We start from the raw sequence: 42,327 nt of genomic DNA on the forward strand, positions 1-42,327 counted from the left end.
TATTGGAATTGCAAAAACCGCAATGTCTTTATAATAATCTTTGTAATGTTTCGGAACAGGAAGTTTTGAAGCGACTTTTTTTCCTCCTAAAATTTCAGTTGTTGACCAAACCACTCTTTGCATCGACATTTCTGGTTTAATCCACGGACCGCCTGCAACGGCAAATCCGTCTGCTCCGTGAAAAGCCAATTTCAAACCTAAACGATCGGCCTCTTTAAAAGCCCAATGAATCATGTCCCAAAATTCAGGCGTCAGCTGTAAAACCGGCGGATCTATCAATGGCGGATTTGCCGGACCTTTGATAGTCATTAAATAGGCACCTGCAATTCCGTTTTGTTTCATCGCTTCTAAATCGGCTGTGATTCCTGCTTTAGAATACGCCGATTTCATCCAATACCAATACACCCAAGTTTTGGAGGATTCTAGTGTTGGCTGAAAAGTTTCTTTTTTATGGACTTCCTGCGCAGAGACGATGCTTGCGAGAAGGAGGATAAAAAAGAGGTGTTTTTTTTGAAACATTTTTTGGTTGTTTTGTCATTGCGAGGAACGAAGCAATCACACTTAGTTGCTCTCGTTATGAGATGCGTCGTTCCTCGCAATGACCTCATTAATACTTAAACTTCTTCAAACTACTTTCCAACTGATTCTTTGAACCGCTGAAAGGCGTTAAATAAAAACTATATTGATAATTTCCAGACTTAATCTGATATTGCTCAATTGGCTGTGCTACAATCGTCCAGCTGTCGTTACCTCCCACTCCCATTTGGATTAAATCGATGTTTAGCGTCAAAAATCCCGGATCTTTTAAATCATACGTATGACTTGATGCGCTTAGGTTTTCTTGTGTGTAAGGCCAAGCGCTCATGCTTAGAACTTTAGTGTCGTTAACTACCATAAAACCTTGATTTTTCTGAGGCGTTGTTACTGCCATCCATCTTACATCACATCTGTTTCCGTTTTCTTGTGGTTTTGGGTAATGTTCGATAAAGTCATTAATCGGAAGTGAATATTTACCAACAAACGAGCCAAAACTTCTGTCACTGTAATTTTCCAATTCTCCTTTTCCGTACCAGGAAATCTGATCGAATTTTCTTTGAACTCCCATCTGCATTCCGATTTTTGGAATGTTTGGCAGTTTGTGTGAAGCTTTCAAACTGTAATCTACTTTTATCACTCCGTCTGGGCTGATATTGTAGACAACATTTACGCTTGCGCTGTCTTTTATAATCTCGTAATCGCTTATCACTTTAATTTCAGAACCCGATTTGTCGATTTTTACATTTACCAATTTTGGTTTTGCTTTGTACCATTGTTTCAACAACTTTTGCGATTTCCATCCGCGTTTGTCGTTGTCTGTAAGCGGTCTTACGAAGTTAGGCAACAATGGTGCAAAAACTTGCTCTTCTCCGTTGAAAACATACGAACTCAATGCTCCGTTTGTTTTTCCAATTGTAATATCAAAAGTCTTTCCTTTGATTTTAAATTCTGAATCAGATTCTGAAACATTCAAAGATTCTTTTTTAGTATTTAAAACCAAAGCTTCTTTCTTTTTCAGCTGAAACTGATCTTCGGCAACAACATATCCTTTTGAAGCCCAAAGTTCATCTGCTGAAAGCTGGAATTCGATATTCAAAATGTACTCTGCATCTGCTTTCATTTTTGGAAGATAAGAGCCAATGTCTAAAGTTGTCGATTGTCCTGCTTCTACTTTTAATGGTTTTAAAATTTGAGATTTGATTACGTTTCCGTTTTCTAAAACTTTTAAAACCGGAATATAGCTTTCTAAAGATTTTACAGCACTGCGATTTTTTATTTCTAAAATATTTCCATTTAAAGTTGAAATCGCTGGCTGATAGACCCATTTATTCTCAAAAATCGAGCCTTTTGGTTTTCCGTTAGAATCTACAATTCCTTTTGTGTTGAAGTTTCCATCATGGTATTTTTCGCCAAAATCTCCGCCGTGAGCAAAATAATTCTGTCCAGATCTGGAATCATATTTCACGATTCCCTGATCTTTGAATTCCCAAATACAACCTCCGATAACTCTTGGAAGCGAACGGAATTCATCCCATAATTCTTTTAAATTTCCAACTGAATTCCCCATCGCATGAGAATATTCTACGAAAATAATAGGACGTGTATCTTTCTTTTGATCTACTAAAAATTTCGGTGTGAAAACACCCGGATAAAAACGGCTCACCATATCGACATATGAATCATCTTGCGGATTTTCGAATCGGTAAGCATGATCGATAGTTTTTGGATATCTCGGATCAAGCGGATCGATGTAACCGTCCAATTTTGCATTTCCTTGCGCTGGTTCATAATGTACGGGACGCGTAATATCGAAATCGTGAACCCAACCCGACATTGCTGCGTGATTTGGTCCTTTTCCTCCCTCGTTACCCAAACTCCACATTACAACCGATGGATGGTTTTTATCTCTTTCGACCATTCGGGTCATACGCTCTAAATAAGCGTTGGTCCATTTTGGATCGTTGCTTAATTTACCGCCAATTCCGTGTGTTTCCTGATTGGCTTCGTCCATAACCATAATCCCGTATTGATCGCATAATTCGTAAAAATAAGGGTCGTTTGGATAATGGCTTGTACGAATAAAATTGAAATTGAACTTTTTAATTGTCGTAATATCCTGCTTGATATCTTCTCTTGTAACAGCTTTTCCTCTTGTTGGATGATGATCGTGACGGTTTACACCATAAACGTAAGTTTCTTTTCCGTTGATGAGCATTTTTCCGTTTTCTTTCGAGAATTCTATTGAACGAAAACCAACTTTACAGCTTTTTGCTTCTGTAACATTTCCGTTTTTGTCTTTTATCGAAATGACCATCGTATATAAATTCGGCTCTTCTGAACTCCATTTCTTCGGATTTTTGATGTTTTCTTGGAAGAATCCGAAACGAACATTATCCAGACGAGGGTAACTTTCGTTGATTAAATCGATCACAGGTCTTTGAAGGGGTTCTTTGAACATTGCCGTATTATTGGCATCGTACAACTGAACATTCATCGTATAATCTTTAATTCTTTCTCCTGTCAGGTTTTCAACTTTTGGTCTTAATTTGAAAATCGCGTCTTTGTATTCTTTGTCTAATTTAGTTTGAACAAAGAAATCCTGAATGCGTAATTTTGGCTCAGCCATAATAAAAACTTCACGTTGGATGCCGCTCATACGCCAGTGATCCTGATCTTCTAAATAAGAACCATCCGTCCAACGAATTACACGAACCGAAACTACATTTTCTCCTGCTTTCAAATAAGGTGTAATATCAAATTCCGACGGCAGAAAACTGTCTTCTCCGTAGCCCAAAAATTCTCCGTTTAACCAAACTTCAAAACCAGAACTTACAGCTCCAAAATGTAACGTAATCGTCATATCTTTCCAGTTTTCAGGAACGGTAAAACTTCTTTGGTAGGAACCAACTCCGTTATAATCTTTCGGAATGTATGGCGGATTTATTGGTCGGAACGGATACACCGCACTTTTGTAAATCGGGTTATCGTAGCCTTTCATTTCCCAGTTGGAAGGCACTTCGATTTTATCCCAGCCAGAAACCGTATTTTTATAGAAATCTTTATTCGCTTCTTTTAAGTTTACCGCATATTTAAAGTTCCAATCGCCATTAAGCATTTGGATTCGGCTTTTGGTTCTGTCGCCTTTTAATGCGTCTTCAACACTTGTGTAGGAATATGCAGTTGCTCTTGATGGCTGTCTGTTAATGCTTGTAACTGTTGGATCTTCCCACGGCGCAAATTCGTATTTTTTATGAAGTTCTGGAACTCCTGCAGGTTCCCCTGTTACGGATTGGGCGTTTGTGGAAATTGTAAAAAGTAAGATGTAAAATGTGAATACTGATTTTGGTATCGAAAATCGAAACCTTGAAAAGTGATTATTTTGAATTGGTTGAAACATTATTTTATTTTTAGTTTTATTTGTCATTTCGACCGAAGGGAGAAATCACACTAGAAATTCCGTAATTATAATCGAAAATCTTTGTGGTTACGAGTGTGATTTCTCGTTCCTCGAAATGACAAACTGGATGTTTTATTTTGTGGTTATTAGACTTAACAGGTCTTAAAAACCTGTTAGGTTTCCAACTCTTAACTTCTGACTCATAACTACTCTTTCCCCTTTTTCTCCGGCGGAGCCACAAAATTCAATTTACTTTTTCCTAAATCTTTAGAAGTTGCAATTGCGATTCCTCTTTGTTCTGCTTTGTTTACGGCACAATAAAAATGATACACAACACCATCATGTTTTACCACAAACGATTTATGAGCAAACATATCATCGTAAGGTTCAGATGATTTCACTAAATCTTCTCCTTTCCAGTCGATCCAGTTTACTAAATCATTCGAAACGGCGAAACGGTTAAATGCACCTTGATTCCAACCCGTCCAAAAAGCTCCGAAATAAAACATTACCCAAGTATCATTAATACGCTGAATATAAGCATCTCCTGAGATTCCTTTATGATGATTGATTAAAGGTTTATCGCCATAACGTTTCCATTCTTTCATATCGTTTGATACTGCCATTGCAATACGCTCAGCGCCTTTTGCAGGATTTATGCTGTCACCACGGGCATTATAATACATGATAAAATTGTGTCCTGTTACTTTATCTTTATCTCGAATCACACTGTTTTTGTACATTGTACTATTATCCCACCATTTAGCGTCTTTGTCTTTTGGCGTTAAAACCGGATTTTCTAATCTCTGAAATTCGTGTGGTTTTGTCGGCGCTTCTTTGGTATAAGCCATTCCGATTGATAAAACGCCTGCTTCGTAACCTTTGCTGTCTCCGCCAAAATAACTCATCCAGTATTTGTCATCGTATTTTTCCCATTCGTAGCTTCCGCCCCAGGTTGGGTCCTGCAATGAAATATAGCCCGCTTTTTGATTGACATCCCAGTGTTTTTCGTTTTCTGAGAATGACATTACTTTTCCCAAATGTTTCCAGTCTAGTAAATTATCACTTTCTGCTAACCAGGTTTCATATCCTCTTCCATCATAAATTAAATACGTCATGTACCATTTGCCGTCTTTTCTAAACACGCTCGGACAATCCATTTTATAAGAGTTGTCGGTTGGCACCATTACCAAACCGTATTTGTAAGGCGTTTTGATTTCGTTGTAAATCTCCTGCATTACGGTTTCGTTGATTTCTCTTTTTTTGTATTTAGTGGCGCAACTTGCTATTACAAGTGTTGAAATGGTTAAGATTAGATATTTAATTTTCATTTTGGTTGTCTATGTTTTTGGCACGCGGATGACGCGGATTTACTTCGTAAAGACACGGATTACGACGGATTTTTTTCTATCGCAGATTTAGCTGATTTTTTTATCTGCTTGATCTACAAAATCTGCGGGAAACTTTAATCTATTTCTTTAACTAAAATAAAATCTGTGCAAATCAGCGTTTTACGAAGTAAATCCGCGTCATCTGCGTTCTATTTATGCTCAATTATTTTTTCAATTCTTTTAACTTCGACTCCATCACATCTTTGTTCAATTTTACCTTTACCATTCCTGTTGGATGAAATCTTCTTTTTAAATCGATTGCATTATAAACTATAGTATAAACGTCATTTCCTTCTGGAATTAGGCATAACGGAGTTCTCATGATATCCCACCATTTGTCTACTTTCGTTTCAATTGGTAAATAGTGTGCTTCTGCCCAATTAACGCCGTCTGCTGATAATGAATACGCAATCATATTTGGTAAATGATGTCCCCAGCCTTCCGGTCCTCCGTCGAAAATCGCGATGTACAAACCGTTTGGTAATTGACTTACAATTGGGTTTTCAACAAATTGCGGATGTATCGTTTTTATCGGTTCCAAACCTTTATTCAATCTTGTCCAAGGCCCTTCTAAACTTTTGGATTCTGCTAAAGCCACAAACCAGCCTTTTCCTGATTTCTTTGGATAATCTGCCCAGGATTCAAACGGGTAAGCACCGCTGTAAAATCCGAACCACTTATCTCCAACTTTATACGGAAAAAAAGAAGCCACTCCCTGACGTCCTTCCCAAGGCTGGGAATCCAATCCCGGTTCGATAATGATTCCCATATCTTTGTATGGACCGCCAATTCCGTTGATGCCTTCTACTGTCGATTCACAACGCCAAATCCTTCCAAATGAATGATTTGGCTGAATTTCTTTATGGACGGTATAGGCTAAATAATAGCCGTACCATTTGTTTGCTTTTTCGTTGAAAACCGGCATATACGACCAAATAGCACCACGACGGTCGTTCATCGGATTATCATCTTCTGTTACGGCATAAGTTCCACTTGCCTGATAAATGGTTGATTCTCTTTTCCAGTGAATCGCATCTTTACTTGTCCAATGTCCGATTTTAGTTTTTACACGATCATAATAATAATCAACGCCTTTTTCTCCTGCTCTTTCGGTTGGAAACATATGATACGTATCTCCTACTTTTACCACCCGTCCACCTTCAAAACCTCCCTGAATTCCTTCTGTTCCGGGCATTCCTTCGTCGATAACGGGTTTATTTTCTCCGCCAATGATTTCAAAAAGCGGTTTTTCATCGGAGAATCCTTCAATGATGTAAGTTGGATTCCACAATTTCCCGTCTAATAATTCGGCATTTCTGGAAACCAATTCCTGATTGTTTTTTATTACTCCCAAAATGGCAAACAATCCTTTTGCATTTGGCAGAATCGTGTGCTTTCCTTTTGCGAAAGCAATGGCATACACATTTACTGGAGCTAAACCTGTGATTGTAACTCCATTCTCCAAAATCAATTTGCCGTTTTCTAATGCATTCTGCTGAAGATATTCCTTGTTATTTGTCTCCTGAAAAACACCAATCAAAAGCTGAACCGGTTCTTTGAATTTTAACTGCAAAGGCGAATTGCTACCGTTTTTATATTTTTCCAAAGGAAGTTCTATACCGGTCAAACCTTGCAATTCCGGAGCTAAACGGACAATATTGTGTTTACTTCCTGAAAAAACGTGAGCGTATTGAGTGGTTTTGAAAGTTTTGTAATTTGATTTTACGATTTCAAATGAAGCTGGTTTCCAAGCGGTGTTTTGGGCTGTGGCTTGGATGCAGAATCCCAGCGCAAAGAAAATGGCTGTTTTTAATTTGAAATTGTATTTTGTGTTTTTTGATGACATTGGTTTTTATTTTAATGACTCTTGAATTTCCACAATCTTGTCATTTCGACGAAGGAGAAATCTCCGTAAGAAGCTCCACAAGGCATTTCCTCTCTTTGTCGAATATTGTCGCGGAGATTTCTCCTTCGTCGAAATGACAAACTAGACGGGTAAACTCGTAATGACTAAATTGCCTTATAACTTATTTTATATTCCACATTTGGTTGAACCGTTAACTGGTATTTATTCTTTGCCAATTCCGTAATCGTTCCAGAACTGGCTTTTGGTTTGTTTTGACTCTCAATAATCAATTTTCCTTCGCCTTCAGAGGCTTTTACCTTAATCTCAGATTTACTCACATACAAAGCGACTTCTCCGTTTGGGGTTGGCACTTTTCCTTCCATCCATTGCTGCCCGCCTAAATTCGGTTTGATTTCATATTCAGCATAACCCGGAGCAGTTGGTTTTACACCCAAATAATATTTTCCCAGCAAATAAATCGGGCTGGAACCCCAGGCGTGGCAAAGGCTTTTCCCATAAGGACGCCCATACATCTCTAAATGTTCCTTTCCTTTTTTGTTTGGGTTGTATTCTTCCCAAAAAGAAGTAGCGCCTTCTTTTAACATTCCGCCCCAATAGTCTTTCATTTCTTTCAGCACATAATCCTGTTCGCCCATAGCACACAAGGCTTCCAGTTCGTAAAAACGCATGTAGGGTGTTGTGATTTGAAGAACGTCTTTATTGAGTAATACCTTATTTTTTATACTTTGTTTTTGTTCTTCGTCAAAATAATTGAAGAAAATACCAAACATATTAGCGTATCTGGTTACAATATCCTGCATTTTACCGTCGATACGCTGGTGCTTCATCACGTTTTCTTTCTTATCCCAAAAGACATCGAATAATTTGGTTTTTAAATCCGAAGCTAATTTTTGATATTCTTTCTGGTCATCCTTTTGATCTGCAATTTCAGCACTGACTGCCATAGCTTCTAAACTTCTTGCCAAAAGCATTTGCTCAAAACTAACCTCACCGGTTTTTGGTAATCCGTTTGCCCAGTCAATAAAAACCCAATCGCCTTCTAGTGGTTCCAGGAATCCGTTTTTATTTCTTCTTTCTAAGCAGAATTCCATCAGCGATTTCATTCTTGGGTAAAAAGTTTTAATGAATTTGGTATCGCCTGTATGCAGATAGTAATCGTAAACGCCCACAAACCAATACAGCGAATAATCCATTATGATATTTACATGAGCCGTAACAGGATCTTTTCCGCGAAGTGCCAACAGCGTTCGTTCTACGGAAGCCGAATCAAAGAATAAATAATAATTCATCAAATAACTTTGATACGCATCGCCAGACCAGACCCAACGGTCGCGTTTAATTCCGTCTATAAAAAACTCACGTGACGTTAAATGCATGGTGTAAGCCGACACATCCCAAATTTTATTCAATTCCTGATCTGAAGATTTGAATGCACCACGATAGTCTAATGGCAGATATTCATAAAGCATCGAAATAGAATCGTATTTTACCCCTGCATCTGCCTGTACCTGAACATAACGGAAGGCTTTTGAACCATCATGTGTATAAGTTTCAGACTGTTTTCCATCAAAAGATAAATGATCTAAGGTTTCACATTTGGCAGAATCTAAGGCTTCTTCACGGGATTCTCCATAATAAAGCGATACTTTTCCTTTGCCTTTTAAACCGTGGATTTTAATATAACCAAAGGTTTCTTTACCAAAATCTACCAACTGACCTGCTCCTATTTTTTCTGTTTTTTTCGCACTCAAAGGTTTGGTTGTCAGTTTAAATCCGGAAGGTTTATTTTCTGGCGAATTAAAATTCCAGGAACCAACAGGTACCCAAGGCGTACCGGATTGCTGTCCTTTTCCATTTTCGTCAATCCAAAGTTTATCTTCGTTGGTCACCTTCCAGGATGGATCCGATTTTACATACTTACCAGCAATATAAATAGCCGGCAGTACTTCCTGATTATAAACTTTAAAGGAAATTTTATGTTTCCCTGCAGGAATTTTTATTGATTTTGGCTGTCCGTAAATCTGAACACCATCTAAAAGTAATTGAAAAGGCCCTTCAGAGTAGATTTTCACTTCGTCTGGCACCGGAATATCCACTTCTGTTTGAAAAGTCACCAAAGCATACGGACTGTAATATTGCCAAAGCGGTGGAAATACGGCTTCACGTTCTGTACGTCGTACCTGCATTTTATTGCTTAACCAAACTTCAAAATCGCCTGGATACCAAATCCATGTGGCAGGCTTATTTTCCTGGGCAAATATTAAAGCGGAGGAAAATAAAACTGTAAAAACAAATAATTTTTTAAAATTTTGAAATCGATTTCGCATAAAATGATATTTTGGGTTTAAAAATAAGTGTTTCTTTTACATTTCATAACCTGTACTATCCTGTACCGTCCTGAAATTAACAAAAAATTGCTGTTTTGAAAGAATTTTAAATACAATTTGAACAGCTGTTGGGCTACAAAAAATAAAACCCTAAAGTAAACTTAAAAATAGAGAAATATCTGAACAGTCAGATCAAGAAGTTATCTGAAATTAGAACTGCTTATTATTTTAATTTAAACACAATTATAATTTCTGATCTTCTAAAATATAATTAGCAGGTGTTGTGCCCAAGTGTTTTTTGAACATATAAATAAAAGCACTGGCAGTTTCGTAACCCAAATCGAGTGCGATTTCTTTTATGGATTGTTTCTCGCCCAGTCGTTTTATGGCTTCGAGCAATTTTAAGCGGGTACGCCAGTCGCTGAAATTCATTCCGAGTTCTTTGATGAATAGTCTGGATAAGGTTCTGCTGCTCATAAAAGAAATTTCGGCATAATGGTCAATCGTGTTTTTACTGGCGACATCGTTAAGTAAAAGTTCGACTACTTTTTGCAGTCTTTCATGATTGGTGGTAGGCAGAAAAGTAGCGCTTGGTTCAATTAAGGCGAGTTCATCCAGAAACACATGGATGATTCTTCTTTTTGCAGGTGTAATGTCCCCATTTGTTCCAAAAGAAATGATTTTGAAAAGCAGTTGTTTTAAAAATACTGAAATATCAAATGAGAAACTGGCAGTCGGCAGTCCTTCTGTAAAGGAAGGGTCAATAAAAACGCTATACAGATTGACATCTTTCTGAAACGAAACCTGATGCTCCACCCCGCCCGGAATCCAAAGTCCCTGTAACGGATTGACCACCCAAATCTGATTATCGACTACCACATTCATCACTCCGCTTGTGGCATAAATAAGCTGTGCCCGCGGGTGCGAATGCGATATACAAACAGCATCGGTTACCATTTCGGTATACCCTGTAACTGGTAACTCAGGATTTATTTGGAATCCAAAATCAACAACTTTATATGTCCGAACATCGTTATTCATTGTCCAAATATAGTAATTAAGACATTGCTATTTCTTTTCACCTTTGTAAAAAATAATAACAGCTGTTATTTTAAATCATTTTAAAATCTGAAAATAACTCATGGAAACCATTAAAGCTAATCCTGAAATAGTCAAAAAAACCACGTATTCAATCTTATTCATCATCAGTTTTTCACATCTGATCAATGATCTTTTACAGGCGGTGGTTCCGTCCATTTATCCGTTACTTAAGGCAAATTTCAATTTAAGCTTTTCTCAAATAGGAATTATAACTTTTACCTATCAGATTGTTGCTTCTATCCTGCAGCCTTTTGTGGGAATGTACACCGACAAAAAATCGAAACCTTATTCATTGATTATCGGAATGTGTTTTACCATGACCGGTTTATTCCTTGTTTCAATTGCTTCGAGTTTTACTTACCTTTTATTATCTGTGAGTTTAATCGGAATTGGGTCTTCGATTTTCCATCCCGAATCTTCCCGTGTGGCGCATCTGGCTTCGGGTGGTAAAAAAGGACTGGCGCAGTCTATCTTTCAGTTAGGCGGAAATGCCGGAAGTGCCATCGGACCTTTGTTAGCTGCTTTTATAATTATTCCGCACGGTCAAAGTTATATTGCGTGGTTTTGCCTTATTGCTTTGATCGGAATTTTTGCTTTATATAAAATTGCACTTTGGTACACAGCACATTTAGCTGAAAGAATGGCTAATAAATCGGCTCTTAAAATTGAAACGCATCATTTGTCTAAAAACAGAGTAATTGCTTCGATGGTTATTTTATTGGTTTTGATTTTCTCAAAATATTTCTACATGGCCAGTATTACGAGTTATTACACTTTCTTTTTGATTGATAAATTTCATATTTCGATTCAGCAGTCGCAGGTGTATTTATTTTTATTTTCGGGAGCAGTTGCTGCAGGAACTTTGATTGGCGGACCAATTGGCGATCGGTTTGGAAGAAAATATGTTATCTGGATTTCTATACTAGGTGTTGCACCATTTACGCTTTTATTGCCTTACGTTTCACTATTTTGGGTTGGAATTTTATCTGTAATTATTGGTCTGATACTTTCATCAGCGTTCTCCGCAATTTTGGTTTATGCTACCGAATTAATGCCCGGAAAAGTTGGTTTAGTTGCCGGTCTTTTCTTCGGATTTGCTTTCGGAATGGGTGGGTTGGGTTCTGCGGTTTTAGGAAAAATTGCTGATGCAACGAGTATCGAATATGTTTTTAAAATTTGTGCGTTTTTGCCTTTGATTGGGGTTATTACCGGATTTTTACCTAATATTGAAGGAAAGAAAAAAAGTTCTAATTAATTTTTAATCTCGCAAAGTCGCGAAGTCGCAAGGTTTTCTTTTTAAGTTTTTGAAATAAACTTTGCGCTTTTGCGACTTTGCGAGCAACATTCCAGCATTTCAATTAATAAAAAACACATAGTCATCTCTTGAAGACTATGTGTTTTTTGTTATTCCTGAAGCCTGATACTATCATTATAAGTCACGACATATTCTCTTTTGTCTAATAATTTTCCGATTCCTTTTTGAGTTAGAAAATTAGGACTAAAAGCAACTTCAGTGCCTCTGAAATTATTTTTGTTTTTTTCGTATTGTTCATGATAATAAACGTTGAAAACAAATTTAAACCAGTCATTATCGCCTGTGTCCATCAAACCCAGTTCAGTTTGCGAATCAACTTTTTGACCTGGCGTCACCCAAATTGCTTTTTCATTAAGTCCCGAATAATTAGCAAAAGTTCCATCGGCATGTTCTATCACAACTCGCTTCCTTTGTATAGTCGTCACCATTTTAGTTATTTCGTCGTAATTAGATTCCGAAAAATCTCCAATAAAAACAACAGTCCCTTTTCTCATGCTGTAAATAGTGTCCTGATTTTTTGAATACACAAGATAACTTTTCCATCTTTCAGGACTGATGTCTTTTCGGGTAATGGCATAAATTTTCACAACTTTGCCCTTCTTAAAAGGAAGCGTGTAGGTAATATTCGGATTTACAGTTGGATTTAAATATCCCTGTGTTGTAGAATAGCTGTACGAAAAATCAATTTTTTTATTTTTATTGATTGGCTTTAACGTAAAAAGCAATCCTGAATCTGCAGTTGCATTAAACTTTGTACCACTCACTTCTGTATTTTGCAACTTTCCGAAATTAAAATTCACAATATAACTGCCTGCTGCTGCTTTTGTATAAGTAAAGTCCACACTATTGTCAGCATTTTTAATCGGTACAACAATAACTTTTCCTGATTGCGAGTATATATGATTAGTAACAATTACAGAAAAAATTAGTACAATTAACACTTTATAGTTCGACATATTTTTCTTATTTAATTTTAAAAGTGAAAGTAATAAAAATTTACAAATGCCTAATCCTTAATGATTCGTTTACTAATTTTATTTGTATCAGTTGTGAAAGTCAATACATAAACTCCGGCAGGAAGATTTTCTAAATCTAAAATTTGCGTTTGCTCATTCATATTCTTGTTCAGAATTAATTTACCTGATAAATCAAATAATTCAATTACGGCTTCTTTTGCTATTTCATTTTCTAATTCAATAGTAAGGATGTTTTTTACCGGATTTGGATAGTAATTAAATGTAAAAACTGAATTGGTATCTTCTATTGTTTCTTCAGCTAAATCTGTATTTATTTTTTTAGCGGTTGTAAAATTACTTTCGGAATAACCTAAATCAGGATTACTGCCGGAATACGAAAGACCAACATTTGTCCCTTTGTCAATCAGATCGCTTCCCTGAACTAATTTGAAAGGCAAGTTAATTGGAAGATCACCATTTGACTGTCGGGCTCCGATGGCAAGTGAAGTACTGGTACTTGTAAAATCTGCAGTGCTTACAGTGACACTTAAATTCCACGAGTTGTTTTGCTGTGTAGCGTTTGAAATAGAAATTGTTCCGGATAATGAAATATTATTTTTGAAAATATGTTTCTTTCCTGATTGCACCGGATTACCAAAACCAAAGTTGATGTTGTTCCCGAATCCGGTACAATTGTATACTGTTATGCTTCCCGTATTGTTGTTCTGATCGAATCCTTTTTTTGGATGCCCTATCGCAACACATCGGGTGAGTACATTGTCTGCCGGAACAGAATTTCCTCCTACTTTAAAACCATTTCCGTTTCCGGTAAAACCTCCGTAATTCCATACATCAACTCCGTTTCTGATCGCCCAGCAGTTTTCGAAAGTTACTTTTTGGGTACTGTCAAAACAATCGTATCCGTCATCTGAATTTTCCCAGGCACGGCAGTTGATGAATTTATTTCCGGGTCCCTGAGTTTGTTTTGGTCCAAAACCGTCAGCCATGCTCCCTTTTTTTTTAGGATCATAATTTCTGTACGCATCGCAGTTTTTTACTGTGGTATTTGAACCACCTTTGTTAATTTCGAGACCGGTATTTCGATTGTTGTAAAAAGCACAATTTTCAAAAGTAGTATTAGAACCTGTTACATACGCACCCTGATAACCTGCTCTTGTAATAGCGATTCCTTTAAAACTCCAATAAGACCCTGTAATGCTAAAACCATACGAATCCTGTACCCATTCCTGATCCGGAAACGAAAAATCTATTACGGCTCTTCCGTTATTTACACACTCTACCTTGATCGGACTTGCTGAAGTTCCTGATTTTGTAAACGAAATAGTGTTTTTTGCACCGGCAGTATACGCAATAGTATAAGTTCCGGCTTGTAATAAAATAACATCTCCGGCAACGGCTTTGCCAACAGCGGTTTTAAAATTCATAGCGCTAGTGAAACTCGAACCCGAATTAGTAGCGTTTCCGGTCGGTGTTACATAATAAGTAGCTGCTGAAACTGATGCCGATACCAAAAGGGACAGCATTAAATAGTAGATTTTTTTCATAAGTTTTGTGTTAGTTTGAACAGCACAAGGTACTTATGGTTTTTTATAAAAATATTGAATTAATTCAATGGTTTTGGTAAAATTTGATTTGTTTGTTCGTACGAGCAGGGGATTTTTGCAGAATATTGAAGGAAAAAAGAAGGTTGAGTAATTTTTAATCTTGCAATACCGATAGCTATCGGGAGCTAAGACGCAAAGTTTTTATTTAAAAAGTAAGTTTTTAATTGCGTCCAGCTTTAGCTGGATGAAAAGTAATATAAAACTCAAAAGGCTTTAGCCAAATTATAGATATTTTGGCTAAAGCCTTTTCTATTCTTACTACATATTTCTCCAGTTAAAACTGGAGGCAATTCATTTATGTAAAACGGTATCGACTGTTTTGCGGTGGTGTAAAAATGAAGTTCACCCTTCTATTGAAACGCTTTATGAAATTTCTATATATTTGAAGGTTGATATTCGGGAGTTGTTGGATAATTATCTTATTCTTTTTTGTATTATTAAATTTTCCAACTTTGGAGAATCAAAATTATTAAAATCTAGATGATATCGCATATCTCTAAATTTCATATGAGGATTGCAATCTAATTCATAGATTGTAATTATTGCTTTTTCAAGTTTGAGTTCCAATTCCTTATTATTAGTTGACTCGTATAATATAACAATCGCATCAATATTACATGTTAAAAAATCCTCATCTTTACTTAAAACATCTAAATAATATTCAAAATATTTCTCTGTGACAATCGCTTTGATATTTCCATTGAGAACAAAGAAATTTATTCCTCCATAAATATTTTTTTCTTGCTCATCATTAATTTCCTCAATTGTCGGAAATTCATTCAACTCTAAAAAATCTTTAACACATTTCACATCATTAATCAAATTATTTTCAATTTTCTTCCAACGATTTTCAAATGCACTTATTTTTAAATGAGATGCAATCACTTTAGCTGTAAGAATTCGTAAATATTTTAGAGGATATAAACTAGTTGAATTTAATGGAAAAAATGGTCGAACTGGAAAAACAGCTTTATGATAATGAACTCTTCTTCCATGAGCTACGTTATTTCTTTCATCTATGATATTCTTTATCCAAAATGCAGTTGCATTATTATATAAATTAAACTCTTTTAGAAAAAATAAAATTTTTGAACTAACTGAAATATCTTTTTCTAGTAAAGCAGTAAGCAATTTAGATTTCGCTATATTTTCACTTTCCAAAGATATACTATTGAATGACAACACCTCTTTATTAAACTCATTAACAAAATTTTCTATGATTTTTTTTGATTTATTTTTTAACAAATTGGCATATACATCACCTAGTAATTCCAAAACATGAAAATATGATAATATTGCTTCATCATTAAAGAGCAAACTTTCATCAGTATCTTTTTCAAGATATAGAGCTTTTCTCCAACGATCTAATAATGAAAAAATCAAGCTTTTTTCATGTTCTTTAGACTTTTCAAGTGCTTCAATTAATTCTGTGAGTTCGATTGTCAAATTTTTTTTATTCTTACTTAATTTTTTTTCATTAGAAATTTTCAGACCACCAATCCCTTCAGGAAATAAACAAGAATCCGAAGCTATCCAAAAAACATTAAAAGGCTTTTCTAAAAGGAAAGATATAATTCCTAAGAGACTTAAGTATCTAGGACGAACAAAGATTGATGCATCTGATAACGCTTCATAATCCTTCAAATCAAACTCAATAGATAAACGAAGAAACCCAAATCCGCTTTCACTTTCACGGTTATGATTGGGAATAGTTAAACAAGTAGTAATAGCACATTTTTCAAAAATAAAGTTAACCTCGATTTCTTCTTCTAATTCAATATAATAATTCGTTATGCATTTCATTTTTAAATCTTTTTCAATCAACTAAATTAACTCATAACTTTTATAAACTACTTTTTTTATTATTGAAAAAATTATAGAAATTTCAATTCCCATTAAAAACCAAATACAAAACCAAAATCGTCAATCCCAAAAAGCCAAACAAAAGTTTCACCTTTTTACTGGTTTTAGGAATATCCCTTTCATCTGAAAAATTAACTTCCGGATTTTTATCAACTAAAGAAATTAGCACTGCTGCAATTAAAAGCACAGCAAAAATGTAAAACGAAATCAATAAAAAGTGAGGCCAAACTGGGTATTTATCGGCAGGGAAAATCCATAAATACAAAACTCCTACGAATAAACTAAAGGCTGAACCCCAGGACAAAGTAGCGTTTACGGCTTTTTTTGTGGTGCATTTCCAGAAAACACTCAATAAGAAAACAACCGATAATGATGGCGCCAAAAATCCTAAAACCGCCTGAAATATGTTGAATAAATTCTGTCCTTTGATGTTGTCAATCGCAATGGCAATCAGAATCGCGAATACACAGCCTGCCCCAATTGTCAATCTTCCTATTTTGATCTGCTCTTTGATAGAAGCAGTCGGATTCATTTTCTTTACATAAATATCATTCGTAAAAACCGTACTCAGCGCGTTCAATGACGAACCAATTGTTCCTACCAAAACGGCAATCATCACACAGATTACCAGACCGTTCATTCCGCTTGGAAACAAATTGGTCACCATGGTCATATAAGCCAAATCGGAGTTTTTACCCAATTCAGGAAACAAAACCGAACACAGGATTCCCGGTAAAATAAACAACGGCAACGCCATTACTTTCAGCCAGCCGATGAAGTTGACTCCCAATTGTCCCTGTTCTAAATTTTTGGCTCCCAAAACACTCTGCACCATCGATTGATCGGTACAGAAAAACGCAACGGCCGCCACCGGATAACCTAATAAAATAGCAGGCCACGGATAATTTGCATCGTCTGCAGGCTGTACCAGATTCCAGAAATTAGAAGGTGTTTTGGCAATCAAAGCTTCGATTCCGCCCACTTTCTGCAACCCTAAATACGATAAGGTAAGCGAAACGACAATTAATAAAATCATCTGAAAAACATTCACTTTGGCAATGGCTTTCAATCCTCCGGCATAAGTGAAAATTCCGGAGAAAATCACTAAAACCGTCACACTCTGCCACATGGGAATCCCTAAAATCTGACGCACCAGAATTCCTCCGCTGAACAATCCCAACGACAGCCAGCTTACCAAAATTTTCACCATCGCATACCAGGCCAAAATCGTCTGCGTACTGTCGCCATAGCGTTTTCCCATATATTCGGGCATAGTGCTGACTTTACTCGCAATGTATCTTGGCGCAAAAACGATGGCCAAAAGCAAAAGGAAAACAAAAGCATACCATTCGAAATTTCCGGCCACGATTCCGGTAGCGTAACCAATACTGGCAAAAGCCAATAAAGAAGAAGGTCCCACATTGGTTCCCCACATATTGAACCCGATATTGTACCAGTTCAGGGAATTTCCCGCCATGAAAAGTGTTTCGTTCTTCTTGCTCTGCTTCACGCTCACGACATAACCAATGACCAATAAAATCACCAGATAGGCAGCAACAATGATAAAATCTAATGCCGTTAACTTATCGTAGATGCTGTTCATAGTCCGTATTGGTTAAGAATAGCAGCGATTTTTACTGGCATTCCGGTTTGTAAAGACTGATCCATTGCCTGAAGTAAAGCCACAGTTCCAATTCCTTCTTCCATATTTGGATAGGCTTCAAAATCCTGTTCTATACTGTCTACAAAATATTCTAAATAATTCTGATATTCCCCGCCGTGATGGCTCTGACCTTCAAAACGGAAATAATATTTTAAAGTGCTGTCACCCCAGGTAATCACTTTTTCTTCTCCGGTTTTATCTGTAACCGCATAACGCAATTCGTGATAATCTGCCTGACTTGCTCCTTCGGTTGCTCTTAGAATGGTACTCATTCCGCTATCACGCTGTGCTGGCTGAGTTGGCGAAGTATAAACACCACTCACTCTGGCAATTCTGCCGTCTGTCGCTTTGAAGATAAAATGCATTGTATCTTCGTTTTTCAATCCAGCTGATTTTCCGTTACTGCTGATCATTCCGTAACCCATTACTTCTTCGATGTTTGGCAGGTACCAACGGATAAAATCTACCGGATGGCTCAAACCGCCGTACAGCCATTTAAAAGATTGTAGCAAAGACCATTCTTTTTTCAAAAACCATCGGTGATCAGCGTGATATTGAGCCTCAATCGTAATTAAATCTCCTATTAATCCCGCTTCATAATCGGCTCTTTGTCTTTTGGCAGGTTCGAAAAATCTTGAACTCTGTCCGATGAAAACTTTTTTTCCTGTCTTTTTGCTTAACTCCAATAGTTCTTTGGCATCCGAAAGATCATCGATAAACGGTTTGGTACACACTACGTGCTTTCCTGCCAGCAAAGCCTGCTTTACGTGTTGAGCGTGCAAATGATCTGGTGTATAGATAGCGATGATATCAATCGCATCATCGTTTAATAAATCGTCATAGTTTGTTGTATACGAATGAAAATCGAATTCTTTTGCTCTTTGTTTGCAGATTTCTTCGTTTCTGTCGCACACTTTTATAAGTTCTAATTTTGAACTTTCTAAAGCGGCCGACATCGTGCTTCGTCCTTCTCCAAGTCCTAAGATGGCTATTTTTAACATTGGTCTTATTTTAGGTTTTTGATAGTTATTTTTTTTCGCCACGAATTCACGAATTATTTTTTTAAATACTTTATCTAATGTTATTCGAATTAATTCGAATAAATAATCGCAAAGATTTTAAAAAAATAATTCGTGAATTCGTGGCTAACTTTTATTTCGTTTCTACTTTTTTAAGAAATATCCAGGTTTGGTCTGGTTTTGCTCCGTCGATTCCGGTTTGGTATTTTTTCATTAAATTGTTCCAATCGTTGACACGCGGATTGTTTTCAGTTGTTTTCGGATTCAGTTTATCCAGACTTTCTCCTTTTGGGATACTGACGATTAACATTAATTGTCTTCCGTTTTTGAAAACCTGCAATTGCTGAAAATCGGCGTTACAGAAACCTTTTGCGATTTCAGGCCATTTTTCAAATTGAGTTGTGTGGTAATCCACGTATTCTTTTTGTAGTTTTTCGTCTTCAACCAAATTCGCAGTCAGCACAATATTTTCCCATTCGGAAGCTACTTTAGCATCCTTGCATCTTTGGAAATTCTGAAAGTCATACACTGGGTTTTCATAGATTTTAATTTCTAATTTAGGAAAAGCCAGAGCCAGTTTTCGCTTTGTTCTTTCAGGCTGGTTCATTAATCCGTAAATTACCAGATGATTTTCCCATTGGTACAATTCTTCACCTACGATTCGGAAACCTTTTATGGTCGATTTGATTTTTTCGATATCCAGATCTTTTCCAATTACTTCGATGACAACAGCTTTTGGCATTTCCTGTAAACCCCAGGCTTCTTCAATCACTACTTCTTTAGAGAATAAATTGTTGTATGGTGCACGGATTCCTGCGTTTTCTTTGATTTTTGGATCTACAAAAGCGTAATTATCCTGCCAGATATTTCCTTTCGGACCATTATTGTTTTTCAGGATTTTCTGAATCGGAATCCAGTTGTTCTTAATCGTGAAGCCCTGACTTCCTTCATCGGTATACAAATACAGCCATAAAAACGGGTCGTGTGCGTAAGGACTGTTATAGACTTTATCAATGTAGTTTTCTTCAATTCGGCTGTCTGCCTGAGCTGAAAGTGTATAAATTCCGGCTACATCATGTAAATGTTTTGCGTAATGATGAATTTTATTTCGAAGGATTTTATTGTTACGCATCACGTTTTCAGTATGCGTCCAGCCCCAGCCCATTGAAATACCGCTGTAAGCTACATCCGAAATTTCGTTGTGCTCGATAGTCAGATTTTTAATGAAACCGGCAGCAATTCCCAGACATCCCCAATCTTCATTGGCTACGTTGGTAATTAAATTATCGGCAATCAATTCATCCGAACAAACTACTCTTTCATCTTTTACGGTATAAGGCAAATGCGCTTCAAAAGATTCTTCGGAGAAAACTCCCAGATTAATTCCGTTACCGCCAATGTCCTTGAATAAATTTCCTTTAACAATATTATGATTCGTTCCTTTGTGTAAATCCAAACCTGTAGAAGACAAATGTTCAAAAGTACAAGATTCAAAAAGTGTATTATTGGCATAATTTACCTCAACAGCAGCTCTTGGTCTTCCTACCCATCCCTGATTTTCTAAACTCGCCTGATTTGGTGTTCCCGGAGTTTTTAATTTGTAGGCATCCAATAAATACATTCCCGCCTGCAATGGCACGTGTCCCTGCTGTGACGGACGAAGCCAGTTGCTGTATTGAAAAGAAATTCCTTTGAAGTTAAAATGATGTACCGGACTATCTAAAGTACCTTCAATTTTTACCAAATTTTCTAAAACCGGTGCCGTAACTTTAGCCGAATTCAGTTCTTCTCCTTTTCTTGGAATGTAATAGATTTTGCCCTTTTTTCTGTCCAAAAACCATTCGCCAGGTTCGTTCAGCATTGAAATTCCATTGTTTAGATAGAAAGCCGAATTTCCATTATTTTTAGAAATCCAAGGCGCTGGCCAAGGATGCTCGCTTTGAATACGGCTTTCCGGCTGTTCGAAAGAAAGTCTTGCGCTGTCTTTTTTGATTTCGATATTTTTGATTCGGAGATTCGCGATTGCCCACCATTGCACAATGTACATTTCCATTCCCGGTTCAAACTTAACCGATTTGTCTTTGAAGGGAATCCAGCAGGTTTCGGTTGTCGCGTCCCAAGAAAGAATACGCTCCATTTTGGTTCCTGCAGTGCTTTTGGCTCTCACGGCTTTTTTGCCATTCACCCACAACTGACGATAATTTAAAATTTCACCTGCCTGCTGAGGCGCATCGGCTTCCCAGATTGTTCCAGCTTTTAAACCATTTATCGCAAGTGTTGATTTTTTCCAGTTTTTGATTTCGATTCCTCCGCTTAAAATTGGTTTTGCGTTGGCGTCCGCTTCAATAGTGGTTGGACTATCAGCTGTTCCGGAATCTTCTGGTCTTACGAATAAAGGTTCGTTCAAATAGTAAGTTCCGTTCATTACAATAATGCGGATTCCGTCTTTGATGGAGTGATCTTTTAAACGACGTAGTTCTCTGGCTTTTCTCAAAGCCATATGAACGGTTTCCAAAGGACTTTCTTTTGTTCCGGGATTAGTATCTTTTCCTTGTGGAGAAACCCAAATTTCCGCAGCATTTAATGAGAATGTACAAATTGTTATTAAAAACAGAATTAGAACTTTTGTATAGATCTTTAAACGCATTTTTTTCTTTTTTAAGGTGAATCTTCGAAAGTTTATATTTCTTAACAATATAAGACCTGCAAATAAATGTGATTTTTACACTTTTACCGAATGATGGGTACAATTTAACAGAACATAAAAATATAAGTGTCCTGCACACTCCTGTATAGATCGAAATTGGTACAGTATCCTAATAAAAATAACAACTGCAATTCAATATTAAGAATACGCTACAATATTATTAAATTAAATATATTGTTAATATTTTTTATAAATTTGTGCAATCGATTACATTATTGTATTTTCGTTTTTTTATGAAACTTATTTTGCAATTTGTAAAAAAAGTATTATCAAGATAAACATATCATATTATTTTGATATCGAAAATCTAAACTTTAACTAATTCAATAAGAATGAAAACTAATCCAACACAATTTTTCCGTATGCTATTGGCTGTTCTGACCATTAGCTGTGCAGGAAAAGCGGTAGCCCAAAAGTCAAAATCCAATGGTACTTATGACAACATTGAATTTAAAATGGCAAAAGTCAATGAACCGAAAATTCCAAAGAACATTGTAAATCTTAAAGACTTTGGCGCTGTAAACGGAGGATATGTTTTAAATACAAAAGCTTTCGAAGATGCTATCAGTGCACTTTCAAAAAAGGGCGGCGGGAAATTAATCATCCCTCCGGGAATCTGGTTAACAGGTCCAATCATTCTAAAAAGCAAAATCGAATTGCATGCACAAACCGGAGCATTGATCAAATTTTCTCCTGATAAAAGTTTATATCCAATTATCGAAACCAGTTTTGAAGGCTTAAACACCTGGCGTTGTATTTCTCCGCTTTACGGAAAAAACCTTGAAGATGTTGCCTTTACAGGAAACGGTGTATGGGATGGGTCTGGCGAAGTGTGGAGACAGGTTAAAAAAAGTAAATTAACTGAAAGCCAATGGAAGAAATTTGTGGAATCAGGCGGAGTTCTGAACGAAAGCAAAACCAGCTGGTATCCATCTGAGACCTTTATGAAAGCTTCAGTTGGAGCAGATCAGAATGTGCGTCTGGATTTAAAAACAAAAGAAGAATTTGAAGCTATCCATGATTTTCTTCGTCCTGTATTGGTTAGCATCCAAAACAGTAAAAGAGTATTGTTTGACGGACCTGTATTTCAAAATTCTCCGGCATGGAATATTCATCCATTAATGATTGAAGATTTAATTGTTAGAAACATAACGGTTCGTAATCCTTGGTTTTCACAAAATGGAGATGGTCTTGACGTAGAATCCTGTAAAAATGTTATTGTTGAAAATTCAAGTTTTGACGTGGGCGATGATGCAATCTGTATTAAATCCGGAAAGGATAAAGACGGTCGTGACAGAGGAGTTCCGTGTGAAAACATCATCATAAAAAACAATATTGTATATCATGGTCATGGCGGCGTTACGGTTGGAAGTGAAATGTCCGGAGGAGTAAAAAACATGCACGTTTCGAATTGTACTTTTATGGGTACTGATGTTGGGCTGCGTTTTAAAAGTAACCGTGGACGCGGTGGTGTTGTAGAAAATATTTTTATTTCTGACATTTTCATGACTGATATTCCGTCTCAGGCGATTTCATTCAATCTTTATTATGGAGGAAAATCCATTGCTGAAACTTTGGAAGAAGGTGGTGCAAAAATTGTCAATCAAAAAATGCCTGTAGATGAAAAAACGCCTCAGTTCAAAAACATTTCGATAAAAAACATAACGATCAAAGGGGCACAACAAGCTGTATTTTTACAAGGACTTCCTGAAATGAACCTGGAAAATATTGAAATCTCCAATCTGATTGCAAAAGCAGAAAATGGATTCACTATTGTCGATGCTAACGGAATCAAAATTCACAATGCAAAACTGGATATTGAAAAACCAAATGTAATTGATATTTACAACGGTAAAAACATGTCTTTTAAGGATATTGAATTCAATTCTACTTCACCTAAAGCCATTACTATAAATGGAGAAGATACTCAGAACGTAGAATTTGTTCCTTCAGCCAATTCAGATTTTGCCAAACAAACGGTGATTGGAGAAACTGTTGCAAAATCAGCGGTGAAACTATAGTTGATTAAACCATTCGGCTTCTGTTGTGTCTAAGCAAAAAATACTACAGAAGCCAACTTAAATATTTGCTATGAAAATCCTGCAAAAATTATCCAGAAACAAGAACTTGCTGTTTGCTATCGCAATCTCTTTTTCGTCCCTTTATTCAATCGCACAGTCCGACAAGAATAATAAAGTTGTTATAAGCACAAAACCATTTAGCGACAGTATGAATCACTGGTATGGTATTGCCGATAAAAGCAATATCGTAAATCCGATTCCGAATCAGCCAAGATATGAAGAAACCGAATATACTAAAATAGCGGATAACATCATCTATTTCCAGCGTGATAACGGAGGGTGGCCGAAAAATTACGACATGCGAGCAATTTTAACGCCTGAACAGATAAAAGATGTCGTAGGTTCAAGATCGGTTTTGCACACTACTTTTGACAACGGCACTACTTATACCCATGTCTATTATCTGGCGCAGGTTTATACGCTGACTAAAATAGAAAAATACAAAACGGCCTGTCTGAAAGGTATTGATTTTATTTTGGAAGCACAATATCCTAACGGTGGATGGCCTCAATATTATCCTCTGGAAAAAGGATACAGCCGCCACATCACTTTTAATGACGGTGCTTATATGGGAATCATGAATTTGCTTGATAAAATAGTGAGTAACAGTCCTGAATTTGATTTTATGGATCCCGCTACTAAAAGCAAAGTGAACACTGCTTACCAAAACGGAATTGACTGTATCTTAAAAACACAAATTTCTGATCATGGAAAACTTAGTGCCTGGTGTCAGCAACATGACGAGATAACTTTACTTCCGGTATGGGCCAGAAAATTTGAACCGCCAAGTATCAGTAATGCAGAAAGTGTTGATATTGTCTTGTTTTTAATGAAAATTGAAAATCCGAGTGAACAGGTTATCAGAGCCGTACAAAGTGCTGTTAAGTGGTTTGAGGATTCTAAAATATACAATACCAGAGTAGAAACTTTTGAAGCACCGGAGATGGATTCAAAATTCAAAAAAATTAAAGATGACCGACGTGTGGTAAATGATCCTACAGCACCACCAATCTGGACACGCTATTACGAATTAGGTACCGGAAGACCTTTGTTTTGTGACAGGGACAGTGTGTATTTATATTCATTGGCAGAAGTAAGCCGTGAACGCCGAACCGGTTATGCGTGGTATACCTACAATCCTGAAAAAGTGTTGAAGAAGTATCCCGAATGGCAGAAAAAATGGACTCCTGAAACTGATGTCTTAAAAAAATAAAAGCATAAAAAAAGCGTGAAATATTAAATTCACGCTTTTTTTATATTCAAATATTTATGCTTTCTAATCATTCACTTTATAGAATGATTTGGCATTTTCAAACCAAAATTTATTCTGATCTTCAACTGAGAAAGCTACCAGATAATCTTCTAAAGTTTTTACCAATTCCTTATAATCCGAAGCTACGTTACAAACCGGCCAGTCAGAACCAAACATCAATTTATCTGCAGAAAAGTTTTCAAAAACTACATCCAGATACGGTTTCAAATCGGAAGGTTTCCAATTATTCCAATCGGCTTCGGTAACCATTCCGGAGATTTTACACCATACATTTTCGAATTTTGAAATTTCTTCCATTCCTTTTTTCCATGATGCGATATCACCTGATTTTATATCCGGTTTTGCAATATGATCAATGACAAACTTTTGTTCAGGAAATGATTTTACCAAATCAATTGCAGCCGGTAACTGACGATGAAAAATCAGGATATCATAAGTGAAGTTGAATTCCTTCAAAGTCGAAATCCCTTTACGGAATGCCGCCCCAAACATGAAATCATCCGGTTCTCCCTGCACAACATGCCTGAAGCCTTTCAGTGTTGAATATTTCGAAAAGTGTCTTAATCGGTCTGAAATGTTTTCACTTCTCAAATCAACCCAGCCCACAATTCCTTTTATAAAATCATTTTTTGAAGCGAGATCCAATAAAAAATCGGTTTCTTCTTCAGACTGACTTGCCTGAACAGCCACACAGCCTGAAAATTGATTTTGGGAAAGCAACGGCCATAAATCTTCCGGTAAAAAATCCCTTTGAATCTTTTGCATAGAATCATCAATCCAGCTATCCCTAACCGGATCAAATATCCAAAAATGCTGATGGGAGTCAATTCGGTTCATACCAATTAATTTACATCACTGATTAAAGCACGGTCTAAGTGTACATAACCACCATCAACAAAAACAAATTGTCCTGTAGTATGAGAAGAACGCTCGGAAATGATAAACAAAGCTGTATCTGCAATCTCTTCTGTTTTGGTCATTCTGTTTTCAAACGGAATACTTTTATTGATTTTTTTCAAAACCGTTTCACCATCTGCCAATGTTTTGATCCAGTCTTCATAAGCCGGAGTATAACTTTCTGCAATGATAATCGCATTCGAACGGATTCCATACTGTATCAAATCTACCGCCCATTCTCTTGTCAGTCCAAGAACACCGCCTTTTGCAGCAGCGTAACCCGAAGTTCCGCCTTGTCCGGTAAGAGCTACTTTTGAACCAATATTTAAAACATTTCCTTTTGATTCTTTTAGGTATGGAAGTGCAAATTTCACCAGCAGGAAGTAACTTACTACATTCAATTTTAATGAATCCATAAATTCCTCGTAACTTGAATCTAATCCGGCACCGTCATTTACACCTACGTTGTTAATTACAGCATCAATTCTGCCATATTTTTCAACGATTTTTTTAACGGCGTTTTCCATCTCTTCAGGACTCGTTACATCAGTCTGAACAAATAATGCATCAATTCCTCTTTTTTGAAGTTCTTCTGCATAACCAAAACCTCTGCTGTTTCTGTCTACCAATGCAGGAATAGCTCCTTCATCTGCCAGCCTTTTGATCATGGTTTCTCCAATACTTCCTTCTTTTCCGGCAGAACCGGAAACTACTACAATTTTACCTTTTAATCCTAAATCCATATCATTATTATGTTAGAAGTAATTTGTAAAATGTGAAATGTAGATTACGAAATGTGATTTTTTTGAGATGTAAATGGAAAACTTATCTAGTTCTATTTTTCTCTACATTTTCTCACAGTAAAATTTATCCTATCACATCTTACATTTTACAAATAATTTTAGTTTATTTCGATCAACGCTTTGATGACATTATTTTTTGGGTCAATCCAATTTCCAAATTCATTTATCATTTCAGAAAAATCCGCTCTGTGTGTAATGTACTTCTTCGGATCAATTTTACCTTCTTTCAGACATTTCATTACATATTCAAAATCTTCGATAGTCGCATTTCTGCTGCTCATTAAAGTCGATTCTCTTTTATGGAAATCAGGATGACTGAAACTCAATTCTCCTTTTTGAAGTCCCACCAAAACAAATCTTCCGCCATGCGAAATGTAATTAAAAGCACTGTTCATGACTTTTTGGTTTCCTGTGGCATCAATCACAACGTTTGCCATATCACCATTCGTCAATTCTTTTAATCTTTCAGCCACATCTTCATTCAACGGATTGATGGTTTCATCAGCATTCAGTTCATTTTCACAAAAGCCCAATCTGTAATCGTTGATATCCATTACAATCACTTTGGCTCCGGCAATTTTAGCAAATTGAATCAGTCCAATTCCAATTGGCCCAGCACCCATTACCAAAACGGTATCGATTGCTTTTACAGCAGCTCTTCTTACTCCGTGTGCTGCAATCGCTAATGGTTCAACCAAAGCCAGTTCATCATAATCCAGACCTTGTCCGTGCAGTAAATACTGCTCCGGAATCGTAACATACTCGGCCATTCCGCCGTCAATATGCACGCCGAAGACTTTGATATTGGCACAACAATTCGTTAATCCATTTCTACAGGCAACACATGTACCACAGCTGAAATAAGGAATAAACGTTACTTTATCGCCCGGCTCGAAACCTTTTGCATTTCCTTTTATATATTCAGCAGCCAGTTCATGACCTAAAATTCTTGGGTATTCAAAATAAGGCTGTGTTCCTCCAAAAGCATGAATATCGGTTCCGCAGACACCTATTCTTCTAATCTTCAAAAGTACTTCTCCTTCTTTTGGTTCCGGCATAGGTTTTTCTTTGATTAGAAATTCCTGCGGTTTTTCGCAAACAATATATTTCATTTTATTTAGAATAAGCTTTAGCAACTTGTTTACTTGATCCCAGACCGTCCATGCCTAATTCGATAACGTCACCCGGCTTAATGTAGATTGGATCCGGCTTGATTCCTAATCCAACTCCTGGAGGTGTTCCTGTACTGATGATATCGCCAGGAAGCAAGGTCATAAACTGACTTAGGTAATGCACTAAAAATGGAATTTTGAAAACGAGATTTGAAGTATTACTATTTTGGAATTTCTTTCCGTTAACCGTTAACCACATTGGTAAATTATTCACATCAGCGATTTCATCCTGCGTAGCCAAAAATGGTCCAAGAGGTGCGAAAGTATCACAACCTTTTCCTTTTGCCCATTGTCCGCCCATTTCGATTTGGAAAGCTCTTTCACTGTAATCATTCAACAAAGCATATCCGGCAACATAATCCAAAGCTTCCGCTTCTCCCACATAACTTGCTTTTTTACCCACTACAAATGCCAATTCGATTTCCCAATCCGTTTTTTCACTGTTTTTTGGAATAATCAAATCATCATTAGGGCCACATAAAGAGGTGGTCGATTTGAAAAAGATAATTGGCTCTGTTGGAATTGGAGCTCCTGTTTCATGACAATGATCTACATAATTCAGACCGATACAGATTATTTTTGAAGGTCTCGCAACCGGAGAACCTAAACGTACATCTGCTCCTACTTCCGGTAATGCTGGATTACTTTCTAAAGCTTTTTTTAATTTTTCCAAACCATTGTCTTCGAAAAATGCTTCATTAAAATCCGAAACAATTGAAGAAACATCATATCTTTTTTCTCCAATAATAACACCCGGTTTTTCTTGTCCGGCTGCTCCAAAACGTATTAATTTCATATCTTTTAAAGTTGCTAAGTTACTAAGGTTCTGAGGCACTAAGTTTTTTTAAAAAAAAATCTTGACTACTTAGAACCTTAGTAACTTTAAATTAATTATTTATTTATTTTTTACGATGCTGAAGAGCTAAAAATACTAAGAAACCTTAGTACCTCAGAACCTTAGTTCCTTAGTATCTTTTCTAGTTATTTAACTTGATAAATCCTCCGTCAATAGGATAATCACTTCCGGTAATAAATCCTGCTTCATCGCTGCATAAGTAGAGAGCCAACGCAGCTATTTCGTCTGGTTGTCCCATACGCCCTATTGGTTGTGATTTTGATAATTTTTCGAAAATTTCAGCTTCCTTCCCCGGATAATTTTTATTGATAAATCCGTCTACAAAAGGGGTATGAACCCTTGCAGGAGAAATAGAATTGCATCGGATTCCTTCATCAATGTAATCTCTCGCTACAGATAAAGTCATAGCCATTACAGCTCCTTTAGCAGTTGAATAAGCGAAACGATCCTGAATTCCAACCCAGGATGCAATAGAAGCCATGTTTAAAATTACACCGCCTTTTGACAATTGAAATTGTGGAATTGCAGCATACAAACAATTGTAAACTCCTTTTACATTTACATCCATTACCCGTTGGAAATCGATTTCCAAAGTTGTGCCGACTTTACCCACATGAGCGATACCGGCATTATTAATCAAAATATGGATATTTCCGATTTTTTCAAATGTAGCAACAACCTCTTTTTGATCTACTACATTACACGCATATGAAAATACTTTTCCGCCCAATTGCTGAATATCCGCAACAGCATCCTGAGCACTTTCTATTGTTAAATCAATAATATGAACTTCTGCTCCCTGTTTTGCGAATAAAGTTGCGATTGCCTTTCCTATTCCGCTTCCTCCGCCGGTTATGACGGCTTTTTTATTTTGTAATGAAAACATATTGTCTAAATTTTAATTTATCTGTTCAATTCTAAAGCCGCCAGAATAAAAGGACCAGTTGCTTTAGGATCGTTATTTTTCTTTTTTTCGTTGATATAATATTCGTAAGAACCGTCACGATAAGGTTTTCCTCCTAATCCTGCTACGGCACAGACATTTGTTAATTCTATTTGCCCATTAGAATCTACTTTCATGTTTATTGTAGTTAATCCGTCAAAAGCTTTATTGGCGATTTTTTTGAATTTTTCAGGAAGATATCCTTTGTTTGCCCCTTTTGCAAAAGCATACGCAAACATAGCCGTACCTGAAGATTCCAGATAATTACCTTCTCTTCCTCCCATATCGGTAACCTGATACCACATTCCTGATTTTTTATCCTGAAATTTAACCAATGCATTCGAAATACTGTTCAGATCGGCAATTAATTCTTTTCTTTTTGGATGATCTTTAGGAAAATAATCCAATACATCAACCAAAGCCATTGCATACCAACCAATGGATCTTGACCAAAAATTAGGAGAAACACCTGTTTCTTTGTTTGCCCATGGCATTTCTTTGCTCTCATCCCAGGCATGGTATAACAATCCTGTTTTTGCATCCGTTGCCTTTTTCTGAATCAATTCAAATTCATGAGCAACATCATCCAGCTTAGCACCATTTTCAAACGTAACGGTATATTCTGCATAAAATGGTTCACCCATATACAAACCATCCAGCCAGATTTGGTTAGGATATATTTTTTTATGCCAAAAACCACCACTTGGCGTACGTGGCTGCTCTTCTAATTGTTTACGCAAAGTCTGCATGGCAATTAAATACCGTTTGTCTTTAGTCTGCTCATAAATATCAAATAAAATTCGGCCAGTAGGTATATTGTCAATATTAAAGGACTCATACTTATAAGTCTTAATATTTCCATCGGCATCGATCAATTCATCAGCATATTGTTTGGCATAAGCCATGTATTTTGCATTATTTTTTTGCTTACCCAGTTCCTGAAAAGCATAAGTAACCAAACCATGAACATAACTGATATGTGCTACAGGAGCATCATCAAGCATATAGGATTGCGGGTGACGCTGCATTAAGGTTAATGCCATTCTTTCTGACCATTTGAGCTTCGTTGGAATTGTATTTTGAGCATTTGAAATTGCCGTTATAAAAATCAGCAAGGCAATCATTTTGGAAAGAAAAGAAATTTTAAGCATACCGCTACTTTAAAAATTGTATTTATGTAAAATTGACATGAAAATAAATGTGATTTTCACATTTACAAATATAAAACATAATATGAATACCCGGCACTTATTTTAAGGATCAGTGCTTAAAAATAGATATAATTAAAAACAATATCACATTTTATGTGTAATTTGTACAAAATATAAAAAAAGGTTACACTATTTGAGAAAAAATAAATCATATAATATTAGCAATTGAATCTAATTTCTATATTTGTAAATGTGGAAATCACATTTATTAAATTTAGACTATTAAAATGAAAAAATTAAAAGGGATTACCTGGAACCACACCAGAGGATTGTTACCAATGGTTGCCACGGCTCAGCGTTTTACAGAGTTGAATCCTGATGTAGAAATAAGTTGGGAGAAAAGGAGTTTACAGGAATTTGCAGATGCTTCTATTGAAGACTTAGCCAAAAGATTTGACCTGCTTGTTATTGACCATCCATGGACAGGATTTGGTGCCGATACAAAAACCATTCTACCTTTATCAGATTATCTTTCTGCCGAATATATAAAAGACCAGGAAATCAACACCGTTGGGAAATCTTACGGAAGTTATGTATTTCACAACAAATTATGGGCTTTACCAATAGATGCTGCAACACCCGTAGCAGCAGCAAGATTAGACATTTTAGAAAAACAGGGATTAAAAGTTCCACAGACTTATGATGAATTATTGGCTTTAGCCAAGAAAGGACTGATTGCTTTTGCAGGAATTCCGGTAGATTCGTTAATGACTTTTTACTCATTTTGCTGCAGTTTAGGCGAAGATCCTTTTCAGTCTCAGGAAAAAGTAATTTCTGTAGAAACAGGAAAGAAAGCTTTGCAAATGCACCGCGAACTGGCTCAGCTAATGGATCCGGCAAATTTTAACAGAAACCCGATTCAGGTATATGAAGCCATGGTAAATACAGATGAAATTGCCTACTGTCCTTTTGCTTATGGTTATTCTAATTATTCAAGAAGTGGCTACAGCAAAAACGTATTGCATTTTTATGATTTAGTAAAATTGAATAATAAACCGATGATTAGTTCTCTGGGTGGAACCGGTTTGGCTGTTTCTTCTTTCAGCCAGCATATTCCGGAAGCGATAAAATATGCTGAATTTACAGGTTCATCACAGGTACAACAGAATATTTTTGCTGATAATGGCGGACAGCCCGGGCATTTGCAAGCCTGGAAAAATGACCGAATCAACGGAATTACCCATGATTATTTCAAAAACACACTGCCTGCTTTAGAAAGGGCTTTTTTAAGACCACGATATTCAGGACACATGTATTTTCAGGATCATGCCGGTGATGTGGTTCGTGATTATCTGATGAACGGAGGCGATGAAGAAGCTGCTTTATCTGCAATGGATGCACTTTACATCAAGTCTTTAAACTTATAACAGCATGAGACCATTAGAAGGATTAGTTGTATTGGAGTTTTGTCAGTTTTTGGCAGGACCTTCTGCTGGGTTGAAGCTAGCGGATTTAGGTGCGAGAGTCATTAAAATAGAACGCCCTGTAAAAGGAGAAGCCTGTCGCCAGTTAAGCATCAAAGACCTTTTTATTGATGACAGCAGTTTGTTGTTTCATACTATCAACAGAAACAAAGAATCATTTGCAGCCGATCTTAAAAATCCTGAAGATTTAATTTTAGTAAAAAAGCTAATCGCCAAAGCAGATATTATGACCCATAATTTCCGTCCGGGTGTGATGGAAAAAATCGGACTGGATTTTGAAACAACTTTAAATATTAATCCAAAAATAATTTACGGAACCATCACAGGTTATGGAGACAAAGGCCCTTGGGCAAACAAGCCGGGACAAGATTTACTTTTGCAGTCTCTTTCCGGATTAAGCTGGTTAAGCGGCAGAAAAAGTCAGGGACCAGTTCCTTTTGGTTTGGCTGTAGCCGATTTGATGTGTGGGAATCATTTTGTTCAGGGAATTTTAGCAGCATTATTAAAAAGAGCCAAAACCGGAAAAGGTGTCTTGGTTGAAGTCAGCTTGCTGGAATCGGTTTTGGATGTACAATTCGAAGCTATCACTTCTTACTTAAATGATGGCGGACAACAGCCACAAAGAAGCGATGTCAAAGGAAGTGCTCATGCCTTTTTAAGTGCTCCTTACGGAGTTTATCAAACTAAAGATGGCTATATTTCTCTTGCAATGGGCGATTTGCTTTTTATTGGAAGTGTTTTAGAAATCGATTTCCAAAAATACACTGATAAAAATAAATGGTTTTCGCAAAGAGATGAAATCAGGGAATTATTAGCTGAAAAACTGAATACCCAGACAGCAGATTATTGGGTTGAATTACTTCAAAAAGAAGGAATCTGGTGTGGCAAAGTACTTAATTACCAGGAATTGGACAGCCAGCCTTTTGTAGAGGAATTACAATTGAAACAAACAGTTAAAAATTCGGCCGGAGAAACAATGGTTACTACCCGAAGCCCGATTCAACTGGATGGAGAAATTTTGGTTAGTCCAAAAGCTGCTCCAAAAGTTGGGGAAGACAATTTACAAATACACGAACAATTTTTAAACTAGCAGGATGAAACCATTAGAAGATTATTTAATAATAGACTTTAGCCAGTTTCTTTCAGGTCCTTCAGCGAGTTTGCGATTGGCTGATTTAGGTGCGCGTGTTATAAAAATTGAGAAACCGGGAACAGGCGATATCTGCAGAACCTTATATACTTCTGATTTGATCATGAATGGAGAATCATCCGTTTTTCATACGATTAACAGAAACAAAGAATCGTTTGCTATCGATTTTAAAGAGCCAAACGAACTTGAAAAATTAAAAAAATTACTGGCTAAAGCCGATGTAGTCATGCACAATTTCAGACCCGGAGTAATGGAACGCGTTGGTTTGAGCTATGATGAAGTCAAAAAAATCAATCCTAATATCGTTTATGCCGAAATTTCGGGTTACGGCACAAAATCCGAATTAAAAGATTTACCGGGACAGGATTTATTATTACAGTCTCTAACAGCCTTAACCTGGCTGAGCGGGAATCAGGAAGATGGCCCGGTACCAATGGGATTATCCATTGTAGATATGCTGGCCGGAGCGCATTTGGCACAAGGAATTTTAGCTGCTTTATATAGAAAAGCAACTCACAATATTGGTGCGAAAGTTCAGGTCAGTATGCTGGAATCGGCTTTTGATTTTCAGTTTGAAACGATTACTACTTATTTTAACGATGGTGGTGAATTGCCTGTCCGCACAAAATCCAATAATGCTCACGCTTATTTGGGTGCGCCTTATGGAATTTATAAAACCAAAAACGGTTATTTAGCCTTGGCTATGGGATCGATTCCGGTTTTGGCTTCGCTTTTAAAATGTGATGCATTATTGCAATTCCCTGAAAATAAATTTGAATTGAGAGACGAAATTAAAAACATTCTGGCCACACATTTACAAACTCAGGAAACCCAATATTGGCTGGATATTTTAGAGCCTGCTGATATTTGGTGCGCTAAAGTTCTGAACTACAAACAGCTTTTTGCAGAAGAAGGTTTTCAGGTTTTGAATTTTGTACAAAGTGTTGAAATGCTGGACAGCTATAATTATAAAACAACCAGATGTCCTATTAGAATAGACGGTGAAATTTTTACATCAGGTAAAGGTTCTCCAAAATTAGGTCAGGACAATGAGCGAATTATTAAACAATTTATAGATTAATAATGGAAAAAATAAGAATCGCTGTCCGGAAATTTGACCCTTTTGAAAGTACACTGCAAAAGCTGTGGGATTTGTTCTGCCTGAAAAATAACATCAACATAGAAGCAGAAATGATTCCGTTGGAACTGCACGATCTTTATGAAGAAACCATTTTCAAAAAAGGTTTAATAAATGGAAACTGGGATATTGCCCATATCAATACCGACTGGATTTTTGATGCTGCGAATGAAAAAGCAGTTCTTGATTTGAATTCATTAATTGCTGAAAATCTGCCTCAAAATTATCCAGAAGGCTGGCATCAGTCATTATTGCATTTACAACAAATAAATAACGGAACTTACGGACTTCCTTTTCACGATGGTCCGGAATGTTTGATTTTCAGGAAAGATTTATTTGAAGATCCAATTGAAAAAGAAAATTTCAAAAAACAATTTGGATACGAATTGCATCCTCCAAAAACCTGGAAACAATTCACCGAAATTGCTGAATTTTTCAATCGCCCTGAGCAAAATTTATACGGTTCTGTTTTTGCCCATTATCCAGATGGTCACAATATGGTTTTTGATTTCTGTCTGCAATTATGGACCAGAGGCGGTTCTTTATTGAACACCCAAAATCAAATCGATATTAACCATAAGGCAGCAATTGAAGCCTTGGATTTTTACCGAACAATTGCCAACAATAAAAAAGCCATTCATCCGCAATCCAAAGATTTTGGTTCTGTTGAAGCCGGTATGGCTTTCGCCAAAGGAGAAGCAGCAATGGCAATCAACTGGTTTGGATTTGCCTCCATGTGTGAAGTAATTGAAGAATCGAAAATAAAAGGAAAAGTAGATATTACGGAATTGCCACATGACGAAAACCATAAAACAGCTTCATTAAATGTGTATTGGCTTTACACTATTGGCACGGGAAGTAAACATCAAAAACTGGCCTACGATTTTCTAAGATTTGCCACTACGCCTGAAAGCGATAAATTGCTAACTAATGAAGGCGGAATCGGATGCAGGAAATCAACTTGGAATGATATTGAAATCAATAAAACTATTCCATTTTATCACAAACTGGAAACATTACATGAAAATGCTTTAACACTTCCTCAAACTCCGGTTTGGCCAAAAGTAGCCGAACTGATTGACAAGATGGTTTTAAAAGCATTAGAAAGCAACATTCCATCCGAAAAACTATTAGAAGAAACACAGAATGCTATTCTGCAAATTATATAATTATGAATATTTCATATAAACCTTTATTACCTGAAACAAAGCAGCCGATTATCATTATTGGCGCGAGCGGTATTGTAAAAGATGCCCATCTTCCGGCATATAAAATGGCTGGCTTTTCGGTTTTCGGAATTACAAACAGAACGATAGCAAAAGCACATGCAATGGCTGAAGAATTTGGTATTCCAAATGTTTTTGAAAACGTAGCAGAGGCTGTAAAAAACGCTCCATCGAATGCGGTTTATGACATTACCGTATTACCTGATCAGTACATCGAAATATTGGAACAGCTTCCCGATGGCGCAGCAGTCCTGATTCAAAAACCGATGGGAAATGATTTGGCACAAGCCAAAGAAATCGTGGCAGTCTGTGAAAGAAAAAAATTAGTAGCAGGGATTAATTTTCAGTTGCGTTTTGCTTCTTTTGTGAGTGCAGCAAGATATATGATCAATCAGGGAATTATTGGTGATTTGTATGATATGGAAGTTAAAGTTACCGTAAATACGCCTTGGGAATTGTTCCCGCTGATTAAGGAACATCCAAGATTGGAGATTCTTTTTCATAGTGTGCATTACATTGACTGTATTCGTTCGTTTTTGGGAAATCCAAAAGGAGTTTATGCCAAAACGACCAATCACCCTTTGAAGAAATTATCTTCCTGCCGTTCTTCGATTATTTTGGATTATGGCGATTCGATGCGTGTGGTTGTCAATACGAATCACGATCATCATTTTGGACCAAAACACGAAGAAAGCTACATTAAATGGGAAGGAACAAAAGGAGCCATTAAAGCAAAAATGGGCTTATTAATGAATTACCCTGACGGAATGCCGGACGAATTTGAAATGGCTCTGGAAAAGGATGGCACTTACGAATGGGAAAAAATCAATTTGGAAGGTTCCTGGTTTCCGGAAGCTTTTATTGGCACCATGTCAAATCTGATGCGTTTTAAAGAAGGTTCTGACGATACATTATTAGCAAGCGTTCAGGATGTTCTGGATACGATGAAGGTCGTCGAAGCCTGTTACATCAGTAATGAAAAAGGAGCAATTCCACTAAACGACTTATAAAAACGAATCCCGCGTTAACGATTGAAGCGGCATCCTTTTTTGGCTTTTTCTGCCAAAAAAGATAAAGCGGAAAGCGTGTTAAAACGCCCAAAAAATTATATAAATAAAGTAATTAGTCGCTAGTCCATAGTAATTAGCTAATCACTAAGGACTAATTACTAAGGACTAAAAAACTAAAAAAACATGTATTTTAAATCCACATTTTTTGAAGATTACCAACTTAATGATAAAAGAGTTACATTAGGCAGAACAATTACAGAAACAGATTTTGTAGTTCATGCAGGACATACCGGCGATTTTTTTCCGCATCACATGGATGAAGAATGGTGCAAGACACAGCCTTTCGGTCAGCGAATTGCCCACGGAACAATGGTCTTCAGTATCGGAATCGGTTTGACTGCTTCTGAAATAAATCCGGAAGCTTTTTCAAAAGGTTATGACCGAATGCGATTTGTAAAACCGGTTCATATTGGTGACACTATTCATTCTGAAATTACGATTTCTGAAAAAGGAGAAGCTAAAAAACCCGATATGGGAACCGTGACCGAGCATGTAGAAATCATTAACCAACGAGGCGAAGTGGTTCTGGTATGTGATCACCTTTTATTAGTAAAAAAGAAATAATTCTTTTGAAGTAAAGGTTTAAAGTAACAAAGAGACAAAGGTTTCTTTACTTGAACCCAAAACCCAAAACCTTTGCAACTTTGAGCCTTTGAGCTTTAACCCTTAAAAAAAAACTAACTATGCAAGTAACTAACCAAACGGGAGACCAACATGAAGTGCCAACAGAAGGCGGAAAAGGAAATCAATATCTTTTGCCATTTATTTTAATTACCAGCTTATTTTTCCTTTGGGGAATGGCACATAATCTGGATTCTATTTTGATTCCACACCTAAAAAAAGCCTGTGAATTAAATAACAGTCAATCTACATTGATTGATACGGCTGTCTTTTTTGCTTATTTTATTATGGCAATTCCAGCTGGAATGCTTATTAAACGTTTTGGTTATAAAAACAGTATTATTATAGGTTTGTTGGTTTTCGCGGCAGGGGCTTTTTTATTTGTACCAGCAGCAAACTCAAGAGCTTATGAACTATTTTTATTTGCATTATTTGTAATTGGATGTGGCTTGACCATTTTAGAAACCAGTGCAAATCCATACGCAGCTATTTTAGGGCCTGCCGAATCATCTTCTAAAAGATTGAATTTGGCAGCCTCTTTTAATGGATTGGCAGCAATGGTAGCGCCAATTGTTGGTTCATTGTTTATACTTTCAGGAAAAAACCACACACCGGAACAAATGGCAGCAATGCCGGAAGCAACAAAAGCAGCCTACTTATTAGAAGAAGCTTCAGCGGTAAAACTGCCTTACATCATTTTAGGGAGTGTATTGCTGTTAGTTGCTATCTTGTTTTATTTTATGCATTTGCCATCAATGAAGCCAAAGCAAACAGAAGCAGAAGTTAAGCCAGGTTTCTTTTCTGTTTTAAAGTTTTCCCATTTAAGCTGGGCGGTTGCTGCCCAATTCTTTTATGTAGGTGCTCAAGTTTGTATTACCAGTTTCTTTATCCGAATCGCACAACAAGGTGCCGGATTAGATGAAAAAACAGCTGGATATTACCTTGGTATTTATGGATTTCTGTTTATGGCAGGACGTTTTATCGGAACTTTCTTTTTAAAATTTGTCAAAGATTATGTTTTGCTTTCTATCTATTGTGTCGCTAGTATTTTACTTTGTTTAGTAGCGATTTACGGATCAGGAATTTTAGTTATTTATGCTCTTGGCGGAATTGGATTCTTTATGTCAATCATGTTCCCAACTATTTTCTCTTTAGGATTGGTAGGTTTAAAATCAAATACCGAAACGGGTTCATCATGGCTGGTAATGTCAATTGTTGGCGGAGCTATTCTTCCTTATGGTATGGGAACATTAATCGATATGAAACATGATGATATTCAGGCTGGGTATATTATTCCTTTGGCCTGTTTTGTAATCATACTTTATTTTGGAGTATTTGGCCATAAAGTAAAAAACACTATTTCTTAGTTATATTTCAATTCTTTTTATAATTTTCCAAGGTGTAAACAATTTATTCCTTGGAAATTTTATTTTAAAACTTTATCATTCATAAATCTAACATGAAAAAAACTTTACTTACTTTTTATTTCTTACTTATTAGTTTCAGTGCAGCTTTACACGCTCAAAAAAACAAAACTGTTTATGATATTTTGGTAGCTGCTGATGGAAGCGGTAATTACACTAAAGTTCAGGATGCTTTTAATGCTGTACCTGATAATAATACTAAACAAACAATCATTTTTATAAAGCCAGGCACTTATAAAGAAAAACTAAAATTAACTAAAAACAAAAAAGTAAAACTTATTGGTGAATCATATAAAACTACCATTCTCACTTTTGATGATTATGCTGAAATTGCAGGAGGCACCAGCAAGTCTTTTAGTGTATTGATTGAAGCGGATGATTTTTTCGCAGAAAACATCACTTTTGAAAATACCATTAGTAGTGAGCTACCAGAGTATAAAAAAGGTGGTCAGGCTGTAGCTTTAATGTTAAATGGCGATAGAGCAATATTTCACAAATGCAAAATGAGCGGTTTTCAGGATACTTTTTATCTTAAAGCAAATAAGAGAACCTATATCAAAGATTGTATCATCGATGGAACTACAGACTTCATTTTTGGCGCAGGGATAGCCTTGTTTGAAAATTGTGTCATCCAATGCAGAAAAGATTCATACATCACTGCCGGTAATCATGAAGTGGGTAAAAGCAAATATGGTTTTGTATTCAAAGATTGTGTTATCATGAAATATCCTAAAGCAGCCATTTCAAAAGTGTCACTTGGAAGACCATGGGGTGCTGGTGCAAATACAGTTTTTATCCATTCGTATGAAGAATCAATTATAATACCTGAAGGTTGGTCAATCTGGTCTAAAGATCCGGAAAATAAAGCTTATGACAACTGGAAAACTTCTTTCTATGCAGAATATGATTGTTATGGTCCGGGATCAAATTCAGATAAACGTATTTCATGGTCGAAACAGTTAAATAAAACCGAAGCGTCTGAATACACCAAAGAAAAAATATTCGCAGCCAGCACAACAACTGCAACTAATCTTGAAGGCGATTGGAATCCGGTAATTGAAAAAGACAAATGTGATTCTGTTTTACCTTCAAAAAAAGCCAAAAATGCCGATTCAAATTTTGAAAAAGCATTTGACTAAGAACAAAACATAAAAAACCTTTAAGCACATAATGTTTAAAGGTTTTTATGTTTTTTAAACTCATACTCTTATTAATCCCATAACAAAAGCGGTTTTTAAAGCTTCGGTTGTATTGGAAACCTGCATTTTTTGAATTATATTCTGTCTGTGACGACGAACAGTATAAACCGAAATATTTAACAAGTCTGCAATTTGATCACTATTGCTTCCCTTTGCAACATGAGTCAAAATTTCTAATTCTCTTTTAGAAAGGAGGCTTTCTGAGTAAGGTTTATATTTTTCAGACGTTATAATTTCTCCTGTTTTAATATTTACAATTTTACCATCAATTCCGTTTTTAAATTCTGAAATAGTTGATGGAGCATACAGACACAATGCAACTAAAACACTTCCATTTGGTGATCTTTTAAGATACATCGTCCGATGATTAATATAATGCATGTTAGTCTCATCAGAAGAACGTAAACGACTAAAAGTACTGTAATTTCTATATTCTTCTTCAGGTAAATTTTTAAGGTATTGAAAAAAATGAAGTTCTAATGCATGCCGTTCGAGTACATCCTCCCAATTTAGCTTATCAAATATGCAGTCCTCAAAAGCAGAATCAATAAACAAATCACCTGAGAGTCCGAGCAATTTACCAAAATTACCCGCATAAATATAACTACAGTCAGCCTGAAAATCCGAAAGTACTGCTACGCATTGCTCTATAGAAACATAAGCTGCAGCCATTTTTTTATAATCTTCTACATCTAATGCTTCCTCATCCAAGAAAGTTTGTTTTAATAAAGTAGAAGTTAACTGATCTTCGATGGATATGTTTGCCATACTTATTCAAATAAAATTGGTTAATTTTACGTATTGTCCTTATTGGAAGCAGAATGTAAATTTGAAAAACGAAGTTAGACTATTTATACATTTAACAAAAACATTTATGAAATCTAAATCCATTATCTGTTGCATTCTTTTCCAAATTATTTTATTGACAAGTTGCAACAATATTTCTAAAGAAAACAAAACACAAAACACCGACACAAAAACAAAAGATTCAGCAATTGTTCGTGGAACTCCATGTGATATTAAACTAAGCCAAATTCATTTTACAAAATCAATTAATGGTGCAGATACCTTAGCAAAAGTAGATGCAAAAGAAAATATACTATTTCATGTAGGAGAAAAAAAAGATTATTTCTCGGATCCAAATAACAAACTCTCAAATAATTCAGCACCTATTCTTTTATCTAAAGTTGACAACACAAAACCATTTACGTTAACAGCAAAAATAAGCCCGGAATTTACGAAAGAAGGATTATACAATGCCGGAGTATTGTACATATATGTAAACGATAACTTTTATCAGAAATTTTGTTTTGAACAGGATGAACGAGGTAATCACAGAATCGTGACAGTTCGTACAATAGGAACTTCTGACGACAACAATCATGATGTTGTTGAAGGCAAAACGGTTTACATGAAGATTTCATCAGATACAGAAACGGTTGCAAGCTATTATTCCCTTGACAATAAAAACTGGCAGATGGTTCGTTTATACAAAAACAATTATCCTGAAGAAATATGGACAGGAATCAGTACACAATGCCCGGTAGATAAAGGAACAACAAGTTATTTTGAAGATATCAGCTTAGAACAAAAAAGCGTAAAAGATTTCCGTTTAGGAATCTAAAATATTAAAAGACTACTAGAAAAGCGGATCATTTATAGATTCGCTTTTTTTTTACAATATATCAAAATCATTAGATATATAGTTTGATTAAGCTTTTCCGTATTCATAATTATGGCGTTACCCTATGGGTCTGGCTGTCCGCTGTATCTTTTGTTCGGGGATGTTTTGGATATACAAGAATATTTAAAGACTCACAAAAGGATGCCGCTTCCATCCCTAACGCAATATGGGATAAGCGAGAAGCTTTTAGTTTTTAAGTAAATCAATCCGTTATTTCCTCCAATAAAAAAAGCGCAATTACATTATATAAGTAATTGCGCTTTTTGTACTCAGAGCGGGACTTGAACCCGCACGGACATTGCTGTCCACTGGATTTTAAGTCCAGCGTGTCTACCAATTTCACCATCCGAGCAATTTGTGGTACCTCCAGGGATCGAACCAGGGACA

The 42,327-nt window shown here is 36.3% G+C and carries 32 protein-coding genes and 1 tRNA gene (1 of these 33 cut by a window edge); 13 read left to right on the forward strand and 20 right to left on the reverse strand.

Translation table 11 applies throughout. The annotated features are described in order from the left end of the window. From K8B81_RS16090 to K8B81_RS16115, 6 genes are all read right to left on the reverse strand, one after another. A protein-coding gene (locus K8B81_RS16090; protein WP_223682583.1) for a glycosyl hydrolase crosses the window boundary here: on the reverse strand, nt 1–519 show its 5' end (the start). 2,868 nt of this gene lie to the left of the window's left edge; 519 of the gene's 3,387 nt are visible here — the first part of the coding sequence; it begins with the start codon at nt 517–519; its stop codon lies beyond the left edge, outside the window. Nucleotides 520–607: 88 nt separating this feature from the next. Then, the gene (locus tag K8B81_RS16095; protein WP_223682584.1) at nt 608–3,934 is read right to left on the reverse strand and encodes a glycoside hydrolase family 2 TIM barrel-domain containing protein; all 3,327 of its coding nucleotides are present in this window, start codon (nt 3,932–3,934) and stop codon (nt 608–610) included. A 206-nt stretch (nt 3,935–4,140) separates the two neighbouring features. Continuing rightward, nucleotides 4,141–5,265 carry a glycoside hydrolase family protein gene (locus K8B81_RS16100; RefSeq protein WP_223682585.1) on the reverse strand — a complete coding sequence of 375 codons (1,125 nt, stop codon included), beginning with the start codon at nt 5,263–5,265 and terminating at the stop codon, nt 4,141–4,143. Between the two features lie 223 nt (nt 5,266–5,488). Then, entirely contained in the window at nt 5,489–7,171 is a 1,683-nt protein-coding gene (locus tag K8B81_RS16105; RefSeq protein ID WP_223682586.1) for a glycoside hydrolase family protein, read from the reverse strand. Nucleotides 7,172–7,335: 164 nt separating this feature from the next. Beyond that, entirely contained in the window at nt 7,336–9,519 is a 2,184-nt protein-coding gene (locus K8B81_RS16110) for an alpha-L-rhamnosidase-related protein (protein WP_223682587.1), read from the reverse strand. Nucleotides 9,520–9,762: 243 nt separating this feature from the next. Continuing rightward, nucleotides 9,763–10,560: an AraC family transcriptional regulator gene (locus K8B81_RS16115; protein ID WP_223682588.1), complete on the reverse strand. Its 798-nt coding sequence runs from the start codon at nt 10,558–10,560 to the stop codon at nt 9,763–9,765. A 100-nt stretch (nt 10,561–10,660) separates the two neighbouring features. On the opposite strand from K8B81_RS16115, the gene K8B81_RS16120 reads away from it, so the two are divergent. Beyond that, nucleotides 10,661–11,875: an MFS transporter gene (locus K8B81_RS16120; RefSeq protein ID WP_223682589.1), complete on the forward strand. Its 1,215-nt coding sequence runs from the start codon at nt 10,661–10,663 to the stop codon at nt 11,873–11,875. Nucleotides 11,876–12,024: 149 nt separating this feature from the next. Here K8B81_RS16120 and K8B81_RS16125 read toward each other — a convergent pair whose 3' ends face one another. Together K8B81_RS16125 and K8B81_RS16130 are read right to left on the reverse strand one after the other, a co-directional pair. Then, complete coding sequence (locus K8B81_RS16125; RefSeq protein ID WP_223682590.1) at nt 12,025–12,891, reverse strand: M23 family metallopeptidase; 867 nt, start codon at nt 12,889–12,891, stop codon at nt 12,025–12,027. Nucleotides 12,892–12,941: 50 nt separating this feature from the next. Beyond that, nucleotides 12,942–14,456, reverse strand: a complete 1,515-nt coding sequence (locus tag K8B81_RS16130; RefSeq protein WP_223682591.1) for a T9SS type A sorting domain-containing protein — start codon at nt 14,454–14,456, stop codon at nt 12,942–12,944. A 349-nt stretch (nt 14,457–14,805) separates the two neighbouring features. On the opposite strand from K8B81_RS16130, the gene K8B81_RS16135 reads away from it, so the two are divergent. Next, nucleotides 14,806–15,000, forward strand: coding sequence for a helix-turn-helix domain-containing protein (locus K8B81_RS16135; RefSeq protein WP_223682614.1), 195 nt, complete (start codon nt 14,806–14,808; stop codon nt 14,998–15,000). Here K8B81_RS16135 and K8B81_RS16140 read toward each other — a convergent pair. From K8B81_RS16140 to K8B81_RS16155, 4 genes are all read right to left on the reverse strand, one after another. After that, on the reverse strand, nt 14,931–16,319 hold the full coding sequence (locus K8B81_RS16140; RefSeq protein ID WP_223682592.1) for a hypothetical protein: 1,389 nt from the start codon (nt 16,317–16,319) through the stop codon (nt 14,931–14,933). The two genes, K8B81_RS16135 and K8B81_RS16140, sit on opposite strands and share 70 nt — an antisense overlap. Nucleotides 16,320–16,401: 82 nt before the next feature. Then, on the reverse strand, nt 16,402–17,982 hold the full coding sequence (locus K8B81_RS16145) for a sodium:solute symporter (RefSeq protein ID WP_223682593.1): 1,581 nt from the start codon (nt 17,980–17,982) through the stop codon (nt 16,402–16,404). Next, nucleotides 17,979–19,043 carry a Gfo/Idh/MocA family protein gene (locus K8B81_RS16150; protein ID WP_223682594.1) on the reverse strand — a complete coding sequence of 355 codons (1,065 nt, stop codon included), beginning with the start codon at nt 19,041–19,043 and terminating at the stop codon, nt 17,979–17,981. Before K8B81_RS16150 ends, K8B81_RS16145 begins: the two co-directional genes overlap by 4 nt. Before the next feature lie 151 nt (nt 19,044–19,194). Further along, nucleotides 19,195–21,708: a right-handed parallel beta-helix repeat-containing protein gene (locus K8B81_RS16155; protein WP_223682595.1), complete on the reverse strand. Its 2,514-nt coding sequence runs from the start codon at nt 21,706–21,708 to the stop codon at nt 19,195–19,197. A 392-nt stretch (nt 21,709–22,100) separates the two neighbouring features. On the opposite strand from K8B81_RS16155, the gene K8B81_RS16160 reads away from it, so the two are divergent. Together K8B81_RS16160 and pelA are read left to right on the forward strand one after the other, a co-directional pair. Next, entirely contained in the window at nt 22,101–23,789 is a 1,689-nt protein-coding gene (locus K8B81_RS16160; RefSeq protein ID WP_223682596.1) for a glycoside hydrolase family 28 protein, read from the forward strand. Between the two features lie 70 nt (nt 23,790–23,859). After that, nucleotides 23,860–25,062, forward strand: a complete 1,203-nt coding sequence (pelA, locus tag K8B81_RS16165) for a pectate lyase (protein WP_223682597.1) — start codon at nt 23,860–23,862, stop codon at nt 25,060–25,062. A gap of 63 nt (nt 25,063–25,125) precedes the next feature. On the opposite strand, the gene K8B81_RS16170 is transcribed toward pelA, so the two are convergent. From K8B81_RS16170 to K8B81_RS16195, 6 genes are all read right to left on the reverse strand, one after another. Next, entirely contained in the window at nt 25,126–25,959 is an 834-nt protein-coding gene (locus K8B81_RS16170) for an amidohydrolase family protein (protein ID WP_223682598.1), read from the reverse strand. A 5-nt stretch (nt 25,960–25,964) separates the two neighbouring features. Continuing rightward, nucleotides 25,965–26,762 (reverse strand): SDR family oxidoreductase, encoded by a 798-nt coding sequence (locus K8B81_RS16175; RefSeq protein ID WP_223682599.1) that lies wholly within the window; start codon nt 26,760–26,762, stop codon nt 25,965–25,967. 158 nt (nt 26,763–26,920) lie between these two features. After that, a complete protein-coding gene (locus K8B81_RS16180; RefSeq protein WP_223682600.1) occupies nt 26,921–27,934 on the reverse strand; it encodes a zinc-binding alcohol dehydrogenase family protein in 1,014 nt (337 codons plus the stop codon). 1 nt (nt 27,935) lies between these two features. Continuing rightward, nucleotides 27,936–28,790, reverse strand: coding sequence for a fumarylacetoacetate hydrolase family protein (locus K8B81_RS16185; protein WP_223682601.1), 855 nt, complete (start codon nt 28,788–28,790; stop codon nt 27,936–27,938). Between the two features lie 181 nt (nt 28,791–28,971). Beyond that, nucleotides 28,972–29,736, reverse strand: a complete 765-nt coding sequence (locus K8B81_RS16190) for an SDR family NAD(P)-dependent oxidoreductase (protein WP_223682602.1) — start codon at nt 29,734–29,736, stop codon at nt 28,972–28,974. 17 nt (nt 29,737–29,753) lie between these two features. Continuing rightward, the gene (locus tag K8B81_RS16195; RefSeq protein ID WP_223682603.1) at nt 29,754–30,944 is read right to left on the reverse strand and encodes a glycoside hydrolase family 88/105 protein; all 1,191 of its coding nucleotides are present in this window, start codon (nt 30,942–30,944) and stop codon (nt 29,754–29,756) included. A gap of 287 nt (nt 30,945–31,231) precedes the next feature. Here K8B81_RS16195 and K8B81_RS16200 point away from each other — a divergent pair, with 287 nt between their 5' ends. The 8 genes from K8B81_RS16200 to K8B81_RS16235 all read left to right on the forward strand — a co-directional run bounded on the left by K8B81_RS16200 (nt 31,232) and on the right by K8B81_RS16235 (nt 40,196). Further along, nucleotides 31,232–32,371 carry an ABC transporter substrate-binding protein gene (locus K8B81_RS16200; protein ID WP_223682604.1) on the forward strand — a complete coding sequence of 380 codons (1,140 nt, stop codon included), beginning with the start codon at nt 31,232–31,234 and terminating at the stop codon, nt 32,369–32,371. Nucleotides 32,372–32,375: 4 nt separating this feature from the next. Next, nucleotides 32,376–33,518: a CaiB/BaiF CoA transferase family protein gene (locus tag K8B81_RS16205; protein WP_223682605.1), complete on the forward strand. Its 1,143-nt coding sequence runs from the start codon at nt 32,376–32,378 to the stop codon at nt 33,516–33,518. A gap of 4 nt (nt 33,519–33,522) precedes the next feature. After that, a complete protein-coding gene (locus K8B81_RS16210; RefSeq protein WP_223682606.1) occupies nt 33,523–34,659 on the forward strand; it encodes a CaiB/BaiF CoA transferase family protein in 1,137 nt (378 codons plus the stop codon). 2 nt (nt 34,660–34,661) lie between these two features. Then, nucleotides 34,662–35,885 carry an extracellular solute-binding protein gene (locus tag K8B81_RS16215; RefSeq protein ID WP_223682607.1) on the forward strand — a complete coding sequence of 408 codons (1,224 nt, stop codon included), beginning with the start codon at nt 34,662–34,664 and terminating at the stop codon, nt 35,883–35,885. A 2-nt stretch (nt 35,886–35,887) separates the two neighbouring features. Further along, on the forward strand, nt 35,888–36,952 hold the full coding sequence (locus K8B81_RS16220; RefSeq protein ID WP_223682608.1) for a Gfo/Idh/MocA family protein: 1,065 nt from the start codon (nt 35,888–35,890) through the stop codon (nt 36,950–36,952). 183 nt (nt 36,953–37,135) lie between these two features. Continuing rightward, nucleotides 37,136–37,576, forward strand: a complete 441-nt coding sequence (locus K8B81_RS16225; RefSeq protein ID WP_007809657.1) for a MaoC/PaaZ C-terminal domain-containing protein — start codon at nt 37,136–37,138, stop codon at nt 37,574–37,576. 119 nt (nt 37,577–37,695) lie between these two features. Continuing rightward, nucleotides 37,696–39,000, forward strand: a complete 1,305-nt coding sequence (gene fucP, locus K8B81_RS16230; RefSeq protein ID WP_223682609.1) for an L-fucose:H+ symporter permease — start codon at nt 37,696–37,698, stop codon at nt 38,998–39,000. Nucleotides 39,001–39,092: 92 nt separating this feature from the next. Continuing rightward, complete coding sequence (locus tag K8B81_RS16235; RefSeq protein WP_223682610.1) at nt 39,093–40,196, forward strand: pectinesterase family protein; 1,104 nt, start codon at nt 39,093–39,095, stop codon at nt 40,194–40,196. Nucleotides 40,197–40,256: 60 nt separating this feature from the next. Here K8B81_RS16235 and K8B81_RS16240 read toward each other — a convergent pair whose 3' ends face one another. After that, a complete protein-coding gene (locus K8B81_RS16240; RefSeq protein WP_223682611.1) occupies nt 40,257–41,024 on the reverse strand; it encodes a response regulator transcription factor in 768 nt (255 codons plus the stop codon). A 106-nt stretch (nt 41,025–41,130) separates the two neighbouring features. Here K8B81_RS16240 and K8B81_RS16245 point away from each other — a divergent pair, with 106 nt between their 5' ends. Next, on the forward strand, nt 41,131–41,880 hold the full coding sequence (locus K8B81_RS16245; protein ID WP_223682612.1) for a DUF1349 domain-containing protein: 750 nt from the start codon (nt 41,131–41,133) through the stop codon (nt 41,878–41,880). 326 nt (nt 41,881–42,206) lie between these two features. On the opposite strand, the gene K8B81_RS16250 is transcribed toward K8B81_RS16245, so the two are convergent. After that, nucleotides 42,207–42,292 (reverse strand) — tRNA-Leu (locus tag K8B81_RS16250). Nucleotides 42,293–42,327 lie beyond the last annotated feature (35 nt).

It is taken from the genome of Flavobacterium hibisci (assembly GCF_020026925.1).
GTDB lineage: Bacteria > Bacteroidota > Bacteroidia > Flavobacteriales > Flavobacteriaceae > Flavobacterium > Flavobacterium hibisci.

Bases quoted from the DNA above. Each gene is read 5' to 3' on its own strand.
- K8B81_RS16105 (WP_223682586.1), bottom strand. From the start codon at position 7,171: ATGTCATCAAAAAACACAAAATACAATTTCAAATTAAAAACAGCCATT.
- K8B81_RS16240 (WP_223682611.1), bottom strand. From the start codon at position 41,024: ATGGCAAACATATCCATCGAAGATCAGTTAACTTCTACTTTATTAAAA.
- K8B81_RS16235 (WP_223682610.1), top strand. From the start codon at position 39,093: ATGAAAAAAACTTTACTTACTTTTTATTTCTTACTTATTAGTTTCAGT.
- K8B81_RS16145 (WP_223682593.1), bottom strand. From the start codon at position 17,982: ATGAACAGCATCTACGATAAGTTAACGGCATTAGATTTTATCATTGTT.
- K8B81_RS16180 (WP_223682600.1), bottom strand. From the start codon at position 27,934: ATGAAATATATTGTTTGCGAAAAACCGCAGGAATTTCTAATCAAAGAA.
- K8B81_RS16125 (WP_223682590.1), bottom strand. From the start codon at position 12,891: ATGTCGAACTATAAAGTGTTAATTGTACTAATTTTTTCTGTAATTGTT.
- K8B81_RS16200 (WP_223682604.1), top strand. From the start codon at position 31,232: ATGAAAAAATTAAAAGGGATTACCTGGAACCACACCAGAGGATTGTTA.
- K8B81_RS16210 (WP_223682606.1), top strand. From the start codon at position 33,523: ATGAAACCATTAGAAGATTATTTAATAATAGACTTTAGCCAGTTTCTT.
- K8B81_RS16160 (WP_223682596.1), top strand. From the start codon at position 22,101: ATGAAAACTAATCCAACACAATTTTTCCGTATGCTATTGGCTGTTCTG.
- K8B81_RS16225 (WP_007809657.1), top strand. From the start codon at position 37,136: ATGTATTTTAAATCCACATTTTTTGAAGATTACCAACTTAATGATAAA.
- K8B81_RS16195 (WP_223682603.1), bottom strand. From the start codon at position 30,944: ATGCTTAAAATTTCTTTTCTTTCCAAAATGATTGCCTTGCTGATTTTT.
- K8B81_RS16130 (WP_223682591.1), bottom strand. From the start codon at position 14,456: ATGAAAAAAATCTACTATTTAATGCTGTCCCTTTTGGTATCGGCATCA.
- K8B81_RS16215 (WP_223682607.1), top strand. From the start codon at position 34,662: ATGGAAAAAATAAGAATCGCTGTCCGGAAATTTGACCCTTTTGAAAGT.
- K8B81_RS16170 (WP_223682598.1), bottom strand. From the start codon at position 25,959: ATGAACCGAATTGACTCCCATCAGCATTTTTGGATATTTGATCCGGTT.
- fucP (WP_223682609.1), top strand. From the start codon at position 37,696: ATGCAAGTAACTAACCAAACGGGAGACCAACATGAAGTGCCAACAGAA.
- K8B81_RS16245 (WP_223682612.1), top strand. From the start codon at position 41,131: ATGAAATCTAAATCCATTATCTGTTGCATTCTTTTCCAAATTATTTTA.
- K8B81_RS16140 (WP_223682592.1), bottom strand. From the start codon at position 16,319: ATGAAATGCATAACGAATTATTATATTGAATTAGAAGAAGAAATCGAG.
- K8B81_RS16095 (WP_223682584.1), bottom strand. From the start codon at position 3,934: ATGTTTCAACCAATTCAAAATAATCACTTTTCAAGGTTTCGATTTTCG.
- K8B81_RS16150 (WP_223682594.1), bottom strand. From the start codon at position 19,043: ATGTTAAAAATAGCCATCTTAGGACTTGGAGAAGGACGAAGCACGATG.
- K8B81_RS16190 (WP_223682602.1), bottom strand. From the start codon at position 29,736: ATGTTTTCATTACAAAATAAAAAAGCCGTCATAACCGGCGGAGGAAGC.
- K8B81_RS16110 (WP_223682587.1), bottom strand. From the start codon at position 9,519: ATGCGAAATCGATTTCAAAATTTTAAAAAATTATTTGTTTTTACAGTT.
- K8B81_RS16205 (WP_223682605.1), top strand. From the start codon at position 32,376: ATGAGACCATTAGAAGGATTAGTTGTATTGGAGTTTTGTCAGTTTTTG.
- pelA (WP_223682597.1), top strand. From the start codon at position 23,860: ATGAAAATCCTGCAAAAATTATCCAGAAACAAGAACTTGCTGTTTGCT.
- K8B81_RS16185 (WP_223682601.1), bottom strand. From the start codon at position 28,790: ATGAAATTAATACGTTTTGGAGCAGCCGGACAAGAAAAACCGGGTGTT.
- K8B81_RS16155 (WP_223682595.1), bottom strand. From the start codon at position 21,708: ATGCGTTTAAAGATCTATACAAAAGTTCTAATTCTGTTTTTAATAACA.
- K8B81_RS16175 (WP_223682599.1), bottom strand. From the start codon at position 26,762: ATGGATTTAGGATTAAAAGGTAAAATTGTAGTAGTTTCCGGTTCTGCC.
- K8B81_RS16100 (WP_223682585.1), bottom strand. From the start codon at position 5,265: ATGAAAATTAAATATCTAATCTTAACCATTTCAACACTTGTAATAGCA.
- K8B81_RS16120 (WP_223682589.1), top strand. From the start codon at position 10,661: ATGGAAACCATTAAAGCTAATCCTGAAATAGTCAAAAAAACCACGTAT.
- K8B81_RS16220 (WP_223682608.1), top strand. From the start codon at position 35,888: ATGAATATTTCATATAAACCTTTATTACCTGAAACAAAGCAGCCGATT.
- K8B81_RS16115 (WP_223682588.1), bottom strand. From the start codon at position 10,560: ATGAATAACGATGTTCGGACATATAAAGTTGTTGATTTTGGATTCCAA.